The 54329-nt window shown below is 67.2% G+C and carries 65 protein-coding genes (1 of these 65 running past the window's edge); 35 read left to right on the plus strand and 30 right to left on the minus strand.

Translation table 11 applies throughout. The features are described from left to right. Positions 1 to 51: 51 nt before the first annotated feature. Positions 52 to 1077 carry an NAD-dependent epimerase/dehydratase family protein gene (locus BST38_RS11325; RefSeq protein WP_083143404.1) on the minus strand — a complete coding sequence of 342 codons (1026 nt, stop codon included), beginning with the start codon at positions 1075 to 1077 and terminating at the stop codon, positions 52 to 54. Positions 1078 to 1129: 52 nt separating this feature from the next. Beyond that, positions 1130 to 1930, minus strand: a complete 801-nt coding sequence (locus BST38_RS11330) for a DUF5718 family protein (RefSeq protein ID WP_083143405.1) — start codon at positions 1928 to 1930, stop codon at positions 1130 to 1132. Between the two features lie 108 nt (positions 1931 to 2038). On the opposite strand from BST38_RS11330, the gene BST38_RS11335 reads away from it, so the two are divergent. Continuing rightward, positions 2039 to 2227, plus strand: a complete 189-nt coding sequence (locus BST38_RS11335; protein ID WP_083143406.1) for a hypothetical protein — start codon at positions 2039 to 2041, stop codon at positions 2225 to 2227. 8 nt (positions 2228 to 2235) lie between these two features. Here the strand turns inward: BST38_RS11335 and BST38_RS11340 are convergent, their stop codons facing one another. Beyond that, positions 2236 to 2532 (minus strand): hypothetical protein, encoded by a 297-nt coding sequence (locus BST38_RS11340; protein ID WP_083143407.1) that lies wholly within the window; start codon positions 2530 to 2532, stop codon positions 2236 to 2238. Between the two features lie 158 nt (positions 2533 to 2690). On the opposite strand from BST38_RS11340, the gene BST38_RS11345 reads away from it, so the two are divergent. Further along, on the plus strand, positions 2691 to 3329 hold the full coding sequence (locus BST38_RS11345; RefSeq protein ID WP_420872519.1) for a TetR/AcrR family transcriptional regulator: 639 nt from the start codon (positions 2691 to 2693) through the stop codon (positions 3327 to 3329). Here the strand turns inward: BST38_RS11345 and BST38_RS11350 are convergent. The 15 genes from BST38_RS11350 to BST38_RS11420 form a co-directional block, all read right to left on the minus strand. Continuing rightward, a complete protein-coding gene (locus tag BST38_RS11350) occupies positions 3312 to 4109 on the minus strand; it encodes a hypothetical protein (protein ID WP_237160742.1) in 798 nt (265 codons plus the stop codon). The genes BST38_RS11345 and BST38_RS11350 overlap by 18 nt on opposite strands. A gap of 96 nt (positions 4110 to 4205) precedes the next feature. After that, entirely contained in the window at positions 4206 to 4727 is a 522-nt protein-coding gene (locus tag BST38_RS11355; RefSeq protein ID WP_083143550.1) for a hypothetical protein, read from the minus strand. 51 nt (positions 4728 to 4778) lie between these two features. Further along, the gene (locus BST38_RS11360; RefSeq protein WP_420872518.1) at positions 4779 to 5171 is read right to left on the minus strand and encodes a hypothetical protein; all 393 of its coding nucleotides are present in this window, start codon (positions 5169 to 5171) and stop codon (positions 4779 to 4781) included. Then, positions 5168 to 5623 carry a hypothetical protein gene (locus tag BST38_RS11365; protein ID WP_083143409.1) on the minus strand — a complete coding sequence of 152 codons (456 nt, stop codon included), beginning with the start codon at positions 5621 to 5623 and terminating at the stop codon, positions 5168 to 5170. The genes BST38_RS11360 and BST38_RS11365 overlap by 4 nt, the downstream gene beginning before the upstream one ends. Continuing rightward, on the minus strand, positions 5610 to 6182 hold the full coding sequence (locus tag BST38_RS11370; protein WP_083143552.1) for a hypothetical protein: 573 nt from the start codon (positions 6180 to 6182) through the stop codon (positions 5610 to 5612). The genes BST38_RS11365 and BST38_RS11370 overlap by 14 nt, the downstream gene beginning before the upstream one ends. 41 nt (positions 6183 to 6223) lie before the next feature. Then, positions 6224 to 6835: a hypothetical protein gene (locus BST38_RS11375; protein ID WP_083143410.1), complete on the minus strand. Its 612-nt coding sequence runs from the start codon at positions 6833 to 6835 to the stop codon at positions 6224 to 6226. 34 nt (positions 6836 to 6869) lie between these two features. After that, complete coding sequence (locus BST38_RS11380) at positions 6870 to 7826, minus strand: MlaD family protein (RefSeq protein WP_083143411.1); 957 nt, start codon at positions 7824 to 7826, stop codon at positions 6870 to 6872. Further along, positions 7823 to 8821: an MlaD family protein gene (locus BST38_RS11385; RefSeq protein ID WP_181791987.1), complete on the minus strand. Its 999-nt coding sequence runs from the start codon at positions 8819 to 8821 to the stop codon at positions 7823 to 7825. Before BST38_RS11385 ends, BST38_RS11380 begins: the two co-directional genes overlap by 4 nt. Beyond that, positions 8818 to 9933, minus strand: a complete 1116-nt coding sequence (locus tag BST38_RS11390; protein WP_083143555.1) for an MlaD family protein — start codon at positions 9931 to 9933, stop codon at positions 8818 to 8820. Before BST38_RS11390 ends, BST38_RS11385 begins: the two co-directional genes overlap by 4 nt. Continuing rightward, a complete protein-coding gene (locus tag BST38_RS11395; RefSeq protein ID WP_083143554.1) occupies positions 9933 to 10874 on the minus strand; it encodes an MlaD family protein in 942 nt (313 codons plus the stop codon). Before BST38_RS11395 ends, BST38_RS11390 begins: the two co-directional genes overlap by 1 nt. Positions 10875 to 10891: 17 nt before the next feature. Then, positions 10892 to 11899 (minus strand): MlaD family protein, encoded by a 1008-nt coding sequence (locus tag BST38_RS11400; protein WP_083143412.1) that lies wholly within the window; start codon positions 11897 to 11899, stop codon positions 10892 to 10894. Next, positions 11896 to 12972: an MlaD family protein gene (locus BST38_RS11405; RefSeq protein WP_083143556.1), complete on the minus strand. Its 1077-nt coding sequence runs from the start codon at positions 12970 to 12972 to the stop codon at positions 11896 to 11898. Before BST38_RS11405 ends, BST38_RS11400 begins: the two co-directional genes overlap by 4 nt. Before the next feature lie 24 nt (positions 12973 to 12996). Continuing rightward, positions 12997 to 13857, minus strand: coding sequence for an MlaE family ABC transporter permease (locus tag BST38_RS11410; protein WP_083143413.1), 861 nt, complete (start codon positions 13855 to 13857; stop codon positions 12997 to 12999). Beyond that, positions 13857 to 14792 (minus strand): ABC transporter permease, encoded by a 936-nt coding sequence (locus tag BST38_RS11415; protein WP_420872517.1) that lies wholly within the window; start codon positions 14790 to 14792, stop codon positions 13857 to 13859. The genes BST38_RS11410 and BST38_RS11415 overlap by 1 nt, the downstream gene beginning before the upstream one ends. Before the next feature lie 159 nt (positions 14793 to 14951). Beyond that, positions 14952 to 15953 (minus strand): spirocyclase AveC family protein, encoded by a 1002-nt coding sequence (locus BST38_RS11420; RefSeq protein WP_083143414.1) that lies wholly within the window; start codon positions 15951 to 15953, stop codon positions 14952 to 14954. Positions 15954 to 16064: 111 nt separating this feature from the next. Between BST38_RS11420 and BST38_RS11425 the strand changes: the two genes are divergently transcribed. The 3 genes from BST38_RS11425 to BST38_RS11435 all read left to right on the plus strand — a co-directional run bounded on the left by BST38_RS11425 (position 16065) and on the right by BST38_RS11435 (position 19128). Next, the gene (locus BST38_RS11425; protein ID WP_083143415.1) at positions 16065 to 16658 is read left to right on the plus strand and encodes a TetR/AcrR family transcriptional regulator; all 594 of its coding nucleotides are present in this window, start codon (positions 16065 to 16067) and stop codon (positions 16656 to 16658) included. Between the two features lie 66 nt (positions 16659 to 16724). Further along, positions 16725 to 18455 (plus strand): phytoene desaturase family protein, encoded by a 1731-nt coding sequence (locus BST38_RS11430; RefSeq protein ID WP_083143416.1) that lies wholly within the window; start codon positions 16725 to 16727, stop codon positions 18453 to 18455. Between the two features lie 25 nt (positions 18456 to 18480). Next, a complete protein-coding gene (locus tag BST38_RS11435) occupies positions 18481 to 19128 on the plus strand; it encodes a TetR/AcrR family transcriptional regulator (protein WP_113971624.1) in 648 nt (215 codons plus the stop codon). On the opposite strand, the gene BST38_RS11440 is transcribed toward BST38_RS11435, so the two are convergent. Then, positions 19119 to 19754, minus strand: coding sequence for a TetR/AcrR family transcriptional regulator (locus BST38_RS11440; RefSeq protein WP_083143418.1), 636 nt, complete (start codon positions 19752 to 19754; stop codon positions 19119 to 19121). The genes BST38_RS11435 and BST38_RS11440 overlap by 10 nt on opposite strands. A gap of 183 nt (positions 19755 to 19937) precedes the next feature. On the opposite strand from BST38_RS11440, the gene BST38_RS11445 reads away from it, so the two are divergent. Continuing rightward, entirely contained in the window at positions 19938 to 20978 is a 1041-nt protein-coding gene (locus BST38_RS11445; RefSeq protein WP_083143419.1) for a hypothetical protein, read from the plus strand. 88 nt (positions 20979 to 21066) lie between these two features. Here the strand turns inward: BST38_RS11445 and BST38_RS11450 are convergent, their stop codons facing one another. Together BST38_RS11450 and cynS are read right to left on the minus strand one after the other, a co-directional pair. Then, on the minus strand, positions 21067 to 21924 hold the full coding sequence (locus BST38_RS11450; RefSeq protein WP_083143558.1) for a formate/nitrite transporter family protein: 858 nt from the start codon (positions 21922 to 21924) through the stop codon (positions 21067 to 21069). 20 nt (positions 21925 to 21944) lie between these two features. After that, positions 21945 to 22391 carry a cyanase gene (cynS, locus tag BST38_RS11455; protein ID WP_110781734.1) on the minus strand — a complete coding sequence of 149 codons (447 nt, stop codon included), beginning with the start codon at positions 22389 to 22391 and terminating at the stop codon, positions 21945 to 21947. Between the two features lie 228 nt (positions 22392 to 22619). Here cynS and BST38_RS11460 point away from each other — a divergent pair, with 228 nt between their 5' ends. Then, entirely contained in the window at positions 22620 to 23393 is a 774-nt protein-coding gene (locus BST38_RS11460; protein ID WP_133057219.1) for a helix-turn-helix domain-containing protein, read from the plus strand. Here BST38_RS11460 and BST38_RS11465 read toward each other — a convergent pair. After that, positions 23390 to 23794 (minus strand): winged helix-turn-helix transcriptional regulator, encoded by a 405-nt coding sequence (locus tag BST38_RS11465; RefSeq protein WP_083143560.1) that lies wholly within the window; start codon positions 23792 to 23794, stop codon positions 23390 to 23392. The genes BST38_RS11460 and BST38_RS11465 overlap by 4 nt on opposite strands. Before the next feature lie 75 nt (positions 23795 to 23869). Between BST38_RS11465 and BST38_RS11470 the strand changes: the two genes are divergently transcribed. The 6 genes from BST38_RS11470 to BST38_RS11495 all read left to right on the plus strand — a co-directional run bounded on the left by BST38_RS11470 (position 23870) and on the right by BST38_RS11495 (position 29623). Continuing rightward, complete coding sequence (locus BST38_RS11470) at positions 23870 to 25264, plus strand: MFS transporter (protein WP_083143421.1); 1395 nt, start codon at positions 23870 to 23872, stop codon at positions 25262 to 25264. A 123-nt stretch (positions 25265 to 25387) separates the two neighbouring features. After that, a complete protein-coding gene (locus BST38_RS11475; RefSeq protein WP_083143422.1) occupies positions 25388 to 26290 on the plus strand; it encodes an ABC transporter substrate-binding protein in 903 nt (300 codons plus the stop codon). Between the two features lie 3 nt (positions 26291 to 26293). After that, on the plus strand, positions 26294 to 27325 hold the full coding sequence (locus tag BST38_RS11480; RefSeq protein WP_083143423.1) for an ABC transporter substrate-binding protein: 1032 nt from the start codon (positions 26294 to 26296) through the stop codon (positions 27323 to 27325). Further along, the gene (locus tag BST38_RS11485; RefSeq protein ID WP_083143424.1) at positions 27322 to 28173 is read left to right on the plus strand and encodes an ABC transporter permease; all 852 of its coding nucleotides are present in this window, start codon (positions 27322 to 27324) and stop codon (positions 28171 to 28173) included. The genes BST38_RS11480 and BST38_RS11485 overlap by 4 nt, the downstream gene beginning before the upstream one ends. Then, positions 28146 to 28859 (plus strand): ABC transporter ATP-binding protein, encoded by a 714-nt coding sequence (locus BST38_RS11490; protein ID WP_083143425.1) that lies wholly within the window; start codon positions 28146 to 28148, stop codon positions 28857 to 28859. The genes BST38_RS11485 and BST38_RS11490 overlap by 28 nt, the downstream gene beginning before the upstream one ends. Further along, entirely contained in the window at positions 28856 to 29623 is a 768-nt protein-coding gene (locus BST38_RS11495; protein ID WP_083143426.1) for an IclR family transcriptional regulator, read from the plus strand. The genes BST38_RS11490 and BST38_RS11495 overlap by 4 nt, the downstream gene beginning before the upstream one ends. A gap of 10 nt (positions 29624 to 29633) precedes the next feature. On the opposite strand, the gene BST38_RS11500 is transcribed toward BST38_RS11495, so the two are convergent. From BST38_RS11500 to BST38_RS11510, 3 genes are all read right to left on the minus strand, one after another. After that, a complete protein-coding gene (locus BST38_RS11500) occupies positions 29634 to 30437 on the minus strand; it encodes a crotonase/enoyl-CoA hydratase family protein (RefSeq protein WP_083143427.1) in 804 nt (267 codons plus the stop codon). A 26-nt stretch (positions 30438 to 30463) separates the two neighbouring features. Next, positions 30464 to 31237, minus strand: coding sequence for a thioesterase family protein (locus BST38_RS11505; RefSeq protein ID WP_083143428.1), 774 nt, complete (start codon positions 31235 to 31237; stop codon positions 30464 to 30466). An 80-nt stretch (positions 31238 to 31317) separates the two neighbouring features. Next, complete coding sequence (locus BST38_RS11510) at positions 31318 to 32184, minus strand: dienelactone hydrolase family protein (RefSeq protein ID WP_237160745.1); 867 nt, start codon at positions 32182 to 32184, stop codon at positions 31318 to 31320. Between BST38_RS11510 and BST38_RS11515 the strand changes: the two genes are divergently transcribed. The 12 genes from BST38_RS11515 to BST38_RS11565 all read left to right on the plus strand — a co-directional run bounded on the left by BST38_RS11515 (position 32175) and on the right by BST38_RS11565 (position 41633). After that, positions 32175 to 33032, plus strand: coding sequence for an aminoglycoside phosphotransferase family protein (locus tag BST38_RS11515; RefSeq protein ID WP_237160746.1), 858 nt, complete (start codon positions 32175 to 32177; stop codon positions 33030 to 33032). The genes BST38_RS11510 and BST38_RS11515 overlap by 10 nt on opposite strands. 91 nt (positions 33033 to 33123) lie before the next feature. Further along, a complete protein-coding gene (lysE, locus tag BST38_RS11520) occupies positions 33124 to 33732 on the plus strand; it encodes an L-lysine exporter (protein WP_083143430.1) in 609 nt (202 codons plus the stop codon). A 49-nt stretch (positions 33733 to 33781) separates the two neighbouring features. Next, the gene (locus tag BST38_RS29770; protein ID WP_272818845.1) at positions 33782 to 34309 is read left to right on the plus strand and encodes a hypothetical protein; all 528 of its coding nucleotides are present in this window, start codon (positions 33782 to 33784) and stop codon (positions 34307 to 34309) included. Between the two features lie 74 nt (positions 34310 to 34383). Then, entirely contained in the window at positions 34384 to 34506 is a 123-nt protein-coding gene (locus tag BST38_RS29635; protein ID WP_110781727.1) for a hypothetical protein, read from the plus strand. Continuing rightward, complete coding sequence (locus tag BST38_RS11530) at positions 34503 to 35621, plus strand: YeiH family protein (RefSeq protein WP_083143431.1); 1119 nt, start codon at positions 34503 to 34505, stop codon at positions 35619 to 35621. The genes BST38_RS29635 and BST38_RS11530 overlap by 4 nt, the downstream gene beginning before the upstream one ends. Positions 35622 to 35634: 13 nt before the next feature. Continuing rightward, on the plus strand, positions 35635 to 36543 hold the full coding sequence (locus BST38_RS11535; protein ID WP_083143432.1) for an ABC transporter substrate-binding protein: 909 nt from the start codon (positions 35635 to 35637) through the stop codon (positions 36541 to 36543). A gap of 24 nt (positions 36544 to 36567) precedes the next feature. Beyond that, on the plus strand, positions 36568 to 37260 hold the full coding sequence (locus BST38_RS11540) for a queuosine precursor transporter (RefSeq protein WP_237160760.1): 693 nt from the start codon (positions 36568 to 36570) through the stop codon (positions 37258 to 37260). A 180-nt stretch (positions 37261 to 37440) separates the two neighbouring features. Continuing rightward, on the plus strand, positions 37441 to 38142 hold the full coding sequence (locus tag BST38_RS11545) for a 5-oxoprolinase subunit B family protein (RefSeq protein WP_083143434.1): 702 nt from the start codon (positions 37441 to 37443) through the stop codon (positions 38140 to 38142). Beyond that, positions 38139 to 39035 carry a 5-oxoprolinase/urea amidolyase family protein gene (locus BST38_RS11550; protein ID WP_083143435.1) on the plus strand — a complete coding sequence of 299 codons (897 nt, stop codon included), beginning with the start codon at positions 38139 to 38141 and terminating at the stop codon, positions 39033 to 39035. Before BST38_RS11545 ends, BST38_RS11550 begins: the two co-directional genes overlap by 4 nt. A 59-nt stretch (positions 39036 to 39094) precedes the next feature. Next, positions 39095 to 39637 (plus strand): GNAT family N-acetyltransferase, encoded by a 543-nt coding sequence (locus BST38_RS11555; protein ID WP_083143436.1) that lies wholly within the window; start codon positions 39095 to 39097, stop codon positions 39635 to 39637. Between the two features lie 116 nt (positions 39638 to 39753). Continuing rightward, entirely contained in the window at positions 39754 to 40896 is a 1143-nt protein-coding gene (locus BST38_RS11560; protein WP_083143437.1) for a uroporphyrinogen-III synthase, read from the plus strand. Then, on the plus strand, positions 40893 to 41633 hold the full coding sequence (locus BST38_RS11565; protein WP_083143438.1) for a sirohydrochlorin chelatase: 741 nt from the start codon (positions 40893 to 40895) through the stop codon (positions 41631 to 41633). The genes BST38_RS11560 and BST38_RS11565 overlap by 4 nt, the downstream gene beginning before the upstream one ends. A 3-nt stretch (positions 41634 to 41636) precedes the next feature. On the opposite strand, the gene fdxA is transcribed toward BST38_RS11565, so the two are convergent. From fdxA to nirB, 3 genes are all read right to left on the minus strand, one after another. Continuing rightward, complete coding sequence (fdxA, locus tag BST38_RS11570; RefSeq protein ID WP_083143439.1) at positions 41637 to 41990, minus strand: ferredoxin; 354 nt, start codon at positions 41988 to 41990, stop codon at positions 41637 to 41639. A gap of 131 nt (positions 41991 to 42121) precedes the next feature. Then, complete coding sequence (gene nirD, locus BST38_RS11575; RefSeq protein ID WP_083143440.1) at positions 42122 to 42469, minus strand: nitrite reductase small subunit NirD; 348 nt, start codon at positions 42467 to 42469, stop codon at positions 42122 to 42124. A gap of 4 nt (positions 42470 to 42473) precedes the next feature. Further along, positions 42474 to 45017, minus strand: a complete 2544-nt coding sequence (nirB, locus tag BST38_RS11580) for a nitrite reductase large subunit NirB (RefSeq protein ID WP_083143441.1) — start codon at positions 45015 to 45017, stop codon at positions 42474 to 42476. A 202-nt stretch (positions 45018 to 45219) separates the two neighbouring features. Here nirB and BST38_RS11585 point away from each other — a divergent pair, with 202 nt between their 5' ends. The 3 genes from BST38_RS11585 (at position 45220) to BST38_RS11595 (ending at position 46684) form a co-directional block, all read left to right on the plus strand. Further along, positions 45220 to 45651 carry an Hsp20/alpha crystallin family protein gene (locus tag BST38_RS11585; protein WP_083143442.1) on the plus strand — a complete coding sequence of 144 codons (432 nt, stop codon included), beginning with the start codon at positions 45220 to 45222 and terminating at the stop codon, positions 45649 to 45651. A 61-nt stretch (positions 45652 to 45712) separates the two neighbouring features. After that, a complete protein-coding gene (locus tag BST38_RS11590; protein WP_083143443.1) occupies positions 45713 to 46144 on the plus strand; it encodes a hypothetical protein in 432 nt (143 codons plus the stop codon). A gap of 87 nt (positions 46145 to 46231) precedes the next feature. Then, positions 46232 to 46684, plus strand: coding sequence for a universal stress protein (locus tag BST38_RS11595; protein WP_083143444.1), 453 nt, complete (start codon positions 46232 to 46234; stop codon positions 46682 to 46684). A gap of 15 nt (positions 46685 to 46699) precedes the next feature. Here the strand turns inward: BST38_RS11595 and BST38_RS11600 are convergent, their stop codons facing one another. Then, entirely contained in the window at positions 46700 to 47455 is a 756-nt protein-coding gene (locus tag BST38_RS11600; protein WP_083143445.1) for an isocitrate lyase/PEP mutase family protein, read from the minus strand. Between the two features lie 120 nt (positions 47456 to 47575). Here BST38_RS11600 and BST38_RS11605 point away from each other — a divergent pair, with 120 nt between their 5' ends. From BST38_RS11605 to BST38_RS11625, 5 genes are all read left to right on the plus strand, one after another. Then, positions 47576 to 47878, plus strand: coding sequence for an Rv0250c family protein (locus BST38_RS11605; protein ID WP_494337773.1), 303 nt, complete (start codon positions 47576 to 47578; stop codon positions 47876 to 47878). 75 nt (positions 47879 to 47953) lie between these two features. Then, positions 47954 to 48775, plus strand: a complete 822-nt coding sequence (gene sdhC / locus BST38_RS11610; protein ID WP_083143446.1) for a succinate dehydrogenase subunit SdhC — start codon at positions 47954 to 47956, stop codon at positions 48773 to 48775. 32 nt (positions 48776 to 48807) lie between these two features. Next, positions 48808 to 50730, plus strand: a complete 1923-nt coding sequence (locus tag BST38_RS11615; RefSeq protein WP_083143447.1) for a fumarate reductase/succinate dehydrogenase flavoprotein subunit — start codon at positions 48808 to 48810, stop codon at positions 50728 to 50730. A gap of 4 nt (positions 50731 to 50734) precedes the next feature. After that, positions 50735 to 51490, plus strand: a complete 756-nt coding sequence (locus tag BST38_RS11620; protein WP_083143448.1) for a succinate dehydrogenase/fumarate reductase iron-sulfur subunit — start codon at positions 50735 to 50737, stop codon at positions 51488 to 51490. A 56-nt stretch (positions 51491 to 51546) separates the two neighbouring features. Further along, complete coding sequence (locus BST38_RS11625) at positions 51547 to 51945, plus strand: hypothetical protein (RefSeq protein ID WP_181792093.1); 399 nt, start codon at positions 51547 to 51549, stop codon at positions 51943 to 51945. Here BST38_RS11625 and BST38_RS11630 read toward each other — a convergent pair whose 3' ends face one another. After that, positions 51946 to 52467 carry an Lrp/AsnC family transcriptional regulator gene (locus tag BST38_RS11630; RefSeq protein ID WP_272818846.1) on the minus strand — a complete coding sequence of 174 codons (522 nt, stop codon included), beginning with the start codon at positions 52465 to 52467 and terminating at the stop codon, positions 51946 to 51948. Here BST38_RS11630 and BST38_RS11635 point away from each other — a divergent pair. Together BST38_RS11635 and BST38_RS11640 are read left to right on the plus strand one after the other, a co-directional pair. Then, entirely contained in the window at positions 52466 to 54208 is a 1743-nt protein-coding gene (locus BST38_RS11635; protein WP_083143450.1) for an acyl-CoA dehydrogenase family protein, read from the plus strand. The two genes, BST38_RS11630 and BST38_RS11635, sit on opposite strands and share 2 nt — an antisense overlap. 113 nt (positions 54209 to 54321) lie before the next feature. Continuing rightward, positions 54322 to 54329 carry the beginning of a rhodanese-like domain-containing protein gene (locus tag BST38_RS11640; protein WP_083143451.1) on the plus strand. Its footprint extends 409 nt past the window's final position, so only the first 8 of its 417 coding nucleotides appear in the window; its start codon is at positions 54322 to 54324; the stop codon falls past the right edge of the window.

Genomic DNA, 54329 nt, shown 5'->3' on the forward strand with positions numbered 1-54329 from the left:
CCTCGGCAGATCATCCACGCCCGACGTCAACCTTGACTCACAGCGCGAAAGCTAGACGCCCACCTGCTGGCGCTGCAGGTAGTTCTCGGCGGCCCGGGCGATGAACCCCTCGGTGGGCGTCGGCTTCCAACCCAGTTCGCGGGTGGCTTTGGCGTGGCTGGCCGGGGACGTGTGCGCGAACAGGAACGCGCTCTGCCGGCTCATCGGAATCTGTACGGGCAGAACTGATCCGATCGCGTCGGCGAGAGCTCCGAACCCGTACACCATCGCCTTCGGGACACCGATCCGCGGCCTGCGGGCGCCGACCGCGTCGGCGGCCGTGGTCACCAGGTCCCGGTGGGTCATGAACCGTTCGGAGACGATGTAGCGCTGCCCGACCCGGCCCCGCACCGACGCGCGCAGCATCGCGTCGGCCGCGTCGTCGATACCGACCACCTCGGCGCCGACGCCGCGCACATAGAACGGCATCTTCCCCAGCGCGGCCATCTGCACGAACATGCCCTGGCGCGGCTGCCAGTCCGGCGGGCCGTACGGGTTGGACACGTTGAGCACCACGGCGGGGACGCCCCGTTCGGCGGCGTACGACAGCACCAGTTGTTCGGCGGCGCGCCGGGATTCGATGTAGCCGCCGGCGCGGTCGGCCCAGTTGAACGGCGTGTCCTCGTCGACCTCTTCACCGTTGTCGCCGACGGCGACGGTGCCGATCGTGCTCAGGAACACGAACTTGTCGAGGTTCGCCGTCGCCGCGACGTCGAGCACCTTGCGCAGGCCTTCGACGTTCGTCGCGAACAGCGGAGCGGGATCCTTGAGCTCGGCCCTGGTGTCGACGATGCAGTAGTAGACGACGTCGCGGTCGGCCATGGCGGCCGCGGCCGTGTCCGGATCGAACGGGTCTCCGAGGGTCCGGTCGACCTCGATGCCGTCGATCCCGCGGGTCGAGCTCGACGGTCTCAACAGCACCCGCACGTCGGCGCCACCGGCGGCCAGATGGCGGGCCACGCACGCGCCGACATTGCCACTCGCGCCCATCACCAGGGCCCGCTGGCCCGAAACCGTCACATCGTCGCTGCTCGTCATAGCAGCGCCATGGTAACCGCGATGGCTACCGTAAGTACGACAGTTCGGCTAACTACCGGACGTGCTGGCGCAGCACCGCAGCCGCGTCGGACTCGGTGTCGTACACGCGCACGATCGCCTGATCACCCGGCTTGAGGAACGTCGACTCACCCAACGACGTGTAGCGGGTCGCCCCGATACCGATCAGGACGTTCTCCGGATGGCCGCTGGCGACCATCAACGCACCGACGTCCTCGAGCGGGGTCTCGGGGGACCCCTTCTGGTTCGCGAGCCGCTCGACGATCCAGTCCAGCAGGACCTCGCCGTAGTAGGAGTAGCCGATCAGCGGGCTGTCGACGCCGTACTCGTGTTCCTCGCCGCCACTATCGAGGAAGCAGACCAGGCGCAGTGTCGCGGTGGGTCCGTCGGGGGTGAGGTCGGAGATGTCGAAGAACTCGCCGGAGACCCCCTTCGACGACGGTCCCCAGTTCTTCTTGTGGCTGATCTTCGGGGCGCCCGGCCGTCGGATCGAGCAGTCGTTGAACGCGCCGAGCGCGAACGGCTGCAAGGTGACGACGGTGTCGCCCTCCCACACCACGTGGCAGGCGAGTCCGACCTCGGGTTCGATCTGCAGATTCAGCGGGCCGTCGGTCTCGGCGGGCAGCACGATCTCGTCGTTGGACAGCGGGAACTCACCGAGGAATGTCTCGGAGCCGGGCGCGTACCAGGGAAAGATGCCCTTCGGTGCGGCGCCCTCGCTGGCGACGTTGACGAAGTCGACCGCCTCCCCCGCCTGTTCCAGGTGGCCCGCGAAGTTGCCCGCCACCCCAAATCCGAACCAGTTCCGCATCTCGCTCAGTGGGATTTCGATCACGGGCTGCAGCGTACGCCTGACGTCAGGCCACTATCCCGGCCCGGTGGGTTGATATTTCGTCCCGCGACCGGGTACCCCGAACCCGCACCAGAGCGGAGGGCGGCAACGATGAGCAAGGGTTCTCACGGGTCTCACGACGACTCGGATTCGTCGACGGTCGGCAATACCGACACGGATACCGATACCGATACGGCACCACCGGGCCCCGCCGACCACGGCCGCGACGGCGGGATGGCGACCCGGGAGCTGGCTCCCGAGATCACCGAACCCGACGGGGACCGACCCACTCAGGGGTAGTCGAGGCCTCAGGGGTAGTTGAGGCCACAGTCGACCTCCATCATCACCGTATTGGCCTCGGCGCCTTCGACGGTGTTGACGACCTCGCAGTTCTCCAGGAGTCCGCCGTCGTTGCCGACCACCTGGACGCTCTTGCCCTGCGCCTGCAGCGCGGCAACCTCGTCGGCGGCGGTGGGGGCCGCGCCCGCGGTGCCGCCGGGTGCGGGCGCCGGGTCGTCCGGTTCGGCGAGTGCGCTGCCGGAAAAGGCCAGTGCCGCCGCAGCCGCGATGGCGCCGGCGCCGGTGACGAATGTCAACTGCTTCATGTCACACCTTCCTCACATCGAAAGGAATCTCCGCGGGCCGCGTGACACTTCGGCGTATCGGCGGCCGGCCTTGGCTACCGGGTTCCCCGCCGTCCCGCGGTTTTAACCTCCGAGAAGTCGTGAGGTCTGCGGTGGATCGGACCGCATATCATCGGACAGTGCCCAGAAAGCAATCGGCGACGCGGGCCGGCATCGCCCCGGAGGCGGAGACGAAATCCGCCAGGACCAGAGCCCGCATTCTCGATGCCGCAGCCCACGTCCTCAGCGTGAAGGGCTACGCCGGGACCCGTCTGAGCGACGTCGCGGAGTACGCCGAGATCCAGGCCCCCGCGATCTACTACTACTTCTCGTCACGGGAAGAGTTGATCGAGGAAGTGATGTTCGCCGGCATCGCCGAGATGCGGCGTTACCTCAAGGACGTGGTCGACGGCTTACCCGCCGACATGTCTCCGATGGACAAGATCCTCACCGCGGTCGAAGCACACCTGCGTCACGAGCTGGAGCTGTCCGACTACACCACCGCCTCGATCCGCAACTCCGGCCAGATTCCGGAGCATCTGCGGTCCCGGCAGCGCAAGGAGGAAGTCGGCTACGGCCGACTGTGGCGAAAGCTCTTCGACGAGGCCCTCGCCGAGGGCATGATCGATCCCGACCTCGATGTCAGGACCGCCCAGCTGCTGGTGATGGGCGGGTTGAACTGGGCGGCCGAATGGTTCGACCCGCGCAAGTTCTCGATCGACGAGGTCGTGCGCAACGCGCAGACCCTGGTGCGCAACGGCCTACTGAGCCACAAGTAGCTTCTCGCGCGCCCGCGGTTCGACCAACAGTCTGCCCAGCAACGCGACGGTGCTCGCGATACCGCCGACGACCGTGAGCGCGGCGACATGCACCAGCAGCATCGGCGGGTCCTCGATGCCGTGCCGCACCGATAGATACAGGATCCCCGATCCGAACAGGCCGGCCGCGAAAGCCATTGGCACCAGCGGGATCAGCGACAGGTAGCCGACGCCTCGCAGCAGCGGGACCAGCCGGTAGACCAGGATTCCGCTGACGAGCGCCGACATCGCGTTGGTGAACCCCAGGAAGATCGGGTAGCCGAACAGCACGAACGGCTGACTGTCCTGATAGGTGTAGACGCCGAGGATGCTGACATAGGTCATCTCGGCGGCGATCGCCATCACGACGATGAACGCATACATCCGCCAGACGGACCGCATGCTCGGATGGCGCTGCAGATAGCGCGCGACGAACACGGTGGCGCCCCCGTAGAACATCAGATAGGCGCCCGGCACCCACACCGGTTGTGCGCTACCGAAGGTGGTGTAGAGGTTCCACTGGCCCTCTTCCCAGAACCACAGCCCGTAGAGGTGATCGAACAACGGCTCCATCAGACAGGCCAAGGTGCCGCTGACCGCCACACACAGCGGCCAGATCGAGCGTTCCTGCCGGGCGACGTTGACCACCCACACCGCGACGATCACGGCCAGACCCCAGGTTAGACCGGTGGCGACCCACTGACCGACTTCGCTCACCGGCGCATCGATCCCGTTGGTGACCACCGGAGCCATCCACGACATGGCGTCCACTGTAATCTATTTCTAGTTAAATTTTGACAACTTCGGGAAAGCCGCACATCTCGGCAGTCGCGAGAAGACCGCTGCATAACGAGCCCGTCAGCGGTAGCAGGGGCCGCCTCCCGGCGGACTGCACGACGCGGGTCCCAGCACCTGCCAGCTCAGGTCCATCCAGGGGGCGGACAGCCAGGTTCGAGTCGGCCCGATGAGAAAGCGCAGCGGCCCCCGCTCGCAGTAGGTGCGTTGGTCGGGCGTCACCGCGCAGGTCGTCCCCTCGTGGGTAACCGAACTGCGCGGCGGCAGAGGCAGCTTCGCCTTCGTCGGGGGAAACCGCACATTCATCGACCAGTCGTAGTGCACGGCACGGTCACCGTTGATCCACCCGATGTGGCTGGTTCCCGGCGCCGCTCCCGGAACTACCCCGGCACAGCCGAAGTTCCCCAACCCCCAGATGCCGCAGTTCTGTCCGGTCGGCGCCGTGAACCAGACCCCGCCAGGCTGCACGTAGGCGCCCGGGTCGAGTCGATCGTAGTAGCGGATATCAGGCCACGGCTCCGCTTGTGTGTCAACAGCTTCCGGCTGTGCGCCGGCAAACCCTGCCGTGCCCAACGCGAGGATCATCACGCCGATCAAGGCGAGCAACAGCGACTTCACGAGTCAGCACCTCCGGGGTCAGGTGACGCGGGCGGTGGCGCCATAGCAGGCGGCGTTACCGACGTCGAGGGTGTTCTGGCAGATCACTTTGCCGCGGTAGGAGATACGAACCGTGACCCACTTGGCGGGCCACGCGTTCCGCCGCCATTCCGCGCGGATCTGGCTGCCGTTCGGTGGCGGGCCCAGCGGCGCCTGAACGGGAACCGCGGCGCGCCATGGCAGGGTCGCGCCGGGCGTGTACCTGCGGCCGGTGGCATCCTGCCACTCGATGTTGGCCACCGCGATCTGGCCGGACAGCACTTCGTAGAGCACGACATCGTCCGCCCACGCGTTGGCGGGACTCCCGACGGAGCTCAGCATCATGGCGCAGGCGAGGACCGCTGCGCCGCGGCGGTTCCGGGGCGCGCTCATGGGCCCACCAATACGACGACCGCCAGGTGGTAGCCCGACACCGGCTCGTAAAGCATGCTCACACCGAAATCGGTGTATCCGCAGTCGGCCAGCGCCTGGTAGCCCTCGATCACCACGCCCTTGATCGCGTCACTTTCCACCTTGCCCGCCCCCTGCAGCGACATCACCCTGGTGCCGTCGATCCCGACATCCCTGGCGATCGCGGTCGGGTGCGGGTCGTCGGCGGGGATGTTCTCCGCGGTGTGGTTGAGGTAATCGAACGTCGAACGGTTGACGATCTCCGCGACATGCTCGGCCTTCGCGTCGTACCGCGGCGCGCCGCAGGATGATCCGTCACGTGCGGACGAGATCGCCCCGGCCAGAGGCGGATACGGATCGGCGGCTGCGGGCGGGGCGATCACCGCGCCGACAGCCAGCGCCGCGGCGACGGCACACGCCCTAATCGCAGACATCGGACCTGCTGATCTTGTTGCCCATGCGTTGTGCGTGCAGGAACGACGGGCCGGTGAACCATGTGGGTTGGCGGGCCTTGAGCCCGTTACTCACATTCGAGAGTTGTTGCCACAGCGCATAGAAGGCATCGCCCTGATAGATCGGGAAGTACATGTCTCCTGCCGAGTCGAAGGCCTGGGTCAGTGCCTGGGCCCGAGGTGTCATGTAGGCCAGCGATTGGTCGAGGTTGGCCACCACCACACCGAACCGCTGAGCGACTTCGGGCGCGTCGAAGCTGCCGTTGTGCCGGATGATGGCATTGTTCAAGGCCTCGATCTGCTCTTTGAGCTCGAAGTACTGCGCGTCGAACCACTGACACAGTTCACGTTCGGCCGTGATGTCCCGCTCGGTGACGTGGTTGCGGAGTTGGTCGTACGGGAACGGGTACTTGGGCTGCCATCCGTCGGGTGCCGGTACGACCGCGGGAAGGGGGCGCGGCATACCCTCGCGATCGGGAAGCGGCTGTGCCGTCGCGGGTGGGACCGCCGCCGACAGTGCTGCCGACAGTGCCGCCGCCATCGCGACCGCCACAGTTCTGATGCCGGTGCCCAACTCAGGAGCTACTTTCCGAGGGCCGCATCGATACCGCCGACATCGGTGATCTGCCAGTTGTTCTTGCCGTCGAGGGTGACGCTGTAGGTCGCGGTGGACTGCAGCCCTTCGGGCGCCTGCACGGTCTTGGTGAGCACGCTGACGAAGGCATCGACGACGTAGATGCCGCCGGTGTCCGAACGCACCTTCGCGGCGAGCGGAAGTGCGCTCGACTTCCACTGCAACGGCGCGAGGATCTCCTGCATCGAGTCCGCGGCCGTGCTCAGCTTCTCCTTCAGCTCCGGCGATGTTCCGTTGACCAGCTTGAGCTTCCACGCTTCGAAGTCCTGGTAGTCCATCTGCGCGGCGTTGACGGCGTAGTCCGTCGCGACCGTCTCGGCCTGGCTGCGCTCGGCCGCCGTGCGCGCTTCGGCGCTGAGCTTGTCCTCGGCGCCGATATACAGCCATGTCAGCACACCGACCGCCACGGCCAGTACGGCGATGACGGCCCCGATGACCAGTCCCCGCACGGATATCGAGATCTGTCTGGTCTGCTTGGTCAGCCGTTTCGGTGCGTCGGTGTCGGGCTGGTCATCGGCTGACTCGGTGTCGTCGAGATTGTCGGTGTCGGTGATCGTCATGGGTCCTCCTGAGACTTCGGTAGGCGGGTCTGCGTCAGCGGTCGGGGATGGTGACACGAAGTGTGATCGCCCCTTCCTCCGGTATCCCGGACAGTGCGTTGGACAGCATCCGTCCGGTGTCGAAATTCATCAGGGCGCCACCGATCCCGCGGAATTGAGGGGTCAGGGCTTGGGTCAGCACCTTCACGTCGGGCCCGCGGGTGTCCAGAAAAGCCTGGATCCTGCCGAGGAACTGCTGGAACAGCGCCATGTTGGCCGGGTTGTTCCAGGCGACAGTTTTCATCATCCCGACGTAGGTGCCTTCGATACCTTCGCCCGCCGCGCGCACACCGGGCGCGATGTCGGCAAGTGCCGGCCCGACCCAGTCCGCGTTCTGCAGCAGGGTCTGGAAGTTGGCCAGCACCTCCTGCCCGCGGCCGTCCATGCTGACCACCATGTTCCGGAACAGCTGGCCGGCCCGGGCCAGGTTCGGCAGCACCACGTCCGGATCCGGCAGAGCCAGGTCCACCTCGTTGACCGTGCGCGCGAGTTGCACAGGATCCGATTGATTGAGCACCCGAACCACACTGGTGGACAGCTCGGAGATGGACGGCGGCGCCACTATGGATTCAGTGGCGATGTGCTCTCCGTCCGTGAGCACCGGGCCGGTGTCGGTGCGCGGCATCAGACCGATGTAGGCCTCGCCGAGCGCCGACAGGTTGTCGAGGCGGACCTCGCTGTCAACAGGGATGCGCTGATCACCGGTGACATAGAAGTCGACGGTCGCGGCGTGCACCGACGCGTCGATCCCGGTCACCTTGCCGACCGGGACACCGCGCAGCAGCACACTCGAACCGACCACGAGACCCTTGACGTCCGGAACGTCCATCGAGAGATTGAGGCGATCATCCGGCGGGCCTTTGTGGACCCCGAACGACGCGATGTAGCTGACCGTGATCACGATGATCACGGCAAAAGCGCCAAACGACAGAACGTTTTTCGCAGTTCTCATGGTGTCGCCCCCAGAATCCGCAAGACGTCTTCCACGTTGTCGATCAGCTCACGCCCGTCGGGTGTCTTGATCGAGGTGATGTTGATCGCCGGGTTCTTGTCCGCGGGCAGGAAGTCTTCGAGGAACAGGCGACGCCATGCCGGCACCTCGGATTCGACGTCCCACTTCGTCTGCTGGATGGCCCCCATCGCGTCGGCGAGCGAGTTCAGCATCGGGACCAGCCAGTAGCCGCCGCTGTAGATACTGCCGATCGACGGCAGTACGGTGCCGATGTAGCCGGCGGTCTGGGTAGCCCGGTCGAAGCCGGTCATGCCGTCGGGGGAAAGCCAGTACTCGTACACCGCCTGGTTGCGGTACATCACGTCGACGGTCCCCTTCACACCGTCGAGCCAGAGGTCGACGGTGTCGATGTTGTCCGACAGGTCGGACAGATCGACCGTCACCCGTTCCACCATCGCTCGCAGTTCGTCGACGCGCGCCGGTGTGACCTTGTTGACCCGCAGGATCGAGTTCTGGATCCGCTGGATCGAGCCGCTTCCGACGAAGTTGGCCAGGTTGGCGATGGTGTCCTCGAGTTGCGGCGGTGATGTCGTCTGCGTCAACGGGATCCGCTCGCCCGGTTGCAGGGGTGTCACACCGGCATCTCCGGCGGACACCCGCTCAAGGGCGACATAGGTGTCGCCGAGGACCGTCGACTGTTGCAGGGTCGCGCTGATGTCCGACGGCACGGCGACGTTCTGGTCTATCCGCGAGGTGACGTCGACGCGGTCGTCCGCGAGATCGATCCGGTCGACGGTTCCGACCACCGTGCCGTCGAGCACCACCTTGGCCCGGTCCGGCAGATTCAGCACGTTGTTGAACTCGATCACCAAGTCGTAGCCGTTGGAGCCCTTGGCTCCCGGCTGCGGTAGCGAGTTCACGCTGATCGACGCACACGACGACAGCAGCGCGGCCGCTGCCGCACCGATCGCCGCTGTCAGGATCCGTCGCGTCATCGCCGGTTTGCCTCCATCAGGACGTACTGCAGCAGCGCGACGTCGACGGCGTACGGAATGCCGTTGACGTCGGCACAGCTGCCCGGTACGGAGCTGTTCATGAACCCGCACAGCGCGAGACCGTCGTGTGCGCGCACGCGGTACATCGGGGGCCGGTAGGCGATGTTGAACACGTTGAAGTGACGCTCGTTGTAATGCTGGGCGGCCGAGTTGATCCACCACGGCACCGGGTTCAGCAGCGCGGCGAAGGCGTTCGCATGTGGTGTGGCCTTGCGTACGCTCGCGCTCAGCGTGTCCAGAGTGAGCTGTGTTTCGTCACCCAGCCGGGTCTCCAGTACGGCGACCGCCTCGATGAGTGGGCCCAGGTTGCCGAGTTCGGTCGTGCCTGCGAGCCGGGCGGTGCCGTCCAATGCTGTGGCGACGTCGCCGGTTGTCGTGCGCGCGTCCTGCAGGACCTGTTTCAGGGGGTCCCGCATGTCCTTCAGCGCCGTGGTCAACTCGGCGAGGTTGCCGATGATCGATCCCATGTCGGCGATGGACTGGTCAGGGCTGTCGAGCAGCGCCGACGTCCTGGTGACCAGGCTTCCCGCGTCGGCTCCGTTGCCCTGGATCAATTGGTCGAGACCGCGCACGGTGTCGGCGATGTTCGTCGATCCTTCGGGATTGATCGCGTCGAGGAAGGTGTCGGCCGAACCGATCACCTCGGACAACGTCTTCGGGGACATCGAACGGTCCAGTGGCACACAGCCACCGGCCTGTAGCTGTGGTCCGCCGGAGTAGTTGCCGACCAGTTCGAGCGAGCGGTCGGCGAGGATCGACGGGGACCGGATCACGGCCTTCACGTCGTCGGGCAACGGCCGCTTCTCGGTGACGGCGAAATCCACGCGCACGCTTTCCGGTCCGGCAGTCACCGAGGTGATCTCGCCGATTCGGTACCCCATCTGGGTGACCGGATTGCCGACATAGAGGCCGATGGTGTCCGGCATCATCGCGCAGTAGGTCGACCCCTCGGAACGTGCTGTCGCGCAGGAGGTTCCTGCCGCACCGACTGTCACCGCGACCAGCAGCGTCGACGTTGCGCGGACCGCGAGCGCCTTCCGAATTCCGCGCATCAGCAGGGACTTCCGGGCATCGGGATACACAGGTCGGTGGCGAGAAGCTCCGGCCGGGCATTCTGGGCGTCGAGAACCCGTTCGATCTTGTCGCGCACCCGACGCAATCGCGGTATGAGCCTGCTGTTGTAGTCCGCCCACCGTCTGAACCTGTCCTGCCACTCACGGACCTTTTCGATGAACTCCTCGCGATGGTTCGCCCAGAACCGGCCGAAGGGCTCGAGGAATGCGTCGCCGATGTCGCCCATGCCGCCCAGCGCGCCGCCGAAGCCCTTGCCGTAGACAACCAGCGTCTGCTCCAGAATCGCGATCTTGCGCACGAGTTCCTGGAGTTTGCCAGTGAACTGGGCGAGCTCACGGATGTATTCGTCGGAGATGTTCAGGATCTCGGAGATCTGGCCGCGCTGACGCTCGATGGTGCCCGTCAGCGCGTTGCCCGCGTCGATGATCGCCGACAACGTCTCGACGTTCGTCCCGGTCAGGCCGGCCTGCGCCTGGTTCAACGATTCGTTGATGGGTTTCGGATCGACCCGGTCGGTGACCTTGGTGGCATCGGTCAGCGCCTGCATCAGGTTGTACGGCTCGGTGACCCTTTCGGCGGGGATCGGATTGTCGCCCAGCGGGACATTGCCGAGGGACACCAGATTGACGTAGTAGCCGCCGACGATCGTCAGCATCCGGACTTGGATCTGGGACTGGTCCCCGACGAAGGCCGACTTGTCAACCATCGCGCGAACCTTGACCTGTTCGGGTTCGATCGCCAGTTCCTTGACCTTCCCCACCGTGATCCCGGCGATCCGGACGCTGTCGCCGGGACGGATGGCTGCCGCGTCGGTGGTGTAGAAGACCAGCGACTGCTCGCCGGGTGGGCGGATGTAGACCGCCGCCGCGGTGACCGCCACCACGACCACCGTCAGCAGCGCGGTGACGCCCCAGAACATCTGGCTGGACAAGAACTTCAGGGATTGCACAGGACCACCCGCTGTCCGTTGAGCAGGATGTCCAGCGATTCGGGCAGTTGCGCCTGACCCCGCGAACACGGCAGCGGTGTGCCCGGTTCAGCGGGCAGCTGCACGTTGTCCCACATCACCGGTATGCGCTTGAACGCGTCGCTGTAGTCGTCGAACACGGTCAAGGCGCGATCGAGGCCGTCGTCGATGTCCGCCTCGCCCGGTGTGAATCCGATGTTCTTCAGTAGCTGCACCGCCGCGGAGGTGAATCCTGGTCCGTAGAGCTCGGACTTGCGGAATTCGTCGAGCACGGTCAGCGACGCGTCGATCGGGCGGTTCAACCATTCCAGGATCTGGACGAAGTCCGCGGAGTGACCGCCGAAGGTCTCGGCAAGAGTCGACAGATTGCGCATCAGGGTCGCCACCACCTCCTGGCGATTGGAAACGAACTCGGTCAGCTTCCGGATGCTGTCGAGCATCGGTCCAAGCCCGCTCCCGTCTCCGGCCAGCAGCGCCGCGGCGTTCTCGGTGAAGATGTCGATGTCCTCCGGGCTCAGAGTTGCCAGTGCGGGCTGTAACCCGTTGAACAGCGTGGTGATGTCGAACGACGGCTGGGTCTGACTCAGCGGCACATGGCTGATCACGTCGGCTGGGGAGTCTTGCTCGGACGGGTCGACGACGTCGACGTACCGAAGGCCGGTGAGCGCCTGGTACTTCACCGCCAGCCGGGTACCGCCGACCACGGAATACCTGCTGTCCAAGCTCATCCCGACAACGGCGATGCTCTGGCCCGCCTTACGCTCCAAGTCGACCGAGAGGACCTTACCGACCCGCACCCCGCGCACCCGCACGTCGGAGTCGACATGCAGTCCGGAAACATCCGTGAATTCGGCTGTGTAGGAGCGGGTCTGACTTGCCACCGGCTGGCGCAACACGTTGACGATCACGACGAAGATCAGCGCGGCAACGGCGGCACACACCAGGAAACGCCACAGCGCACCCCAAGGCTTCATCACGGTCCTCCCATGGCGTTGACCGGTGCCTGTACCCCGGGCAAGGTATCGAGCAGGATGTGAACCTGTAGTGCACGCTGCTCGGGTGACCCGGAGTAGAGCTTTTCGAACCGCGTGCGCAACTCGACCATCGAGTCGGCGATTCCGGCTGGGGCCACCAATCCCGGGACGGTGTCGGTGATCGTCTTGACCAGACCGACGGCGGGAAGTAGATCACTCGGATGGGAGGACAGCAGCTGACCCACCGCGCCGAAGAAGGAGTTCGCCAGCAGGTCGAGCGTCGCACGAGTTCGCGTCTGCCAGAACTCTTCCGACTGCGGCTGCCCGGGGACGAGCTGCTCGCCGTCGTACGGAAGCGCCTTATCACTGGAGACGTTGAAGGTGACGAAGCCGCTGCCCTGGTTGAAGCCGTCGCCCGCTGCCGTTGCCGCGTCGACGAAACCGGGGAACGCGACGCTGATCCCCGTCGCGTTGCGCAGCAGCTGCTCGGTGCTGACGGTCTGGACCTTGGTGATCGCTTCCGCGGTCACCACCAGGGTCTCGAGCATCGGAGTGAGCGCGTCGGTGTACTGCGTGGCCTTGGTGACCACGTCGATCAACTGGGGCGTCACCACCCCGTCGGTGAGCTCACCGAGCCGCGCGAGCAGGGTCTGAAGCGTGAAGTTGCCCTTCGGCACCGTGGTGATCAGAGTGCCGTCGCGCAGCGGGGAGCCGCCCTGTCCCGCACCGAGATTGATACCCGTCACGCCGAAGTAGTTGGCCGGCCGGAAGTCGACGACCATCGTGTCGGTCAGCTCGGCGGTGGAGGTCGACTGCATCTCGGTGTCGAGCCGGACGGCACCGCCGGCCATGTTGGACACCTTCGTGACCTGTCCGACCTCGACGCCGTGCAGCAGCAGAGGCGTACCGACCGTCACACCCTGCCCGACGTACGGCAGGTCCATCACCACGTCGATCTGATTCGCCGGTCGCCCGGCGAACGGGTTGAACACGGTGAACAGCACGGCGACGGTCACACACAACGTCAACGCGCTGCCGATCAGCCTCAGCGTCCGCGCTTCGGCCTCTGCGGTCATTCGGAACAACATTGCTGCGGCCCCTTATCCCTTGAACACGAATTCCGGGCGCAGGCCCCACAGCATGACTGTCGTCGCCAGGTCGAGCACCATGATCGTGACGAGGCTCGTCCTGATCGCACGCCCGGAGGCCTCCCCGACACCCACCGGGCCGCCCGAGGCGAAAAAGCCGTAGTAGCAATGGATGATCGTCACCGCGGTGCAGTACACGACGGCCTTCAACAGCGAGTAGAGAAGGTCGGTCGGGGTGAGGAACTGGATGAAGTAGTGGTCGTAGGTGCCGCCGGGCTGACCGTAGAAGCCCCGGATCACCGTGTCGGCGGTGATGAAGCTGATCGCCAGGGTCAGCAGGAAGCCCGGGATCACGCACATCAGCCCGCCGATGACCCGGGTGCCGACGACGAACGGGATGGAGCGCAGCCCCATGGCTTCGGCGGCGTCGATCTCGTCGGAGATACGCATCGAGCCGATCTCGGCGGTCATCCGGCATCCGGCCTGGGACGCGAACGCGACCCCGGCCACCAGAGGCGCCATCTCACGGACGTTGCCCCACCCGCCGATGACGCCGGCGAGCGCGCCGAGACCGATGAGGTTGAGGGTGGCGAAGGCCTCGATCGCCACGATCGCACCGACCGTCACGCCCAGGATCGCCAGCACGCTGATGACGCCGCCGTCCACGATGATCGACCCGCGCCCCCACGCGAGGTTGTTCATCACCAGCATCGTTTCCCGGCGGTACTTCCGGACCGTGATCGGCAACAGCCAGAACGTCTGGAACACGAAGGTCACCCATTGCCCGGCGTTCTGCATGGCCCGGTTGAACCCGTTGATCGGGGCTCGGAGGATGCGCAGCGGTTTCGACGGCGCTGAGGAGGACGCAGCCATCACGCGACCGCCATCGGGAAGAACATCGTCTGCAACTGCGTGATGGCCAGGTTCACGACGACGATCAGGATCACGTTGAGCACCACCGACGCGTTCACCGCGTCGGCCACGCCGCGCGGCCCGCCTTTGGCCTCCATGCCGCGCTGCGACGAGATCACCGCGACGATCGCCGCGAACACGAATCCCTTGGCCAGGGTGAACCAGACGTCCACCATCTTGGCGAAGGCTCCGAAGGACAACCAGAAGCTGCCGGGCGTCACGTCGTTGACGAGCGTCGCGATCAGGAAGGCGGCGCCGACACCCATCGCGAGGACGATCACGACCAGGATCGGGGTGATGAGCAGTAGCGCGAGGAATCGCGGCACGACCAGCCGCCGCACGGGGTCGATACCCAGTGTGCGGAGGGCGTCGAGTTCCTCCCGGATGGCGCGGGCTCCGAAGTCAGAGGCGATGGCGGCCGCCGCCGCGCCTCCCATCAACAGCCCGGCCGTGACGGGCGCGCCCTGGCGCAGCACCGCGACACCGGTGGCGGAACCGACCAGCGAGTTGGCGCCGACCTCGTTGACCAGACCCGACAGCTGCACGGCCACCATCGCACCGAACGGGATGGCCATCAGGACCGCGGGCAGTGCCGTGACCTTCAGCAGAGTCCAGGCCTGGATGATCAGCTCGCCGAACGGCAGCTTCAGGGTCAGGGTGTCGGTCACGGAGTAACGCAGCACCGCCGCCGCGAGCATGACGCCCCGACCGGTGGTCGCGGCGCTCTTGGCGGGAATCGACAGTGTTCGCGCGGTGGCCTTGCGAATGCCGCGGGCCGCGGTGCGCGAGGGGGTACGCACCCGGCTGCGGCGGCCGGCATCGCTGGTGTCCGACTCGGTGCTCGGCGAGTCCAGCACAGAGACCGCGATCTGGGCGCGCTCGCGGCTGCTGGTCAACGGTCAACCTCGCACCGCTTCACCAGAGCTGTCATCGCGACTCCCTATTCCGGTCCTTGTTCGTCCTCGCGACGATGTTCGCCAGAACCACGTTGGTTAGTTCTAATTCAAATTAGAATCTACCGCCAGGGATTCTCCAATTTGGTTCCGATCGAGAAGTCACCCCGGCAGCAGATAGCTGGGCAGGTCGGCGTACGACGTGCCGATCAGCCCGAGCCAGTTGAACGGCAGGTGGTAGACGAACACCAGGGTGACCATGCAGAAGCCCAGGACGGCGAAGTTGCGGACGTGTCCCTGCAGGGCGGGGCGCCACCGTTCGGCGCCGAACTCGATCGGGGACTGCCCGACCGGCCGCTCCTCGGCTTCCATCCGTGCCCAGGTGAACACAACGCCGACGAAGGCGACCAGCACCGACTCGTAGATCGGGAACTGATGGACCTCGCCGGCCCACAGGGTCAGCGGTTCATAGGTTTTCGCGAACGCGTAGGCATGGGTCGTCCTGATCACGATGTTCTCGACGACGAAATCGAAGATGAACTCGAAGACGAACACGCACACGAAGACCCGGAACTTCGTCAGATTCGGAAAGCGCCGGCGCAGTCGCTTGGCCTCATGGCACGCGACGATCGCCACGCCCGCGCAGAAGTAGATGTACATCGGCGGGCCCCAGATCAGGGACTCCGCGTAGCGGGTCGGCGCATCGGGGTCGTGGAAGGGCAGGAACCGCACCCACACACCGCGGTTGACGTTCGCGCTGTTCCACGCGAACAGATACTCCTGCACGTTGAGGAACGCGTCGGCGACGAAGCAGATGAGGCCGCCGAGGACGAACTTGCCGTCGAGGCTGAGCCGGCCCGTGGCGCGCAGCGGCTTGACGACGCAGTACCACACGAACGCGGCCATCACCGCCAGACTGATGGCCTCGAAGACGCGTAGGGCGATCAGCCGCCAGTCCTCCATGACGTCGGGCCCGACCCGCGGTGCCGGCGTGAAGTCCTCCCCCGAGGTCACCCAGCGGGCGATCACGTACACGCACAAGACGAACCAGACAGCGCCGATCAGCGCCAGGAAGGTTGCCGGGCCCTGCCGGCCCAGTGGCGGCGGGTCGTTCGGCGTGCGGCGGTCCAGGACCTGATCATCCGGTCCGGTAGTGAGAGACATTGGGAACCCCCAAGGGTGACAAATAGCATGTTTTGTACACGTTGGGGCGATAGTGTCAACGCGTACCGCGGTTTGTCAATGGGTGATCGCGACGAGGGGTAATCTGCCCAGGTGACGCAATCGACGCGCGCAGAGGTACGCAGGCGGATCCTGGAGGCCGCGCGTCATCTGCTGCGCGTCAACGGCATTCGCGCCGTCACGATGATCGAGGTGGCGCGCATCGCCGGATGCAGCCGGCAGTTGGTCTACAAGGTGTTCTTCGACCGCAGGGAACTGCTGCTCGCCGCCACCACCGATCGCATCATCGAGATCGCCGATGCCGCGGCCTCGGGCGGGGACGTGCCGGGCGAGACGTTCCAGGAGTCGTTCGTCGAGTTGTCCGTCACCGTGATCGAGGCGCTGCGCGACGATCCCGAACTGAGCGCGCTCTGGGGGGACGGAAGCCCCATCACGACCCACGAGGCGTTGTGGGCGCCGGAGCTGACCGAGCGCGCCCTGCGGTTCTGGCGGCCGTGGCTGGACTACGGTCGCGCCCACGGGCTGCTGCGCAACGATCTTTCCAACGACGATCTGGCCGACTGGCTGCACACGGTGTACGCATCCATCATCTTGCGCCGCAACATTCCTCAACAACAGGAGCGCACCCTGATCGAGCGCTTCGTGATGACGTCGCTGGCGATGGCCACCGCGCCGGCCGGGTCTTGACACAGCGGGCATCCGCTCCCAGTATTGACTTTAACCTAGAATAAAAAAGTCGATCGAAGGACGCCCATGCCCGAAGAGGTCCGCCCGAGCACCACCCGCACGCCCCGCGAGGCCGACGTCATCGTGGTCGGTTCCGGGCACAACGGTCTGGTGGCCGCCGCGTACCTGGCCAAAGCCGGGCTTGACGTGCTGGTCGTCGAAGCCGCCCCCACGGCGGGCGGTATGACCTCGACGAACTCCTTCGCCCCCGAGGCGCCCGAGTACATGATCAACGAGGCGTCGATCCAGGCGTCGCTGTTCCGCACCACCACGATCAACGACGACCTCGAGCTGTCCACCAAGTACGGGTTGCGGCAGACCGTCATCGACCCGGCCCACTTCCAGTTGGCGGCCGACGGAAGCTCGCTGGGCCTCTGGCGGGATCCGCGCAAGACCGCCGCCGAGCTGGAGTACTTCTCCAAGAAGGACGCGCGGGCACTCATCGAGCTCTACGAGGTGATCGACGCCGCGGTGGAGATGGGTCTGCCGATGATGCAGACCAACGTGATGCAGCCCGACATCACGTCGATTCTGAAGTCCGCCAAGGGATTGATGAAGAATCGCAAGCAGCTCGTCGCGCTGGGGCGCTGGATGTCGAGCTCGCAGACCGAGGCGGTCGAGGAGAGCTTCGAGCACGACATGATCCGGGCGCCGTTGCTGACCTCGCTGCCGTTCATGCCGTTCGACGCCGATATGTCCGGCTGGTCACTGATCTACCTCGGCGTGCTGTCCAAGTACGGCGTCGCGATGTTCCACGGCGGCACCGGCTCGTTGCCGAAGGCTCTGATCGGGGTCATCAAGGACAACGGCGGCGACATCATCACCAATTCACCGGTGGAGGAGCTGCTCGTCACCAACGGTCGCTGCACCGGGGTGCGCATCCGCGGCGGGCAGGAGATCCGCGCCCGCCGGGGCGTGCTGACCGCGTGCAGCCCGAAAACGACCCTGACCCGGTTGCTTCCCCGTGGAGTGCTGGAACCGAAGAAGCAGAATGCGGCGGACCATATTCCGACCCGCAAGCGCGGCATCGCCGACGCCAAGGTCAACGTCGCACTGTCCGGCCGCGTCGACATGTCCAAGCACGAGAAGTGGCGCGGCGACGGCATCGACCTGCGCCTCGCCTGCAACTGCTACCACACCTACGAGCAGGCCAAGGAAGCCGCGAAGGCGTGCGTGCGCGGCAAGGTGCCCGACGCCATCCCCGGACTCGCGCAGGTCACCAACGCGTTCGATCCGTCGATGTCGCCACCCGGTAAGGACCTCTGGTGGTTCTGGACCGGACTGACGCCGTCGTTCCCCGAGGACGGGTGGGACGTGGCGCGCAAGCAGATCACCGACAGCATCATCAAAGACGCCGACGAGTTCTACAAAGGCGTCGAGGATCTGCAGGTCGCGGTGCGGCCCCTGGTCCTGCCCGACATCGAAGAGCGGTTCTGGGCGATCGACGGGTCGGTGTATCACGTCGATCCGACCATCACCCGGTTCGGACCGAACAAGCCCGTCGCCGGCTTCGCCGGTTATCGCACGCCCGTCGAGGGCCTGTTCCTCACCGGGTCGGGCACCCACCCCGTGGCGGGCATCAGCGGTATGCCCGGTCAGAACGCGGCCCGCACGATGCTCAAGCAGTTCCACCTCGAGGACAAGGGCGGACGGCTGGGCGCGGTGAAGGACCGGCTGCTGCGGGAACGCAAACGGGCCGCGCTGACCGACGATCCGTACTCCTCGGGCCCGAACGATCCGTTCCCGGGCCAACAATGACCGGCGTTCATCCGTCCGGCGACTGATGCCCAGAAAGGCCGGATCTCCCCCGCCGTCGGCCGACGGGGGAGATTCGAAGTCGCAACGCACCCGCACCCGAATTCTCGATGCCGCAGCACATGTGTTGAGTGTCAAGGGCTTTGCCGGAACCAGGCTGACCGACGTGGCAGAGTACGCGCAGCTGCAGGCGCCCGCGATCTACTACTACTTCCCGTCTCGGGAGGACCTCATCGAGGAGGTCATGTACTGCGGGATCAGCGATATGCGCGTGCACCTGGAACGCAAGCTCGCCGAGCTGCCCCCGGATGCGCCGGCAATGGACAAGATCATGACAGCGGTGGACTCGCATCTGCGCCACGAGCTGGAGCTCTCTGACTACACCACGGCGTCGATCCGCAACTCAGGGCAGATCCCCGAGCATCTGCGCACCCGGCAGAAGAAGGAAGAGGCCGCCTACGGGCGGATCTGGCAGCGGCTGTTCGCCGACGCCATCTCAGACGGGGAGATCCGCGGCGACATCGACGCCCGCATGATGCGACTCCTGGTGATGGGCGCGCTGAACTGGGCAGCCGAGTGGTGGGAACCGGGACGGGGCACGCTCGACGGGGTGGTACGCACCGCCCAGATGTGGGTGCGGACCGGGCTGAGCCCGGCACGGGAGGCTCACCCGTAAAGGGTGCCGTGCCACATCGCGACCAGCGGTCCGACCGCGGCCTCTTCATCCTTCAGCGTCGACTCCACCCCGAGACCGGCGACATACAGCACGCGTTCGGTCCCCCAGAACAGCACCGAGGCCAGCGTCCTGCCCGGCTCCGTGGACGTGATCTTGCCCGCCGCGCGTTCGCGCTCGATCTCCTCGGCACCGGCGCTGATGAAGCGCTCGGCGATCTGCAGCCACAGGGCGTTGAGCCCCGGGTCGGAGTGCCAGTGGTGCGCAGCGGCCTGAAGCACCGTGCGATGCCGGTGCCATGCCGACGTCACCGCACGGATGCTGCGCTCCAGCGCGTCCTCGGGGGAGTCCTCGTCGGCGCGGCTGAGGAACGGTTGGACCGAGTCGAAGATGTCGTTCATCGCCTGCTCGAGCAGTCCGCTGAGGACCGTGAACTTGGACGAGAAATAGAAGTAGAACGTGGTCCTGGACACCTTCGACGCGCCCAGGATGTCGGCGACGCTGATGTCGTCGAAGTTCTTGGTGCCCAACAGTCTCAACGTCGCGGAGAAGATCTGGTCGACCGGCCGCGAACCCTCCGTCTCGACAGACCGGAACCGCTTCGCGGGACGGCGGGAGATCTCGGTCATGGCCCGACCATACTAGCCAGCCGATTCGACCTGTTTAATCTTGATTTGAAATAGGTGTACACAGTGTACGGACACTGTGTTAATGTGATCCAGTCCACACGGGGCCGTCATGGTCACCCGTCCGGAACCCGGCGCATTTGCGCAGCTAGATGCCCAGAAACGTTTCCAAGGAGGTCAATCGCGATGGATCGCATGCTTGCCACCAGCTGGTGGCCGCTGGTCAGCGACGAACAGGGGTGGCCGCCCCACATGCAGCCGGCGCCCGGCCGTTTCGAGGCCAGCACGGTCTCGGAGATCGTGTTCTTCTTCATCGCCGGCGCCGCGGTCGTCATCTTCGCCACGCCGTGGGCCATCAAGGCCGCCGTGCGCTCCAAGAACTACATTCCGCTGATCGTGCTCACCAGCGGCCTGATCTGCAGCCTGCTGGAGCCGATGCTGGATCTGCTCGGACACCTGCACTGGGCCAGTAACCTGGTCCCGGCGTTCACGAACTTCGGCATCACCGTCCCCGCGCTGATCCCGCTGTGTTACGTCGCGTTCCTGGGTCTCGAGGCGTACTTCTGCTACTTCGTCATCCGAAACGGCGCGCATCGCAACGTGTTCTTCATGCTGCTCGGCCTGGGCATCGCCACCGACGCGCTGATGGAGACGATCGGCATCAACCTCGGTGTCTACCTCTACTACGGCGTGCAGCCCTACGAGTTCCTCGGCTTCCCGTACTGGTGGGGCTTCATCAACGGCGGCTCGTTCGTGACCATCGGCGCGATCCTGGCCTTCGCCGTCCCGCGCCTGCAGGGCAAGAGCAAGGCACTGCTGTTCCTGGTCGCCCCGTTCGGCATGATGGTCGCCTACTTCGGCGTCGGCTCCATCCACATCCTGGCGCTCAACTCGACGATGCCGGTCTGGATGAAGTGGGTCGCCACCACCGCGATGATGGTGATGATGGTCGGCTGGATGGCCATCCTGCACAAGCTGGTCGGACGACCCGACCACCTGCCCGCACCGCGCTGGACCCTGTGGCGCGTCTTCGTCTACGGCAAGTTCACGCCGAGCCGCGCCACCCGGATGGCGATGTGGCAGAAGATGTGCGAGGAGGGCGGCGTCAAGCCCGGCGACGGCATCCCCACCAACCCGGAGGACCCGTCACAGGCGCTCGTCGTCGGACCGAGCTTCATCAGCAACACGGCCCGGCAGGAACGCGGCGGGCAGCCGTTGTCTGTCTAGGAATCTTGTCCGTCTAGGAATCTCGGCGAACGGGCCGGCGGCAGCGTCCAACGACGTTGTCGCCGGCCTGTTCTCATTTCCGCACGAGCTATGCCGTGGTGGGCACCGGGGTCTGGTCCACGCTGACCAGATCACCCGGGCGCTTCCGCGTCGGACCGGTCTTGCCGTGGGTGGCGTAGATGACCAGTCCGACGAATGCCAGCCCGCCCACGAGATTGCCGATCACCGTCGGAATCTCGTTCCACAGCAGGTAATCCACGATGGTGAAGTCACCGCCGAGCATCAGCCCCGACGGGAACAGGAACATGTTGACGATCGAGTGCTCGAAACCGAGGTAGAAGAACACCGTGATCGGCATCCACATCGCGATCACCTTGCCCGGCAGGCTGTCCGACATCATCGCGCCGACGACACCTGTGGACACCATCCAGTTGCACATCACGCCGCGGATGAACAACGTCAGCATGCCGGCGGCACCGTGGTCGGCGTAGCCCACGGTCCGGCCCTCCCCGATCTGGCCGATGGCCTGGCCGACGGCATCGGGTTCGACGCTGAACCCGTAGGTGAAGTAGATCGCCATGAACACGGCGACGGTCAGCGCACCGGCCAGATTGCCGAGGAACACCAGCCCCCAGTTGCGCAGCATCGGGCGCAGCGTGACCCCCGGCCGCTTGTCCAGCCAGGCCAGCGGCACCAGCGTGAAAACCGCTGTCAGCAGGTCGAATCCGAGCAGGTGCAGCATGCAAAACCCGACCGGGAAGAGCAGTGCCCCCACCAGGGGCTCACCGGTCTTCACCGAGATGGTCACCGCGAACGCCGCGGCCAGCGCCAGGATCGCGCCGGCCATGAACGCGCGGATCAGGGTGTCGCGGGTGGACATGAACACCTTCGACTCGCCGGCGTCGATGATCCGGGTCGCGAGTTCAGCGGGTTTGACGTATGACATGACTCGTTCCTCTCCCCGGGTCACCAGTGGTACGGCAGGAATTTGCCGTCGATCGTCACCACGACGCGGTCACCGTTTGGATCGGCACGTCGCTCGAAGTTCACATTGCAGTTGATCGCGCTCATGATTCCGTCGCCGAACTCCTCGTGGATCAGCGCTTTGAACGCCGGGCCGTAGACGTTGATCAACTCGACGAACCGGTAGATCGTCGGATCGCTGAGCAGCGCGGGATTCTCCGTGCGGTAGGGCTGCCGCTGCAGGGCCGCAACGGTTTCCGGGCTGAGGCCGAGCAGTTCGCCGACGGCACCGGCCTCGGCCTTCGGCATCGGGTGACTGCCCAGCATGGCAGCGACCGTCCACACCAGCGGGCGGTCGATGTGATCGGCCAGCTTCTGCCAGCTGATGCCGGTCTCCAGCCGGCGCTGTTCGATTTCGGTCATCACGGGTGAGGCGGGGTCGTAAGCCATCGGCGCTCCTTCGTACGGGTCGGCCAGGTCATGGCGGCCGACGGACCGCCGCACCTCCCATGTCAGCGGCTCGCGGTGGGGTTTGCCCATGGCAGAAGGCGCAGGACACCCGGCATTTCGCGCATCGCCGGCAACTGTGCCTCCGCTTAACCACGCCGTAACGAGTGGAGAAAGCCGCCGAAATCCCGCGGCCCTAGCCTGAGCCCCGATAGCGAAGGCCAGGTGGATGTGATCACCCGAATCGACAACGCAGAACCTCTGCACACCGCGACCGCACTGGACGCCGGGATGCTCTCCGCGGTGATCGACGTGGCGCCGACCCCACTGTGGGTGATCGCCCCGGACGGCACGGTGGCGCTGGCGAATCAGGCCGCGCTGAGCATGCTCGGCTACCGCAGTGACGACGATGTGGTCGGGGCGCCCAGCCATGACACCCTGCACGAATGGCACCCCGACGGGTCGCGGTACCCGTCGGAGTCCTGCCCGATCCTCGACGGCTGCGGCACCACGTCCATCACGGCCCACGAGTGGTTCATCACGCGGTCGGGACAACCGATTCCGGTCACCTGGTCGGCCCGGCCGCTCGGCACCGACGGCACCCGACTGCTCGCGTTCGCCGATGCATCGGATCGGATCGCGGCGAAACGCCCCGCCGGTCGGCACCTCGCCGTCGCCGTGCAGTCGCGCACCGAACTGCGCGCCCGCCTGCTGGCCCATATCGGATCACGGTTCCAGGAACCGGATTTCAGTCCGGTCAGGCTGGCCGCCGAGTTCCACCTGTCGCTGCGCACGGTCCAGCAGGTGCTCGCCGAGGACGGTCGCTCACCGGCGACTGAGATCCGGCGCCACCGACTCGAGCTGGCAGGAAATCTGATCTGCCAGGGGTTCTCGGTCAGCCGGGCCTGCCGGACAAGCGGATTCACCGACCCCGGCACCTTCAATCGCGCGTTCCGGCGGCACTTCGGGGTGGCACCGAGCGAGTGGGCGCGCCGCGCCGGTTAATTCGCGCTGTCGAACCGTTGTCGTGCCGCGGCGATGTCGTCTTGGTGCTCCTCGGTCCAGCGGACCAGGGACTGCACGGTCTCGTGCAGGGTGCGCCCCAGATCGGTCAACTCGTAGTCGACGCGCGGCGGGACCACCGGATGGACGGTGCGCCGCACCAGGCCGTCCCGCTCCAACTGGCGCAGCGTCACGGTCAGCATCCGTTGACTGACCCCGTCGATCATGCGTTTGAGCTCGGTGAACCGCATCGACCCGTCGTCGAGCAGTGCGATGATCAGCAGCGACCACTTGTCGGCGATCCGATCGAGGATCTGCCGAACCTCGCAGTCCTCCCGCCGGTCCCACTGGAAGGCGTCCGGGCAACTGCAGTCGGTTCCCTGCGGGGTACCGACTGACTTCAAAGTGCCTTCTTCCGCCACCGCTCCATGGTGCCTGATGATGTGGTCAGTTACCAATAGGAACCGAAGGTTGGGTACATGGACGCAGTCGAGACGAGGGCGACCTCCAGAATCCGCGCGGCACTGCTGCTCGCGGCGCTGTGCGGGGCCGCGTTCCTGGAGGGCATCGACATCGCGATGTTCAACATCGCGCTGCCCACCATCCGGCAGGCGCTGGACCTGCCGACCGCTGAACTGCAGTGGATCGTCAGCGGATACGTCATCGGCTACGGCGGATTCATGCTGCTCGGCGGACGGACCGCCGACGTCTACGGCCGGCGGCGGGTGTTCCTGATCGCGCTCGTCGTCTTCATCGGAGTCTCCGCACTGGGCGGCATCGCACCCAACGGCGCGACGGTGATCGCGGTGCGCGTGGTCACCGGTATCGCCGCGGCGTTCCTGATGCCGGCCGGGCTGGCGATCATCACCACCAGCGTCCCCGAAGGGCCGCAACGGGATCGAGCGGTACTCATCTACGCCGGTCTCGGCGCGGCCGGCTTCTCGCTCGGTCTCGTCGCCGGTGGTCTGCTGACCGCGTTCGGCTGGCGGTGGGTGTTCTTCGCCCCGGTGGTGCTCGCCTCGATCGTGCTGGTGCTGGCGGTCCCGCTGATCCCACGCGACGAGGTCACCGCACGGCGCTCCCTTGACCTTCCCGGTGCCGTGCTCGTCACCGGCGCCGTGGTGCTCACCGTGACCACCATCGAGAATGCCGCCCACGGAACGCTTTTCGGATCGCTGACGTTCGGGGTCGTCGCGGTGACCCTGTTCGCCGGGTTCGCCGCCCGGCAACGCACCGCCGCCGAACCGCTGGTGCCGCTGCGCCTGCTCCGGCCGGGTCCGCAGACCAACGCCTACCTGGGAGCGGGCTGCCTGGCCGCCGGGTTCATGGGATTCCAGTTCATCGTGGTGCTCTACCTACAGGAGCTGCGGGGCTGGTCGGCGCTGACCACCGCGGTGGCACTGCTGGTCGTCGCGATCGACGCGATCCTGGCACCCACCCTGACCCCGGTCCTGGTGCGCCGGTTCGGGCTGTGGCGCGTCATCGCGGCCGGGATGGTGTTCGCGGCGCTGTCGTTCCTGCTGTTCATCGGGGTGGAGCAGGACTGGGTGTACCTGAGCATGCTGCCGAGCCTGCTGGCGCTGGGCATCGCGTTCACCCTGGCCTACGGTCCGTTGACGATCGCCGCGACCGACGATGTCGAGGAGTCCGCCCAGGGCTTGACCAGTGGCTTGCTGTACACGACCTTCCAGTTCGGCGCCGCGATCGGGCTCGCGACGACCACCGCGGTGCAGGTCGCGGCGACGGCCGCCGGCGCCGGTCAGCTCGACTCGTACCGGACGGCGCTGCTGGTGCCGCTGGTCCTCGGCGTGATCGGCGTTGCGGTGGCTCTCCCCCGCGCCTGGCGAACCCCGCAGGTGTGCGCGGCCGCGTGACGGGCGGCAGCCGCGGCGGTGATCCCCGCATCCCGAATCTCACTGAGTAAAACTCGTTACCGCTATCCGGTAACACTTCTAACGTTTTGCCTGACCCGACACCCGCGCCACGGAAGGCAATCCATGACCCTGAAGAAGATTCGCAACGAGGTGAGCGGCACGATCTTCTCGCTGCCCTATTTCGTCGCCAAGCAGAACGGCTACTTCGAAGCCGAGGGACTGGACGTCGAGCTCGTTCCCCGCGACTCCGCCTCGGCCGCGGACACGTCGATCTCGCTGATCGAGGATCACCGCGCCGTGAGCTCCTTCGGTGCATCACCCTTCGAAGAGGGCACCACGGCGTTGTACCGCGCCTGCGAATGGGGTCAGGTGCGGCGCACGTACGACACCACCCGTGGCGGCCACGTCATCGCCAAACGTGCCGCGCAAGCCAGCCAGGCGATCATTGTCCGGCCCGACGCGCCGTACAACATTCCGCAGGACCTGGCGAACGTCCCGATCGGCGTCAACTTCCATCACGGCAGCCACTACATTGCCATCCAACTCCTCGAAGGGTTCCTTCGCGACGACGAGATCAAGGTCGTCCATGTCGAGGGCGGCAACCGATTCCTCGCACTGCGTGACGGCGTCGTCGACGCTGTGGCGGTGATGGAGCCGTGGATCACCGTCGCAGAGAAGCTGGGCTACAAGGTGATCGCCGAAGCGCACTACGTCGGGCTGGAGATCGGCAGCCCGGAGTTGGACGCCGACACCTTCGAGGCGATCAACAGGGCGATCCGCCGCGCCGTCGCCGACCTCAAAGCCGACCCCTACCCGTACGTGAAGTACCTCATCGACAACGTCGACCCGTCGATCGTCGAACTGGAGCCGAGTGACTTCTCCCGCAGCCGGCTTCGCTACAACAACCCTGCACCGTACTCGGAAGAGGACTTCGACCGCACGTACGAGTGGATGGTCAAGTGGGGTCTGATCAACGACGACGCCACCTACGGAAACCTCGTCGACAATCTCGCCGTCAAGGTCTGACCCGTGAGGTTGGCGGTAACGACGCGCAGGCGCGTCGCGGCAGCAGTGCTGGCCGGTGTGACACTGCTGGCCGGTGGTTGCTCGTCGTCTGGCGACAGCGCCGGCGGCGACAGGGAACTGGTGTTGAGAGTCGGGATCCAGAACAGTGGCAACTCGGTGGGGCTGCAGACGCTGGAGGCCTCCGGCGTATTGGAGGACGCACCGTACCGCGTCGAGATCGCCGAGTTCGACGGCGCCAACGCGGCGGTCGAAGCGCTCAACGCCGGCGCCATCGACGCCGACATCGCGCTGAACTCGGCGGCACCGGTGCTCGCCGACGGCAACTCGGCGCAGCCGTGGACCGCCGAGAGCGCACCGTTCAAGATCATCGGCGCGGTCGATCGGCCGAACGACGAGGGCATCGCCGTTGTGGTGCGCAAGGATTCGGGTATCGACAGTCTCGCCGACCTGACCGGACGCAAGGTCAGTTTCGCCAAGGGCACGGCCAATCACTACTTCTTCGTGTCCCAGGCGAAGAGGGAGGGCATCGACCCCGCCCAGTTCGAACTGGTCACCATCCCGCTGACCGAGGCGCGCTCGGCCTACATCGGCGGCGCTGTCGACGCGCTGGTGACCTCGGTCATCAACGCACGTCCACTCGTCAGTGACAACGATTCGAAGATCCTGCTGACCTCCAAAGGGCAGTTCACCAACTATCAGTTCCTGGTCGCGACCAAGGCGGCGCTGGGTGACGAGCGCACGTCGGAGGCACTCGGTGACCTGTTGAGCCGGCTGGAGAAGCTCAACGAGTGGGAAGCGGACAACCTCGACAAGGTCGCCGAACTGTACGAGACGGTGGCCGGCCAACCGGCGGCCGACGCGAAACTCAGTGCGGCCGAGGGAGTCGGCTCGTTCGTCCCGCTGGATCAGAGAGTCTTCGACACCCAGCAGGCACAGGCCGACATCTTCTACGAGCAGGGGGTCGCCGCACATCCGGTCGACGTCCGAAACCAGTTCGACACCCGGTACAACGACCTGGTCGAGACCAGTCGATGACCACCACGGCAGCCAAACCCGCAACCCGTGACCAGGTTTCGGACTACGAGGAATTGGCGTCGCAGCAGCCGCGGAGGCGGCGTCGCAGGCTGCCCCGCGAGCTGCGCGGCGTCCTCGGCCCGATCCTGATCCTCGCGGTCTGGTGCGCGCTGTCGTGGTCGGGCCTGCTGACCGAGAACGTCTTCCCGGCGCCCGAGCGGGTGGCGTCCGCGGCGGTCGAGCAACTGCGACTCGGCACGCTCGGGCCCAACGTCGCCGCGTCACTCGCCCGTGCGATGACGGGCCTGGCGCTCGGCGTCACGATAGGCGCACTCATCGCCACGTTCGCCGGGCTGACCCGATGGGCTGAGGACAGCATCGATTCGATCATGCAGGTGCTCAAGGCGATCCCGAACTTCGCCCTGCTGCCCCTGCTGATCATCTGGCTGGGCATCGGCGAGACACCGAAGATCACCCTCGTGGTGCTGGCCACCGCGATGCCGATCTACATCAACATGTACGGCGCGATCCGCGACGTCGACTCCCGGCTGATCGACCTGTCCCACACCGTCGGCCTGTCGCGCGGGCAGATGGTCTGGCACATCGTGTTACCCGGATCGCTGCCCGGATTCCTGACCGGGCTGCGCATCGCGGTGACCAACGCGTGGCTGGCGCTGATCTACGTCGAGGCGATCAACGCACCGCAGGGGCTGGGCAAGTTGATGAGTGATGCGCGCAGTTGGTACCGACTGGACATCATGGTGCTCGTCATCTGCCTGTACGCCATACTCGGTCTACTCAGTTATGCGGTGGTCCAACTACTGGAAAGGGTGTTGCTGCAATGGCGCTCGACCATGGGCAACTCCTGACCGGAGTCGTGCACGCGCAGGGACTGCATCGCTCCTTCGGATCCCGCGTTGTGCTGGACGGACTGGACCTCACCATCGCCGACGGTGAGTTCGGGGCGTTGCTGGGACGCAGTGGTTCAGGGAAGAGCACGCTGCTGCGTGCCGTGGCGGGTCTCGACGACGAAGTCTTCGGGAACCTGCAGGTGGTACGGCGCAGAGGCGTGGTGTTCCAGGACGCGCGGCTGGTGCCGTGGAAGCGGGTCCTGGCCAATGTCCAGCTCGGCGGCAACTCCGAGGAGCGCCGGCGTGGCCGCGACCTGCTCACCGAGGTCGGCCTGGCCGGCCGGGAGCGATCCTGGCCCAAGACCCTGTCCGGAGGTGAGGCGCAGCGGGTCGCGCTGGCCAGGGCGTTGTCCCGTGAGCCGCGACTGCTTCTGCTCGACGAGCCGTTCGGGGCGCTCGACGCGCTCACCCGGATCAAGATGCACGCGCTGCTGGCCGATCTGCTGCGGCGCCGGCGAGTGGCGGTGCTGCTGGTGACCCACGACGTGGAGGAGGCCCTGCGGTTGGCATCGCGGGTGCTGGTCCTCGCCGACGGCGTCATCAGCTTCGATACCGAGGTGCCTGCCGACCCCGCGGACCGCGTCGCGCTGCGTGACCGCCTACTCGCCGAGCTCGGCGTCGACACGTCGAACGTCGCATTGTGATCGCCTCCGCGGCACAGCCGCCCGACACCGGCAAGTCGGCGAACCAGTCGATCACGCGGGCGTCGCGGCTGTTGCGGTGCTTCGTCGATTCCCCGCAAGGGTTGACCCTCACCGAGCTGGCGCGCCGAACCGGCCTGCACACCAGCACGGTGCACCGCATGATGGCCGCACTCGTCGAAGGCGGCCTCGTGGCCAAGGGTGAGGGCGACAAGTACCGGCCCGGTATCGCGCTGCTGGCGCTGGGTGCATCGGCATCCCTTGCCGTGGGTGTCGATGCCGCTCTGCCCTTCCTCGACGAGTTGTCACAACGCACGGGTGAATCGGCCAGCCTCGCGGTCAAGGATGCGGACTGTGCGGTCGTCCTGCTCGAGACGGAGAGCCCGCAGCGTCTGATCTCCCGTTACGGAGTGGGAAGCCGAAACTCACTGCAGGATTCGGCGCACGGGCAGATCCTGCTGGCCTACGCGCAGGATCCTGAGGCGGCGGTACGCAGCCTCGCCCGACCCATCGTGCGTGGCGGCGAATACACCGACGCCGAGGAGTTGATCGGCGAGATCCTCGACGTACGCCGGCGCGGCTACAGCTTCGTCAGCGACGGCGAACAGGCCACGCTGTCGGTGCCCGTACCGGCCCCGGACGAAGGTCCCGTGACACGGGCGCTGGGCATCGCGGCACCGAGTCGCCGGCTGACGGGCCGTTCGATCGACAACGCCGTAGCCGCAGCGACCGAGATCGCCCACCTGCTCCGCGGCGTACGCACCTGACACTCGACGGCTACACGGGGTCGACGAAACGCGGTGTCTCCCCGGACATCCCTGCCACCACAGCGGCGATCTGATTCGGTTGACCGATCAGCTCGGTCTGAAGGTCGGATTCGAGCACCAGCGCGGCCGCGGCGTCGGCACTGACCCAGGTGCGGTCGTAGAGCTTCTTGGCGCGGCGGACCGCATCGGGGGATCTCTGCGCGATCTCCCCGGCGAGGGCGTGTGCGGCGGCAAGCGGATCGTCCTCGACGCGGGTCACCAAACCTATTGCGGCCGCGTCACTTCCGGAGATGATACGGCCGGTGAAGGTGAGTTCCTTCGCGATGTCGATGGGGACCAGCCTCGGCAGGGTCTGCGTGATCCCCATGTCGGGAATCAGGCCCCACTTGACCTCCATGATCGACAGCTTCGCGTCCGGCGCGGCGATCCGGATGTCGGCGCCCAGAGCAATCTGCAGACCACCGCCGAAGCAGTTGCCGTGGATGGCGGCGATGACCGGCGCGGGCACCAGCGACCAGTCGTAGGTGACGCGCTGCGCGACGTTGGCCAACCGGCCGGGCTCGCGCGCCAGCAGGACGTCGGTGCCGCCCTCCCCGCCCATGAAGCTCGCCACGTCCAACCCCGAACAGAAACTCCTGCCCTCGCCGTGCAGCACGACGGCACGCACCGAAGTGTCCTCGGCGAGTCGACCGGCGGCGGTCGCCAACCCCTCGAACATCGCCTGGTCGAGCGCGTTGTGCTTGTCGGTGCGCACCATCGTCACCGTCGCCACGCCGTCGGCACCGACCCGTACGCGCACCCTGTCTTCGCTCATATCCGCAATCTACCGGCGGATCCCGGTCAGCCGATCGGGCGTACCGTCAGCATCTGCGACGACGTCCCGATCGGTCCGGTCTCGTCGTGAATGACGCTGTGCGTCAAGCCAAGACCGTCGGAGCCGAACGACACCGTGGTGTCGAAGCCCAGCCAGCCGCCACGCGGTTCGGAGAACAGGTGCGCGGTCAGGTCGATGTTCGGGAAAGCCACCTTCTCCGGGTCGGCGCGCACGGCCAACCCGTTGCCGATGTCGAACAGCATGATCGCGGCTGTGGCCGGGCTGACCGTCTCCTCGGCGATCAGCCCGACGTCGGTGCGCGCCCAGGCCGTTGCCCGGCCGGGGCCGATCTGCGTCCGGCGCACATGAAGGGACGCGATGAACCCACCCCGCCACAGGCCGGGCATGTCCCAGGCCGGGGTGTCCTGCGGGCCGGGGATCGGCGCGAAGCTCGACCCGGCGAGCGGCTCGGTGTCGAAGCGCTGCATCAGCCATGCCCGCAGCACCAGCACCGGGCGGCCCGCGTGGCTCATGGTCGCCTCGACCAGCTCGATGCTGCGACCGGGTCGCCGCACCTGTACGTCCACGTCGACCACGCCGATCGGCACTGTCCCGAGGATGTCGTAGGACAGCCGGGCCAGCGGCAGGCGGTCGTCACGGCGACGGTCCCGGTCTTGTTCGACCGCGTGCGCGAGCAGACCGATCGAGGGCGCGATGTGCTGCTCGGCGCAGTTCCAGGCGCCCTGGGTGTACTCGGTGGCGGCGAAACGAGCCTCGTCGAGGCGCTCGAAGTAGTGCACCCGCCGATGATGCCCGTCGGGCCCGCGCCAAACCTCAATCGCGACCGCGTGATGTGGGGGACGCCACGCCGGTGGGGCGCTCAGCCTGCCTGCGGCACGGTTGCGAGTGTCTCGTCGAACAGGTCGAGCACGGCACGCCATGCGCGCGGAGTGTGCGTCGGGTGATAACCGACGCCGGGCACGGTGGCTTGGGTGTGCGTGGATCCCTCGACGGGTGATCCGTCGGGGTTGGTCGGCCGAGCCCAGAACGCGTGCTCGGCTCCGCCGTACACGTTCACCCGCCAGTCGACCCCGGCGCGTTCAAGCGCGGAACCGAACGTCAGAAGCTGGTCAGGCGTGCATATCGGGTCTTCGGAACCCGTACTCAGCAGGAACGCGCCGGTCGAGTCGGTCCAGCCCTCGACGCTGACGTCGGGCAGGGCGGGATGGACGACAGCGACGGCCTTGAATCCCGCGGCTCTCCGGGCGAGTTCGAGCACGATACGGCCGCCCGCGCCATAACCGAGTGCGCCGATTCTGTCGGCGGCGACGCCGGGCACCGCGAGAAGGACATCAAGCGCGGCACGACCGATGGCGTGCATCCGATCAGCATCGCCCAGCAGTGGCAACACCCGGGCCAACATCGCTTCCGGTCGACCGAAGAACAGCTCGCCGCCGTGATAGTCCATCGCCAGGGCCGCGTAGCCGTGCGCGGCCAGTGCGTCGGCGCGGCTGCGCTGATAGTCCTCGAGGCCGATCCCGTCGTGTCCGATCAGCACCGCCGGCCAGGGACCGTCGCCGGCCGGCCGCGCAAGATGCGCGACCATGGTCAGATCGTCTATCGCGTAGGTGACTTCACGCGTCACAGTCACAGCAACACACACTATCGAGCGGGTGCTGTCCACTTCTGGTGGTTCGCTCTGGGCGGACGCACCGTCCATGGCGATAGCGTGACGATGTGCAGACATGGCATCGGGGTCGGCTCACCGAACGGCAGGAGGACGTCGTCGCCCGATGGTTTCCCGATGCACAGCTGGTGCGGGACATGAGCTGGAATCTGGTGGATACGGCCGTGCTCGCGGTCGACACCGGGAACGGCCGGGCCGTCGTCAAGGCCGCCGGCCCCGGCAACCGCCATATCGGGCGAGAAATCACGGCGTATCAAGGATTCACGAACGTGCTGGAGCACCGGGGGCAGGCCCCGCGGCTGCTTCGTCACGACCGCGACGCGAACATTCTGGCGATCGAGTACCTGCAGGGATCGTCAGTCGAGGGAAACGATGCCGAGCTCCTGCCGGATACCTATTTCCAGGCCGGCGAACTGTGCCGGGCATTCCATGAGCAGGCCGAACGCGCCGATCCGGACTGGGATGCCGCCGCGGTCGCGAAATCCATTGCCTGGCTTGATAAGCCGCATCGAATCAAGCCAGGCGACGAGGAGCGGCTGCGGACGATACTTCTCGGCCATCGCCCGCAGCCGGTGAACGTCGTTCCCACCCACGGGGATTGGCAGCCCAGAAACTGGCTGATCGACGGCGGCACGCTCAAGGTCATCGATTTCGGAAGATTCGCATGGCGACCGGCAATCGACGATTTCGGCAGGCTCGCCGCGCAGCAGTGGCGCCAGGATGATCGTCTCGAGAGGGCCTTCTTCGCCGGGTACGGGCACGACCCGCGCACACCGGAGCTATGGCGGATGACGGCCGTTCATCATGCCGTCGGCACCGCCGTGTGGGCGTATCAGGTCGGTGACGAGCCGTTCGAAATGCAGGGTCACCGCATGATCGCCGAAGCGCTCGGACTCTTCGACGACTGAGGCCCGCGGCCCCCGATCTCCTGAATATTTCTTATGCTGGCACAGAATCATTAGCTGTACTGTTCACCACCGCCGACCTAACGTCGATCCCGTGAACACCGCATCCGTCGCCGTCGTCAGCGGCTTCGCCACCTCGATCGCGCTGATCGCCGCGATCGGCGCCCAGAACGCCTTCGTGCTGCGCCAGGGCATCCGCGGTGAACACGTGCTGCCGGTCGTCGCCGTCTGCACCACCGCCGACCTCCTGCTGATCGTCGCCGGCATCGCCGGCTTCGGCGCGCTGATCGCCGCGCATCCGGACATCGTCACCGTCACCACGATCGGCGGGGCGGCGTTCCTGATCTGCTACGGGCTGCTGGCCGCCCGCCGCGCCGTCAAACCCGGGACGCTCACCCCCGCCGACGCCGCACCCGCCCGGCTGACCGCGGTGCTGGCCACCTGCCTGGCGCTGACGTTCCTCAACCCGCACGTCTACCTCGACACCGTGATCCTGCTCGGCGCGCTGGCCAACGAGCACCAGGACAGCAAATGGCTGTTCGGCGTCGGCGCCGTGACCGCCAGCGCCGTGTGGTTCACCGGCCTGGGCTTCGGCGCCAAACGGCTGCGCCCGTGGTTCGCGGCGCCGCGCACCTGGCGCATCCTCGACGGTGTCATCGCGGCCGTGATGATCGCGCTCGGCATCTCGCTGCTGCTGCGGTGACCGACCGGAAAAGTATCGCCATGTAACGCGAGGCATTAGCCTCGTCGATGTGACTGTCGTGCACCTTGTCAAGTTCGCCGCGCTGAACGCTCTCCTCGGTGGGGCCGCGCTGGCCGCCGCGACGCAGGCCGGTGCGCAGCCGGCAGTCCCGTTCGACCCGCCGCCACCTCCGGCCGCGGAGGCACCGGCGCAGCCACCGACCCCGGTGTTCCAGTACATCCCGATCGCCGAAGCCGGAGCCGCGGCGGCCACGCCGGGCGGCGCCCCGGCCGTGCCCGTCGCCCCGCCCGCGCCGCCACCGGCGGGCGCACCGTTCATCCCGCCCGTGCCGAACGCCAACTTCGGCAACACCGGGCAGCTCGACTTCCTGCGCGACCTGTGGAACATGCGCAATTCGCCGGACTTCATGCAAGCCGTCGGCCCCGGCCAGATGGACCCCGGGAACTGGGTGCCTCCGACGCCGTACGGGGATCCCGCATCCGCGCCGCCCCCGCCGGCCGCCGGCTCGCCGCCCGTCCCGGCCTCGGCGCCGCCGCCGGTCTGGCCGCCGGTGCCCGTGCCCGCCCCGGTCCCCTAGCGTCCGTCGACGCTTGAACTCTGGCTGATCGCAACTCGCGACAGCCGCACGGCGCGCGCCTACGGTCCGGACGCATGCCGGATCAACAGGACACCCCGCCCCGACGGCTCAACGAGGACTGGCTTGCCGTCATCGTCGGCCTGACGCTGCTCGCCCTCGTCCTCGTCGGCGCGATCCCGGGCAGCGTGATCCCGTGACCGAACAGAGCACCCAGAGTTCGGCCGAGGAACAGCGCGCACCGTCGGGGATCGGCTATGTCGTCGGCGGCGTGCTCGCCGTCCTCGTGCTCGGCGCCGCGACCCGCTTCTTCGAACAGCAGGTGCCCAAGTGGGCCGCGGGCACCGACTTCGCCGGCATCGCCAAGTCGATCGAATTCCCGGTCTACGCCATCGCTTTGGGCCTGCTCGGCAACGTCGTGCTGACCAGGCTCGCGCTGCGCGACAAGCTCGCGGCCGGCTTCAAGACCGAGTTCTTCATCAAGACCGGCCTGGTGTTGCTCGGCGCGTCGATCAACCTCAAACTGCTGGTCACCGCCGCCGGTCCGGCGATCATTCAGGCGCTGCTGCTGATCAGCATCGTCTTCGGCTTCACCTGGTGGCTCGGTGGGCGGCTCGGCATCGAGGACAAGCTGCGCGCCCTGCTCGCATCGGCGGTGTCGATCTGTGGCGTCAGCGCCGCGATCGCCGCCGCGGGTGCGGTGCAGGCCCGCCGTGAGCAGCTGGCCTATGCGGCGTCGCTGGTGATCGTGTTCGCGCTGCCGTCGATCTTCCTGCTGCCGTGGCTGGCCGAGGTGTTCGGGCTCTCCGACGCCGTCGCCGGCGCGTGGATCGGCGGCAACATCGACACCACCGCCGCCGTCGCGGCCGCCGGTGCCCTCGCCGGCGAGGACGCGCTGCAGATCGCGACCATCGTCAAGACCACCCAGAACGCGCTGATCGGCATCGTCGCGATCGCGCTGACCGCGTACTTCGCGCTGAAGGTCGAAAAGCGCACCGATGTTGACGCCCGCCCGACCATCGGGACGTTCTGGGCACGCTTCCCGAAGTTCGTGCTCGGCTTCATCGCCGCGTCCATCGTCGGCACCCTCTATCTGCAGTGGGGCGGCGACAAGGCCGACATCTCCACGGTCAACGACCTGCGCACCTGGTTCCTGATCTTCGCGTTCGTCGCGATCGGCCTGGAGTTCTCGCTCAAGGGGCTGCGCGAGGCGGGCTGGCGGCCCGTCGCGGTCTTTGCCTCGGCCACCGTCGTCAACATCGTCGTGGCGCTCGGACTTGCCCTCATATTGTTCGGAAACTTCCAGGTCGGTTAGCTACGCTCGCCGGGTGTCCCGCGTGTGGTCCCGGCGTGGCTTCCTCGGTTTGACGGCCGGCGCCGCAGCGACGCTGGTGGCCTGCGCCCCGGACAAGCCGGGCACGGTGGCCGGCGACGGGTCGGTCACCGTCACCCACGCGTTCGGCGAGACCAGAATCCCGGCGCCGCCGACGAAGGTGGTCAGCGCGGGCCTCACCTGCGCCGACGACCTGCTGGCGCTCGGCGTCGTCCCGATCGCGGTGACGGATTGGTTCGGCGCCGAACCGTTCGGGGTGTGGCCGTGGGCCCGCCCGCAGCTCGGCGACGCCCAGCCGGTGGTGCTGTCGCTGGCCGACGGTGTGCAGGTCGAGCAGATCGCCGCGCTCGCCCCGGATCTGATCGTCGCCACCGATGCCGGACTCGACCAGGACACCTATACGCAGCTGTCCCAGATCGCACCGACCGTCGCCCAGTCGGGGCGGGCCGCGTTCTTCGAGCCGTGGCGCGACCAGGCCACCACGATCGGTCAGGCCGTGTTCCGCCATGACGACATGCAGAAGCTCATCGCCGACGTCGACGCCGCGTTCAAAGCCGTCAAGGACGACCACCCGGAGTTCGGCGGCAAACGCGCGGCGCTGCTCGCGGGCACGCTGGGCGAGGATGGCGCCCAGATCAGCGGACCGGCCTGGCGCCGCGAGTTCCTGGACCAGATGGGGTTCACGGTGGTGGAGTCCGTCGACGACGCCGACGTGCTGATCTGGACCACCGAGACACCCGAGGAGCAGGCCGCGCTGCAGGCCGACCCGGCCATCGCCGGCCTGCGGGCCCGCCAGGTCTTCACCGACAAGGAACTGGCCGGGGCGATCGCGTACGCGTCCCCGCTGTCCTACCCGGTGCTCGCCCAGCGGCTGCCTTCGATGCTGGCCGAAGCCCTGACCTGAGGTCTAATGGGGTCCGTGAGTGACCTGGCCCCCGACCCCACCACCACACACGCCTCGTTCGCGCGCGTCGGATCGGCCTACTATCCGGTGCTCGTCGCGGTGTTCACCGCGCTGGTCATCATCTCCAACGTCACCGCGACCAAGGGTGTCGAGTTCGGCCCGATCATCACCGACGGCGGGTTCATCGTCTTCCCGCTGACCTACGTGATCGGCGACGTGCTGTCCGAGGTGTACGGGTTCAAGGCCGCACGGCGCGCCATCTACACCGGGTTCGCGATGAACGCGCTTGCCGCGCTGGCGTTCTGGGCGACCGTCTACCTCCCCGCGGCGAGCTTCTACGAGAACCAGGAGCACTTCGAGAACATCGTCGGCGCCTATACGGGCCTGATCGTCGCCGGGATGGCCGGCTTCCTCGTCGGCCAGACGCTCAACGCCTGGTCGCTGGTGCTGATCAAGGAGCGCACCAAGGAGAAGCACCTGTGGGCGCGGCTGGTCGGGTCGACGTTCGTCGGGCAACTCGGCGACACCGTGGTGTTCTGCGCGATCGCGGCCGGAGTCATCGGCATCACGTCGTTCCGCGACTTCGCGGTCTACACCGCGCAGGGGTGGCTCTACAAGACCCTCGTCGAGGTGGTGCTGCTGCCGATCACCTACCGGGTGATCGCGTTCATCAAGCGGCGCGAACCGACCTATCAGGGCACGCCCGCCCTGAATTGACGTTGTCGTCGAAATACGTTCGGCGAAATTGCATTCCGGCAGCAGAAGTGCGGGTGCGGACCTGCCGGAACGCAGTGTCGGCGGACGCGAGTTTGAGTCATCGCTAAGGACGCTCTGGCAAGGCTCAAAGAGGTTCGCCCGGGTGGAGTTTTCGAACCTACTCGGGGGTAACGTCGATATATGAGCGTGACTGCGGACGTGGCCGACACCGTGCGCACCGGCGGGATTCGGCAGATTCTGGATTACGGCGATCGGGCGCTGCTGCTCGAATTCGGCAGCAGCGCAGAGGTTCTGGCCTGGACGGAGGTGCTCCGCGACGCCGCCCTGCCCGGCGTGGTGGACATCGTGCCCGCGGCCAGGACGATTCTGGTCAAACTCGACGGCGGCCGGTACCAGGCGCCCACCCGGCAGCGGCTGGGCGGGCTGCAGATGACCGACGAGGCCGCCGCCGACGCCTCAACCCCCACCGAAGCCGACGTGACGATCGAGGTCGTCTACGACGGCGAGGATCTCGACGAGGTGGCCCGGCTGACCGGGCTGAGCACCGCCGAGGTCGTCGCCGCCCATACCGGCACACTCTGGCGGGTGGGGTTCAGCGGCTTCGCCCCCGGCTTCGCCTACCTGGTCGGCGGCGATGAGCGCCTCGTGGTGCCACGCCGCTCCGAGCCGCGCACCAAGGTGCCCGTCGGATCCGTCGGCCTGGCCGGCGAGTTCAGCGGTGTCTACCCGCGAGAATCCCCCGGCGGCTGGCAGCTGATCGGCCGCACCTCGGCGGTGCTGTGGGACATCGACAGGGACAACCCGGCGCTGCTGACCCCGGGGATGTGGGTGCGGTTCGCCGCGCACGAGAGGAGCGTTTCAGCAGAAGAGGTGAAGCCATGAGCGGCGTCACGCTGGAGGTCCTGCGGCCCGGCCCGCTCGCGCTGGTCGAGGACCTCGGCCGCCCCGGGCTTTCCCACCTGGGCGTCACCCGCTCCGGCGCCGCCGACCGGCGCGCGCACACGCTGGCCAACCGGCTGGTCGCCAACCCCGACGACCGCGCCACCGTCGAGGTGACGATGGGCGGGTTCAGCGCCCGGGTGCACGGCGGCAACGGCGAGGGCGTCGCGATCGCGGTGACCGGCGCCGACACCGACCCGGCCGTCAACGGAGTTCCGTTCGGCACCAACAGCATCCACTTCGCGCACGACGGTGAGGTGATCTCGCTCGGCGCGCCCCGGGCGGGCCTGCGCTCGTATCTCGCGGTGCGCGGAGGCATCGAGGTCGAGGCGGTGCTCGGCTCACGCAGCTACGACGTGATGTCGGCGATCGGGCCGATGCCCCTCAAACGGGGCGACGTGCTGCCCGTCGGCGAGCACACCGACGACTTCCCCGAGCTCGACCAGGCGCCCGTCGCCACGATCGCCGACGACGTGCTCGAGGTCAAGGTGGTGCCCGGCCCGCGCGACGACTGGTTCGTCGACCCCGACGTGCTGGTGCGGACCAACTGGCAGGTCACCAACCACAGCGACCGCGTCGGGATCCGGCTGGTCGGCATGCCGCTGGACTACCGCAGCCCGGACCGGCAGCTGCCCAGCGAGGGCGCCACCCGCGGGGCGATCCAGGTACCCCCGAACGGGTTCCCGGTGATCCTCGGCCCCGACCACCCGGTCACCGGCGGCTATCCCGTGATCGGCGTGGTCGTCGACGAGGACATCGACAAGATCGCGCAGGCCCGGCCCGGGCAGACGGTGCGGTTGCACTGGTCCCGGCCACGGCGCCCGTCGAGAGACTGACGGCGGCGCCGTCCATCGGGTACTGACGCGTCGCGCCGGACGCTGGTAGAACCACAGGTGTGCGCGCACGCCTGGTCCACACCTCCGATCTCGACGGCGAGACCCGCGAGGACGCCCGCCGGATGGTCATCGACGCGTTCGACGGCGACTTCGCCGAGCACGACTGGGAGCACGCCCTCGGCGGCATGCACGCGCTGATCTGCCAGCGCGGCGAGGTCATCGGGCACGCCGCCGTCGTGCAGCGCCGCATCTACTACGACGGCCACGCGCTGCGCTGCGGCTACGTCGAAGGCCTCGCCGTACGGGCCGACCACCGCGGTCAGGGCCTCGGCCACGCGCTAATGGACGGTGTCGAGCAGGTGGTGCGCGGCGCCTACCACCTCGGAGCGCTCAGCACGACCGAGCTCGGGGAGCCGCTCTACAGCGGGCGCGGCTGGGTGCCGTGGCGGGGCCCGACCTCGGTGCTGGCACCGGACGGACCTACCCGCACCCCCGACGACGACGGCGCGCTGTACGTGCTGGCCGCCGACCTGCCCCCGGGGGTGACCCTCGACCCGGACGCACCGATCGCGTGCGACTGGCGCTCCGGTGACGTCTGGTGAACCTCACAGCGGCCACCGGCCGGCGGTGAACGGAAATTCACCGCCTCAACGGCCGCGACACGGCCGTGCAACGGCTGCTTAATCGCACCGAAACACGGGCTGCATAGACAGGGGGCATGAGTGAGCCGGACTGGGCGCCGCTCACCGGATTCCGGGTTGCGGTCACCTCCGCGCGGCGCGCTGACGAACTGAGTGCGCTGCTGCGGCGCCGCGGCGCGACGGTGACCAGCGCCGCAGCGATCGAGATGGTGCCGCTGCCCGACGACGACGAACTGCGGCAGCGGACGCAGTCGCTGATCGACGTGCCGCCCGACATCGTCATTGCGACCACCGGCATCGGGTTACGGGGCTGGATCGCCGCCGCCGACGGCTGGGGCATGGCCAACGAACTGACCGCCGCGCTGAGCAACGCGCGGATCGTGTCGCGGGGTCCGAAGGCGACCGGTGCGCTGCGCGCCGCCGGGCTGCCCGAGGAGTGGTCCCCGGAATCGGAGTCCTCCCGCGAGGTGCTGCTCTACCTCCTCGAGGGCGGTATCGCCGGGATGCGGATCGCGGTACAGCTGCACGGAGCCACCGCGGACTGGGATCCGTTCCCGGAGTTCCTCGACGAATTGCGCGCGGCGGGAGCCGAAGTCGTGCCGATCCGGGTGTACCGGTGGCATCCGGCGCCGCGCAACGGGGAGTTCGACCAGCTGGTCGCGGGCATCGCCGAGGAGAAGTTCGACGCGGTCAGCTTCACCTCGGCACCCGCGGTCGCGTCGGTGCTGATGCGGGCCACCGAGATGGGGATCGAGGCGCAGGTGCTCTCGGCGCTGCGCAACAACGTGCACGCGATGTGCGTCGGGCCCGTCACGGCACGCCCGCTGGTCCGGCTCGGTGTCCCGACCTCGGCGCCGGAACGGATGCGCCTCGGGGCGCTGGCCCGACACATCACCGACGAGCTTCCGCTGCTGCAGGCGCGCACCGTGCGGGTGGCCGGGCACCTGCTGGAGATCCGCGGCAACTGCGTGCTGGTCGACGGCGTGGTCAAGGCGCTGTCGCCGGCGGCGATGGCGACCATCCGGGCGCTGGCACTGCGGCCGGGTGCGGTGGTGTCGCGCACCGACCTGCTGCGAGCGCTGCCGGGCAGCGGCACCGACACCCACGCCGTCGAGACGGCGGTGCTGCGGCTGCGGACCGCGCTGGGCGACAAGAAGATGGTTTCGACCGTGGTCAAGCGCGGCTACCGGCTGCCCGTCGACGAGGCGTGCGCGTCATGAGCCTGCTGCTGGTCGCCCACGGCACCCGCAAACCGCGCGGGGTGTCGCTGATCGGCGACCTCGCCGCGCAGGTCTCCGCCGCGCTACAGCGGCCGGTGCGCGTCGCGTTCGTCGACGTCCTCGGCCCGACCCCGTCGGAGCTGCTGCGCGCGGAACCCCACCGCCCGACCGTGCTGGTCCCTGCGTTCCTGTCCCGCGGCTACCACGTCAGCCGCGACATCCCGTCACACATCGAGGACAGCCGGCACCACGACGTCACCGTGACCCGGGCGCTGGGACCCGACCCGGCGCTGGTCCGGGTGCTCGTCGACCGGCTGATCGAAGCCGGTTGGCACCCCGACGATTCGGTGATCCTGGCGGCGGCGGGGACATCCGATCCGGCGGCGATGCACGACCTGCACACCACGGCGACGTGGCTGTCGGCGACGCTGGGCTCGCGGGTCGAGCTCGCGTTCGCCGCGACCGGGGAGCCGCGCATCGCCGACGCGGTCGCACGTCTGTCACACCGCGGCAGGCGTGTCGTGGTCGCGTCATATCTGTTGTCGGAGGGCCTGTTCCAGGACCGGTTGCGTGACAGCGGTGCCGACCTGGTGACCGATCCGCTGGGCACGCATCCCGGGGTGACCCGGTTGATCGTCAACCGCTTCCAGCGGGCCGGCTACGACACCCGCGCCGAAATGGCATTCCCGCAGCGGACGTTCGAGTACGCACCTGCTGGAATGCAATTTCGGCGCTGAGCGTCAGGGGTGTGCGGTCGTCGACGGCGGCAGCGAGGCCACCAGCGGCGTGTCGGCGCCGACCCGGCCCAGCGTCGAGGCGCCGCCGGGATCGCCGAGCGGCGCGTCGCGGCCGGGCAACGTCGTGGTGAAGAACTCGGCGTTGTCGGCCAGGAACGCCAGTTCCTCGTCGGGAAGGTCGGTCTCGTAGTAGATCGCGTCCACCCGGCACGCGATGCGGCAGGCGCCGCAGTCCACGCATTCGTTGGGGTTGATGTACATGGCGCGGTCACCCTCGTAGATGCAGTCCGCAGGGCACTCCTGCACACAGGACTTGTCGACGATGTCCACGCACGCGCTACCGATCACGTAGGTCATGGCCCAACCGTAGGAGCCGACCGGTGCACTCGTCAGGGGCCGAAAGTCCCTAGTTAGGTCACGACGAGATTGCGTCTACGCAGGCGTCCACTCGAAAAACCGCTGCTGGAATGCAATTTCGGCGGAGTCTGTCAGGTGCCGATCTGGACGTCGCCGTCCGGGGTGATCCGCGTCGCATACACCGGCAGGCAGTGATCAGGGTTGTCGAGGCAGCTGCCGTCGTCGAGCGCGAACGCCTGCTTCTTGATCGGCGACTGCACGGTGGCACGCCCGGCGCGGTCGCCGACGATGCCCCGCGACATCACCGCCGCACCGGAGAACGGGTCGATGTTGCCGACCGCGCGCAGGGTGCCGTCGTCGAGCCGGAACAGCGCGGCCTGCGCGCCGCCGGGCAGCAGCACCCCGACCCCGCGGTTCGGGATCAAAAAGTCATACCGGCAGGCCGTCGTCCACACCTGCGTCTCGTTGATCACGGTCACGGGTCTACCTCCCCACCTTCGGCATGCCGATCGGCACCTTGCGGCCCGAACGGTGTTCGAACTGGATCGTCGGGTCGGGCACCTCGGGGGCGTTCACGAACGACACGAACCGCGACAGCTTGTCGGGATCGTCCAGCACACCCTTCCACTCGCACGCGTATCCGTCGACGTGGCGCTGCATCGCGGTCTCGAATTCCGCTGCCAGACCGAGGGAGTCGTCGCAGATGACCTCGCGCAGATGATCGAGGCCCATCTGCTCGACCCACGGCGCCGTGCGCTGCAGCCGGTCGGCGGTGCGGATGTAGAACATCAGGAACCGGTCGATGTAGCGCACCAGCGTCTCATCGTCGAGATCACCGGCCAGCAGCTGGGCGTGTTTCGGGGTCATGCCGCCGTTACCGCCGATGTAGAGGTTCCAGCCGGTCTCGGTCGCGATCACGCCGACGTCCTTGCCGCGCGCCTCCGCGCACTCCCGGGCGCAGCCGGACACCCCCATCTTGATCTTGTGCGGGGCGCGCAGGCCCCGGTAGCGCATTTCGAGGTCGATGGCCATCTGTACCGAATCCTGCTGCCCGTAGCGGCACCAGTCACTGCCGACACAGCTCTTCACGGTGCGCAGCGACTTGCCGTACGCCTGGCCGGATTCCATTCCGCCCTCGACCAGCCGGCGCCAGATCTCGGGCAGCTGGTCGACCCGGGCGCCGAACATGTCGATGCGCTGGCCACCGGTGATCTTGGTGTACAGACCGAAATCCTTGGCGATCTGCCCGATCAGGATCAGGTGCTCCGGGGTGATGTCCCCGCCGGGAACCCGCGGCACCACCGAATAGCTGCCGTTGCGCTGGATATTGGCCAGGAAGTGGTCGTTGGAGTCCTGCAGCGAGGCCTGCTCACCGTCGAGGATGTGCTCGGAGCTGGTCGACGCGAGGATCGATGCGACGACGGGCTTGCAGATGTCACACCCTTTCCCGGTGCCGAACCGTTCGATCAGGCCACTGAACGTGCGAATGGAAGTGGCACTGACGATCTCGAACAACTCGGCCCGCGAGTGGGAGAAGTGCTCGCACAACGCCTTCGACTGTTCCACCCCCTCGGCGTCGAGCAGCTGCTTGAGCAGCGGCACGCACGACCCGCACGACGTCCCGGCCAGGGTGCACTTCTTCAGATCGGCGACGTCGCAGCAGCCGCCGGCGATCGCGTCCGTCAGGTCGCCCTTGGTCACGTTGTTGCACGAGCAGATCTGCGCCGCCGGCGGCAGCGCGCCGACACCCAAAGCGCCTCCGCCGCCCTCGGATCCGGCAGGGGTGATCAGTGCCAGCGGATCGCCGGGCAGCTGCTCGCCGACCATCGGGCGCAGCACCCCGTACGCGGACGCGTCACCAACGAGGATGCCGCCGAGCAGGGTCTTGGCATCGTCGGACAGGATCAGCTTCGCGTAGGTCTGGTTCACGGCGTCGTTGACCGCGACCGCCAGGCTGTCCGGGGTGGTGCCCATCGCATCGCCGAAGCTCGCCACGTCGACACCGAGCAGCTTGAGCTTGGTCGACATATCGGCCTCGGGGAATTCGGCGGCGCCGCCGAGCAGCCGGTCGGCGACCACCTCGGCGCTGGTGTAGCCCGGACCCACCAGCCCGTAGCAGCGTCCTTCGATCGCGGCGACCTCGCCGATCGCGTAGACGGCGGGATCGCTTGTCACACAGGATAGGTCGGTGAGCACCCCGCCGCGCTCGGCGAGCTCCAGGCCTGCCTCGCGAGCCAGTTCGTCGCGCGGGCGTACCCCGGCGGCGAACACGATGACCCCGGCGTCGATGTACGTGCCGTCGCTGAGCGTGACGCGCATCGAGTCGTCGTCGGCGGAACGGCGCAGCGGGCGGTTGCGCTGGGCGGGTTTGATGGATTCGGTGCCGACGTCGGTGTGCACCATGATGCCGAGCTCGGTGATCATCCGGCCCAGCAGCGCCCCGCCGGCCTCGTCGAGTTGCTGGGCCATCAGCCGCGGTGAGCGCTCGATGACGTGAGCGGTCAACCCGAAGCCGCGCAGCGCGTTGGCGGCCTCCAGGCCGAGCAGGCCGCCACCGACCACGACACCGGCGGCACTGCCGATGTCGAGGCCGCGCCGGGCCGCGGCGCGGATGTCGTCGAGATCGTTGAGGGTGCGGTAGACGTGGCAGCCGGGCAGATCCCGTCCCGGGACGGGCGGCACGAACGCGTACGAGCCGGTCGCCAGCACGAGCGCGTCGTAACCGATCCGGGTGCCGTCGGCGGTGGTGACCACCTTCGCGTCCCGGTCGATCGCCACCGCTTTCTGCCCGAGCCGCAGATCGACGAGGTCGTCGTCGGCGTACCGGTTGCCGGGCAGCGCCAGCAGGGACCGGTCCCAGTGCTCGGTGTATCCGGTGAGGCCGACGCGGTCGTAGGCCGCATCGGTTTCCTCGGCCAACACGGTGACCCGCCAACTGCCCGCGCTGTCTCGTGACCGCAGGGCTTCGACGAACCGGTGACCGACCATGCCGTGGCCGACGACCACGACGTGCGAGTTTGACGCCATGACCGTCACGCTAGGAAACCGATATTGCTGTTGTGTCGCCTCGTGTGAAGCCCCCATCACGGTGTGCTCACCTACTCGGCGAGCACCCTGTGAGGCAGTTCGCCGACAGCGAACGGCCAGCTGGAACATGAGCGTGGGTGACTCAAGTTCTATCGGGTGACACCGGCACAGACCGGTCAGGACTGAAGGAGACGGAGAGATCATGAGCAACTTGATCCTGCGGACGCGGCCGGCCTTCGACACGGAGCGCTTCGTCCGTGAGTTCTTCGGCCCGGTCACCGCTGGCGAATGGGCCAAAGGAATCAACCCGGCCGTTGAGGTGGATCGTGACGGCGAGGACGCGGTGATCCGGGTCGACCTGCCCGGTGTGGACGTCGAGAAGGACGTCACCGTCGAGGTCGACCGCGGCCGGCTGGCGATCCGAGGTGAACGCCGCGACGAGCGCGCCGAGGAACGCGACGGCCGCCGGGTCAGCGAGGTGCGGTACGGCTCGTTCCACCGCTCGTTCGCGCTGCCGGTCCACGTCACCAACGACGCGGTATCGGCCGGCTATGACGCCGGCGTGCTGACGGTCCGCGTCGCCGGCGCACACAAGGGCGCCGAACCGCACCGGGTGGCGATCGAAGCCAAGTAATCCGCCCGAATCAGTACCGGTGGGAACCTCGCGGTTCCCACCGGTTTACTGTGCAGTCCCTATGGACACCCCGCTGGCCCTCGACACCGCGCTGACCGTGCTCGCGGCCGGCCTGATCTTCGTGTGGGCGTTGACGCTGGGCATCTGGAAGTACCGCCAGATGGCCACCAGCCCCGACCATCTCGCCCACCCGTACGTCGACATCGCGCACCGCGCGGCACTGCTGTACTCCTTCGCGACGATGCTGCTGGCGGTGTTCGTCGAGTTGAGCGCATGGCCGGCCTGGGTCGACCTGGCCGCGGCCGCGGTGGTGGTCGCGTTCTTCGTGCTGGCCATCGCCACCTATGTCGTCCACGGCATCCGGCGCGACACCACCAACCAGTTCGAGCGGGTGGACACCACCGTGCGGGTCGCGATGGCCGCGCTGATCGTCGGCGAGATCGGCGGTACGGCGGTGCTGGTCGCGGGGTTCGTGACTGCCCAGTTCTTCTAGGGGCCAGTCGGCCCGTCGCACGCCCCTGTCGCCAAACAGTGAACATATGTACACTCGCCGTGGCGCCAACTCAGTGGGGAGATCACCGTGGCGGACTACCGGACCATCGTCGTCGGCACCGACGGCTCGGAGACCTCACTGCGAGCGGTCGACAAGGCAGCGGCCATCGCCGCCGACAACGGGGCCAAACTCATAGTCGCCACCGTGTTTTCGGCACGACAACGCCCGGCGGCCGCCCCCGACCCCGACCAGCCCGGCCGGGAGGACTACCGCACCGAGGGCGACGCGCCGGTCTATGACCTGCTGCACGACGCGGCGTCCCGGGCCCGCGCGCACGGCGCCGACGATGTCCACGAACGCGCGGTCGAGGGTGTGCCGGCCGAGGCGCTCGTCGCGCTCGCGGACGAGGTCGGAGCGGACCTGCTGGTGGTCGGCAGCGTCGGCTACAACTCGGTGGTCGGCCGGCTCGTCGGCTCGGTGCCGCGCCTGGTCCGGCGACGCGCCGGGACCGAGGTCATGGTCGTCGACACGTCGGAGTGAGCCGGACGCGGCCGGTCAGATCCAGCGCGCCAGAAGTTCCTTCGAGCGCTCGGCCAGCGCCGCCTGCCAGAACGGGCCGAAGCTGATCCGCGCGACACCGAGCGGCCCGTAGGACGCCGGGTCGGACTGGTCGGGCCTGGCGATCGCGTTGACCGGAAGCGGCAACTCGGAGGTCAACCGCCGCATGACTTCCGGCGGATGCACCCCGACCGGATACAGCACGTCCGCGCCGGCGTCGGCGGCCTCCTTCAGCCGGGCGATCGCCCGGTCCACCCGGTCGGCCTCGTCACCGTCCTGGCGCAGGAACAGATCCGTCCTGGCGTTGACCACGACGCGCACCCCCGCCTTGTCCGCGGCGGCCCGCAACCCGCCGACGAGTTCGGCGTGCTCGGCCGAGGAGCGCAACCGGCCGCCCTCGCCGTGCACGGTGTCCTCGATGTTGAGCCCGACCGCGCCGACCGACAGCAGACCCTCGATCAGCCGCTCCGGCGCCTCGCCGTAGCCGGATTCGATGTCCACCGACAGCGGCACGTCGACGGCGGCGGTGATCTGCGCGACGCGGGTCAGCACGTCGTCGAACACCATCCCCTCGTTGTCCTCCTTGCCGATGGAATCGGCCAGCGGATGGCTGCCCGCGGTCAGCGCCGCAAACCCGGCGTCCACCGCCAGCCGCGCCGACCACGCGTCCCACACCGTCGGCAAAACGACCGGGTTCCCGGGTTGATGCAGGGCCAGCAACGCCTCGGCGCGGCCCTTCAAAACGTCATTCATGCCATTGCCCTCCGTGTTCTCCAGTCATCAAAGTGATCTGTCTCACGCTTTGCAACGGTGATTTAGCTAGCATCAGTTGCGTACTGTGATCCATGACACCCTTCAGCCCAAGGAGGTCGCTTGTCCAGCACCAGCACCACCGAACTCGCCCAGCTTCACGACCTGATCGGGAGCATGCGGCGATGCGTCACGTCACTGGCGTCGCGATACGGGGACAGCCCTGCCACCCGTCGCATCGTCAACGACGCCGAACGCCTACTCAACGACATCGACCGTCTCGACATCGATGCCGAGGAGCTGGAACTCGCGCGAGGTGTCAGCCGGCACCATCACGTCGCCGAGCGCATCCCGATTCCAGACACCCAGTACGACACCGACTTCTGGCGCGGCGTCGACGACGAGGGTCTCGGCGGCACCCGCTGAGGCCGTGCGTGCCGCCCTTCTGACCCCAGAAGAGCGGCACGCATTCGGGGGACATAACTTCATCGAAAGGTAACCGTGAGCGCACCTACCGCCGACCGCAAAGCGACCGGCGTCTTCTCGCCTGGCCGTGCCCAAATCGCGCAGCGCACGCTCCGCACCGACCGGTGGTGGATGTCGCCGCTGATCGTCAATCTGGGCTTCGCGTCGTTCATCATCTACGCGACCGTCCGGGCCTTCATGCAGAAGTGGTACTACGTCGAGGAGTACGGGTACCTGACGCCGTTCTACTCGCCGTGCGTGTCGACCGGCTGCATCCCCGAGGCCAGCCACTTCGGTCAGTTCCTGCCGGACTGGCCGATCCTGCCCTACGCGGCGCTCTCCCTGCCGTTCCTGTTGCTGTTCCGGCTGACCTGCTACTACTACCGCGGCGCCTACTACCGCTCGGTGTGGCAGTCCCCCACGGCCTGCGCGGTCGCCGAACCGCACGCCAAGTACACCGGCGAGACGCGCATGCCGCTGATCATCCAGAACTCGCACCGCTACTTCTTCTACATCGCCGCGATCATCTCGGTGATCAACACCTACGACGCGATCGTCGCGTTCCACAAGCCCGACGGCGGTTTCGGTTTCGGGCTCGGCAACCTGGTGCTGCTCATCAACGTGATCCTGCTGTGGACGTACACGCTGTCGTGTCACTCCTGCCGCCACGTCGCCGGCGGACGGCTCAAGCACTTCTCCAAACACCCGGTGCGCTATTGGATGTGGACCCAGATCAGCCGCCTCAACGTCCGGCACAAGATGTACGCCTGGATCACCCTCGGCACGCTGATGTTCACCGACTTCTACGTCATGGCCGTCTCGGCCGGATGGTTCCCTGACCTCAGATTCATTGGCTGACAACTTAATTCAGAAAACAGTAAGGATTCTTAATGGGTGACCTGGAACGGCACGAGTACGACGTCGTCGTGATCGGTGCCGGGGGCGCGGGACTGCGAGCGGTGATCGAGGCCAGGGAGCGGGGTCTGCGGGTCGCGGTGGTGACCAAGTCGCTGTTCGGCAAGGCCCACACCGTGATGGCCGAGGGCGGCTGCGCCGCGGCCATGCGCAACGTCAACACCAAGGACTCGTGGCAGGTGCACTTCGGTGACACCATGCGCGGCGGCAAGTTCCTGAACAACTGGCGGATGGCCGAACTGCACGCGCAGGAGGCCCCCGACCGGGTGTGGGAGCTGGAAACCTATGGCGCACTGTTCGACCGCACCAAGGACGGCAGGATCAGCCAGCGCAACTTCGGTGGCCACACCTATCCGCGGCTGGCGCACGTCGGTGACCGCACCGGCCTGGAGATCATCCGCACGCTGCAGCAGAAGATCGTGTCGCTGCAGCAGGAGGACAAGCGCGAGCTCGGCGACTTCGATGCCCGCATCCGCGTCTTCCACGAGTGCTCGATCACCGAGATCATCAAGGAGAACGGCCGGGTCGCCGGCGCGTTCGGCTACTACCGCGAGACCGGCAAGTTCGTGCTGTTCGAAGCGCCGGCCATCGTGCTGGCCACCGGCGGCATCGGCAAGTCGTTCAAGGTGTCGTCGAACTCCTGGGAGTACACCGGCGACGGGCACGCGCTGGCGCTGCGCGCCGGCTCGGGCCTGATCAACATGGAGTTCATCCAGTTCCACCCGACCGGCATGGTGTGGCCGCTCTCGGTGAAGGGCATCCTGGTCACCGAGGGCGTGCGCGGCGACGGCGGAGTCCTGAAGAACTCCGAGGGCAAGCGCTTCATGTTCGACTACATCCCCGACGTGTTCAAGGGGCAGTACGCCGAATCCGAGGAAGAGGCCGACCAGTGGCTCAAGGACAACGACTCCGCCCGCCGCACCCCTGACCTGCTGCCCCGCGACGAGGTGGCCCGCGCCATCAACGAAGAGGTCAAGAACGGGCGCGGAACCCCGCACGGCGGTGTGTATCTCGACATCGCGTCGCGGATGCCCGCCGAGGAGATCAAGCGGCGGCTGCCCTCGATGTACCACCAGTTCATCGAGTTGGCCGAGGTCGACATCACCAAGGATGAGATGGAGGTCGGTCCGACCTGTCACTACGTGATGGGCGGTATCGAGGTCGACCCGGATACCGGCGAAGCCGCCACCCCCGGCCTGTTCGCCGCGGGCGAGTGCTCGGGCGGCATGCACGGCTCGAACCGGCTCGGCGGGAACTCCCTGTCGGATCTGCTGGTGTTCGGCCGCCGTGCCGGACTCGGTGCCTCGGATTACGTCCGCTCGCTCGACAACCGGCCCGCGGTCACCGACGCGGCACTGCAGCGCGCAGAGCAGTTGGCGCTGCTGCCGTTCGAACCCAAGGCCGACGCCGAGAATCCGTACACGCTGCACGCGGAACTGCAGGAGTCGATGAACGACCTCGCCGGCATCATCCGAAAAGAGAATGAGCTGCACGAGGTTCTCGCCAAGATCGACGAGCTCAAGAAGCGCTACCAGAACGTCGTCGTCGAGGGTGGCCGCATCTTCAACCCCGGCTGGCATCTGGCCATCGACATGCGCAACATGCTGCTCGTCAGCGAGTGCGTGGCCAAGGCGGCGTTGCAGCGCACCGAGAGTCGCGGCGGACACACCCGCGACGACTACCCCAAGATGGACTCGCACTGGCGCAACAAGCTGCTGGTGTGCAAGACCGTCGGAGGCGGGGACGAACCGGGCGATCCGATCATCCCGGAGGTCTCGGTGACGGTGGAACCGCAACCGCCGATGCGGCCGGATCTGCTCGCGACCTTCGAGCTGTCCGAATTGGAGAAGTACTACACGCCAGAGGAATTGGCCGAACACCCGGAACAGAAGGGCTGAATCGATGGCTGCCTACAACGCGAAGCTCCGGGTCTGGCGCGGCGACGACACCGGCGGCGGGCTGCAGGATTTCACCGTCGAGGTCAACGAGGGTGAGGTCGTGCTCGACATCATCCACCGGCTGCAGGCCACCCAGACGCCCGATCTCGCGGTGCGGTGGAACTGTAAGGCCGGCAAGTGCGGATCGTGTTCGGCGGAGATCAACGGGCGGCCGCGGTTGCTGTGCATGACGCGCATGTCGACGTTCGGGGAGGACGAGGTCGTCACCGTCACGCCGCTGCGGACGTTCCCGGTGATGCGCGACCTGGTCACCGACGTGTCGTTCAACTACGAGAAGGCCAGGGAGATCCCGGCGTTCGCGCCGCCGAAGGATCTTCAGCCGGGCGAGTACCGGATGGCCCAGGAGGACGTGAACCGGTCGCAGGAGTTCCGCAAGTGCATCGAGTGCTTCCTGTGCCAGAACGTCTGCCACGTGATCCGTGACCACGAGGAGAACAAGGAGGCGTATGCGGGTCCGCGCTACCTGATGCGCCAGGCCGAACTGGACATGCACCCGCTCGACACCCACGGCCGGCGCGCCGAACAGGCCCAGGACGAGAACGGGCTGGGGTTCTGCAACATCAACAAGTGCTGCACCGAGGTGTGCCCCGAACACATCAAGATCACCGACAACGCGTTGATCCCGATGAAGGAGCGCGCCGCCGACCGCAAGTACGACCCGCTGGTCTGGTTGGGCGACAAGCTGTTCCGCCGGGGCTGAGGCAGTTGCCTGACGCAGGGGCCGACGACGACACCGAGCGTGCCGTCGTCGGCTCGCTGCGCACCGAGGACAGCTACGTCGTCGCCGGGTCGGTCACGACGGCAGGCAGCGCCGTCGTCGCCGGGTCCGTCGCGACGGCAGGCAGTGCCGTGGTGGTCAACTCGATCGCCACGGCGGGCAGCGCCGCGGTGGCGGGGTCGATTGCGACGGCCGGCAGTGCCGCAGTGGCCGGTTCGATCGCGACGGCCGGCAGCGCCGCCATCGCGGGCAGCATCCTGGTCGTGCTGTCGCTCGCCTGCAAGGGTTGCCTGGCGTGCCTGGGCTGCATCGCGTGTGTGAAATGCAAGGCGTGCGTGGGGTGTATCGACTGTGAGGACTGCATCGGCTGTGTCGGCTGCATCAACTGCACCGGCCTGCGCGGCGCGGTCGGCCTGCGCAACGTGCACGCCGCCTGATCAGGCCGGCCCCAACGTCCGCCGGGTCAGCGGGCTGGAGTAGACGACGTTCGTCGTGATGGCGCCGAGGGTGGCGAGCCGGCCGGTGAGACGTTCCAGGTCGGACATCGAGCGGGCCAGCACCTTGAGGATGAAACAGTCCTCCCCGGTCACATGGTGGGCTTCGACCACCTCCGGGGTCACCTCCAGCAGATCGTGCAGCGGCTTGTAGTTGCCCGACGGATAGGCCAGCCGGACGAAGGCCATGATCGAGTAGCCGAGCGCGGTGGCAGAGACGGTTGCGGTGTACCCCGTGATCACCCCGGCGTCGACGAGGCGGCGTACCCGGTCGGCCGTCGCACTCGGCGACAGCGACACCCTGCGCGCCAGATCGGCGGTGCTGATCCTGCCGTCGTCCTGCAGCACCTGCAGGATCGCCTCGTCGGTGCGATCCAACGGGATCCGGTCGGTGTCGGCCATACCGCCGATGATTGCACCGAACACCGGTTCGGTGCCTGCGCTCGGGACTAGATTGCCGAGCATGACCCACCCCCGCAGGCTTCTGCTGGACCCGAACAACTTCGACGCCCAACACCTCGATCCGGTATCGCGGCGAAAGCTGCTGGCCTTGATCGACTGGTTCGAGCAGCGGGGCAAGGCCCGGTTGCTGCGCGACGACCTCGACGCGGTGTGGGTGGCGGACTTCCTCGAGTTCGTCAAGAAGGAGCGGTTGTTCGCCACGTTCCTGACCCCGTCGGAGTTCGCCGACGGAGACCCGGACAAGCGCTGGGACACCTCCCGCAATGCGGTGCTCAGCGAGATCCTCGGGTTCTACGGGCTGTCGTACTGGTACGCCGAGCAGGTGACGATCCTGGGCCTCGGACCGATCTGGCAGAGCGACAACGTCAAGGCCAAGGAACGCGCGGCGGCACAGCTGGAGGCCGGTGAGGTGATGGCGTTCGGGCTCTCCGAACGCGCGCACGGCGCCGACATCTACCACACCGACATGCTGCTCACCCCGGCCGGCCCCGGAGACTCCGAGGGCGTGGTGTTCCGGGCGTCCGGCGAGAAGTACTACATCGGCAACGGCAACGTGGCGGGCATGGTGTCGGTGTTCGGGCGGCGCACCGACGTCGAAGGCCCCGAAGGATACGTGTGGTTCGTCGCCGACAGCCGCCATCGCGACTACGAACTGATCGGCAACGTGGTGCACGGCCAGATGTTCGTCAGCAACTTCGCGCTGCGGGACTATCCGGTGCATGAAGAGGACATCCTGACCACCGGCCCCGACGCGTTCTCGGCGGCGCTGAACACCGTCAACGTCGGCAAGTTCAACCTGTGCAGCGGCTCGATCGGTATGTGCGAGCACGCGTTCTACGAGGCGATCACCCACGCCGACAACCGCATCCTGTACGGCAATCCTGTCACCGACTTCCCGCACGTGCGGGCCGCGTTCGTCGAGGCGTACGCCCGGCTGATCGCGATGAAGCTGTTCAGCGACCGCGCCATCGACTACTTCCGCAGCGCCGGCCCGCAGGACCGCCGCTATCTGCTGTTCAACCCGGTGACCAAGTCGAAGGTGACCTCGGAGGGCGAGAAGGTCGTCACCCTGCTGTGGGATGTGCTGGCCGCCAAGGGTTTCGAGAAGGACACCTACTTCTACCAGGTGACCCGGCTGATCGGGGCGCTGCCGCGGCTGGAGGGCACGGTCCACGTCAACGTCGCGCAGATCTTGAAGTTCATGCCGAACTACATGTTCGACCCCGCCGACTACCCGCCGATCGGCACCCGCGACGACGCCACCGACGACGTGTTCTTCTGGTCGCAGGGCCCGGCCCGCGGTGCGTCGAAGGTGCGGTTCGCCGACTGGGCACCGGTCTACGAGCGGCACGTCGGCGTGCCGAACGTCGCCCGGTTCTACGAGCAGGTGCAGGCGTTCAAAGAGGTGCTGACCGTCGCCGCACCGGATGCCGACCAGCAGCGCGACCTGGACTTCGTGCTCGTCGTCGGGCATCTGTTCAGCCTCGTCGTCTACGGGCAGCTGATCCTGGAGCAGGCCGAGATCACCGGGCTCGACCGCGACCTGCTCGACCAGATCTTCGACGTGCAGGTCCGGGACTTCTCGGCATACGCGGTCGCGCTGCACGGCAAGCCGAGCTCGACCGCCGCCCAGCAGGACTGGGCACTGGCCGCGGTCCGCAAGCCCAACCCCGACACCGGCCGCTTCGACCGGGTATGGGAACAGGTCAAGGGTTACTCCGGCGCGTACGTGATGCGGCCCTGAATCCGGGGAAACCACGGCGCCCGCAGCCGAATCCCGGGGATGTGTCGGCATGACGGCCGATCTTCCGAGGATCGTCGGTTCCGCATCCGCGCCGCACCCGGTGGGATCGAGGCATGACAGC

It is taken from the genome of Mycolicibacterium parafortuitum (assembly GCF_002086815.1).
Lineage (GTDB): Bacteria > Actinomycetota > Actinomycetes > Mycobacteriales > Mycobacteriaceae > Mycobacterium > Mycobacterium parafortuitum.

Bases quoted from the DNA above. Each gene is read 5' to 3' on its own strand.
- nirB (WP_083143441.1), bottom strand. From the start codon at position 45,017: ATGGCGTCAAACTCGCACGTCGTGGTCGTCGGCCACGGCATGGTCGGT.
- BST38_RS11620 (WP_083143448.1), top strand. From the start codon at position 50,735: ATGGCTGCCTACAACGCGAAGCTCCGGGTCTGGCGCGGCGACGACACC.
- BST38_RS11475 (WP_083143422.1), top strand. From the start codon at position 25,388: ATGACCCTGAAGAAGATTCGCAACGAGGTGAGCGGCACGATCTTCTCG.
- BST38_RS11600 (WP_083143445.1), bottom strand. From the start codon at position 47,455: ATGAATGACGTTTTGAAGGGCCGCGCCGAGGCGTTGCTGGCCCTGCAT.
- BST38_RS11590 (WP_083143443.1), top strand. From the start codon at position 45,713: ATGGACACCCCGCTGGCCCTCGACACCGCGCTGACCGTGCTCGCGGCC.
- BST38_RS11585 (WP_083143442.1), top strand. From the start codon at position 45,220: ATGAGCAACTTGATCCTGCGGACGCGGCCGGCCTTCGACACGGAGCGC.
- BST38_RS11565 (WP_083143438.1), top strand. From the start codon at position 40,893: ATGAGCCTGCTGCTGGTCGCCCACGGCACCCGCAAACCGCGCGGGGTG.
- fdxA (WP_083143439.1), bottom strand. From the start codon at position 41,990: ATGACCTACGTGATCGGTAGCGCGTGCGTGGACATCGTCGACAAGTCC.
- BST38_RS11380 (WP_083143411.1), bottom strand. From the start codon at position 7,826: ATGAGAACTGCGAAAAACGTTCTGTCGTTTGGCGCTTTTGCCGTGATC.
- BST38_RS29635 (WP_110781727.1), top strand. From the start codon at position 34,384: ATGCCGGATCAACAGGACACCCCGCCCCGACGGCTCAACGAGGACTGG.
- BST38_RS11375 (WP_083143410.1), bottom strand. From the start codon at position 6,835: ATGACGATCACCGACACCGACAATCTCGACGACACCGAGTCAGCCGAT.
- BST38_RS11390 (WP_083143555.1), bottom strand. From the start codon at position 9,933: ATGCGCGGAATTCGGAAGGCGCTCGCGGTCCGCGCAACGTCGACGCTG.
- BST38_RS11450 (WP_083143558.1), bottom strand. From the start codon at position 21,924: ATGTCATACGTCAAACCCGCTGAACTCGCGACCCGGATCATCGACGCC.
- cynS (WP_110781734.1), bottom strand. From the start codon at position 22,391: ATGGCTTACGACCCCGCCTCACCCGTGATGACCGAAATCGAACAGCGC.
- BST38_RS11370 (WP_083143552.1), bottom strand. From the start codon at position 6,182: ATGGCGGCGGCACTGTCGGCAGCACTGTCGGCGGCGGTCCCACCCGCG.
- BST38_RS11410 (WP_083143413.1), bottom strand. From the start codon at position 13,857: ATGGCTGCGTCCTCCTCAGCGCCGTCGAAACCGCTGCGCATCCTCCGA.
- BST38_RS11405 (WP_083143556.1), bottom strand. From the start codon at position 12,972: ATGACCGCAGAGGCCGAAGCGCGGACGCTGAGGCTGATCGGCAGCGCG.
- BST38_RS11325 (WP_083143404.1), bottom strand. From the start codon at position 1,077: ATGACGAGCAGCGACGATGTGACGGTTTCGGGCCAGCGGGCCCTGGTG.
- BST38_RS11510 (WP_237160745.1), bottom strand. From the start codon at position 32,184: ATGTCTGCACATCGTCACGCTATCGCCATGGACGGTGCGTCCGCCCAG.
- BST38_RS11560 (WP_083143437.1), top strand. From the start codon at position 39,754: ATGAGTGAGCCGGACTGGGCGCCGCTCACCGGATTCCGGGTTGCGGTC.
- BST38_RS11435 (WP_113971624.1), top strand. From the start codon at position 18,481: ATGCCCAGAAAGGCCGGATCTCCCCCGCCGTCGGCCGACGGGGGAGAT.
- BST38_RS11490 (WP_083143425.1), top strand. From the start codon at position 28,146: ATGGCGCTCGACCATGGGCAACTCCTGACCGGAGTCGTGCACGCGCAG.
- BST38_RS11500 (WP_083143427.1), bottom strand. From the start codon at position 30,437: ATGAGCGAAGACAGGGTGCGCGTACGGGTCGGTGCCGACGGCGTGGCG.
- BST38_RS11635 (WP_083143450.1), top strand. From the start codon at position 52,466: ATGACCCACCCCCGCAGGCTTCTGCTGGACCCGAACAACTTCGACGCC.
- BST38_RS11355 (WP_083143550.1), bottom strand. From the start codon at position 4,727: ATGATCCTCGCGTTGGGCACGGCAGGGTTTGCCGGCGCACAGCCGGAA.
- BST38_RS11470 (WP_083143421.1), top strand. From the start codon at position 23,870: ATGGACGCAGTCGAGACGAGGGCGACCTCCAGAATCCGCGCGGCACTG.
- BST38_RS11445 (WP_083143419.1), top strand. From the start codon at position 19,938: ATGGATCGCATGCTTGCCACCAGCTGGTGGCCGCTGGTCAGCGACGAA.
- BST38_RS11430 (WP_083143416.1), top strand. From the start codon at position 16,725: ATGCCCGAAGAGGTCCGCCCGAGCACCACCCGCACGCCCCGCGAGGCC.
- BST38_RS11485 (WP_083143424.1), top strand. From the start codon at position 27,322: ATGACCACCACGGCAGCCAAACCCGCAACCCGTGACCAGGTTTCGGAC.
- BST38_RS11365 (WP_083143409.1), bottom strand. From the start codon at position 5,623: ATGTCTGCGATTAGGGCGTGTGCCGTCGCCGCGGCGCTGGCTGTCGGC.
- BST38_RS11335 (WP_083143406.1), top strand. From the start codon at position 2,039: ATGAGCAAGGGTTCTCACGGGTCTCACGACGACTCGGATTCGTCGACG.
- BST38_RS11340 (WP_083143407.1), bottom strand. From the start codon at position 2,532: ATGAAGCAGTTGACATTCGTCACCGGCGCCGGCGCCATCGCGGCTGCG.
- BST38_RS11440 (WP_083143418.1), bottom strand. From the start codon at position 19,754: ATGACCGAGATCTCCCGCCGTCCCGCGAAGCGGTTCCGGTCTGTCGAG.
- BST38_RS11550 (WP_083143435.1), top strand. From the start codon at position 38,139: ATGAGCGGCGTCACGCTGGAGGTCCTGCGGCCCGGCCCGCTCGCGCTG.
- BST38_RS11385 (WP_181791987.1), bottom strand. From the start codon at position 8,821: ATGACGCGACGGATCCTGACAGCGGCGATCGGTGCGGCAGCGGCCGCG.
- BST38_RS11350 (WP_237160742.1), bottom strand. From the start codon at position 4,109: ATGTCGTGGATGGCTCCGGTGGTCACCAACGGGATCGATGCGCCGGTG.
- BST38_RS11615 (WP_083143447.1), top strand. From the start codon at position 48,808: ATGGGTGACCTGGAACGGCACGAGTACGACGTCGTCGTGATCGGTGCC.
- BST38_RS11395 (WP_083143554.1), bottom strand. From the start codon at position 10,874: ATGTTCTGGGGCGTCACCGCGCTGCTGACGGTGGTCGTGGTGGCGGTC.
- BST38_RS11545 (WP_083143434.1), top strand. From the start codon at position 37,441: ATGAGCGTGACTGCGGACGTGGCCGACACCGTGCGCACCGGCGGGATT.
- BST38_RS11360 (WP_420872518.1), bottom strand. From the start codon at position 5,171: ATGAGCGCGCCCCGGAACCGCCGCGGCGCAGCGGTCCTCGCCTGCGCC.
- BST38_RS11630 (WP_272818846.1), bottom strand. From the start codon at position 52,467: ATGCTCGGCAATCTAGTCCCGAGCGCAGGCACCGAACCGGTGTTCGGT.
- BST38_RS11420 (WP_083143414.1), bottom strand. From the start codon at position 15,953: ATGTCTCTCACTACCGGACCGGATGATCAGGTCCTGGACCGCCGCACG.